Consider the following 56,724-nt stretch of genomic DNA (forward strand, 5'->3'; position numbering starts at 1 on the left):
ATGGCCGCGACGGCGGGCTCCCTACGGGCGGCGCCTGGGGGTCAGCAGCGGGACCAGGGTCTTGTCGCCGAGCCTCGTCATCGCCGCCAGCGGCTTCACCGCCGCGCCGACCAGCAGGGGCAGCCCCGGCCTGCCGGTGGCCCTGGCGAGTCTGGGGCCGAGCGCGGCCATCATCGCGGTCAGCGCCGGCAGCGGCCGGATCCACATGGTGATCTCGTCGACGAGTCCGTCCTCGTCCAGCGAGAGCAGTGTGGCCTCGTGCAGCTCCTGCCGTCCCAGTCGCCCGGTGGCCGTCAGCATGCGCATCCGCTCGTCGCCGACGTCGCTCTGGTAGCGCAGGCCGGACAGGGCGTCGAAGACGGCGGAGAACAACTCCCGCACCTGCTGCTTGCCCTTGAACTCGGCCGTGGCGCTGAGCGGGGAATGGAAGACCACGTCGTCGGCGAGCGTGGCCATGAGCGCGTCCAGGTCATGCGCCTCGCCTGCCGCGCGGTATGCCTGGGCCGGTGAGTGCTGAATGTGAACTGTCATGAGTTCACTTTATCAACGCACTATCCTGGTCGCGTGAACAGGTTCGGTGAGATGCATTGCTCCATCGCGCAGGCCGTCGGCGTCGTGGCCGAGCCCTGGACCCCGCTGATCCTGCGGGATCTGTTCCTCGGCCTGCGCAGGTTCGACGACCTGGCGCAGGATCTGGGCATCTCGCGCAACCTCCTGACCCGCCGCCTGGAGCGCCTGATCGCGGCGGGCGTGGTGGAGCGCCGGCCCTACCAGGAGCGGCCCGTACGTCATGAGTACGTGCTCACGGAGGCGGGCCGCGACATCGTGCCCGCCCTGCTGACGCTGATGGCGTGGGGCGACCGCTGGTCCACGCCGCCCGGCGGCCCGCCCGCGATCCTGGTGCACTCCTGCGGCGAGACGTTCACCCCGGTGCTCACCTGCCCGCACTGCGGCGGGAAAGTCACGGCGGACACGGTGACGGCCGTACGCGGCCCGGGGGCGGCCCAGGGGCCGGGCACGATGCTCCTCGCGGCACCCTCGTGACCAGGGCGGCTGCCCTCATCGGATGAGAAATCCCTCATCCGCCCCTCACAAAGGCCTCATCGCCGGTTCGCAAGCTGAGGATCGGCCGTGCGGGCCGCCAGTTGGGAGGCGCAGATGGGATGGGGATCACGGTGGCTTGCGGTGGCCGCCGCCGCGTTCGTCCTGGGCCTCACCATCGCGACGCCTGCAGCGCACAGCGCTCAGACGACGACCTCGCCTAGCGCCGCACATGTCAGTGCCCGGCTCATCGCCGCAGCGGACGACGGCGATGACCGGGGCGATGACAGGGATGATGACGACGGCGATGACGGGGGGTCGGCGCCTCCGCGCGACGACCCCAGCCGGTCTGCTGCGTTTGAGCCCCGGCGATCGCCTACGACGCAGGACTCCCCGCATGCGCACGACGCCCGCGCCGAGCGGGACACCGGCGCCGCGCAGGACACTCCTGCCGTGCGGGACACCCGTGCCGCGCGGGACACCCGTGCCGCGCAGGAGACCCCCGCTGTGCACCACACCCCCGCCGCGCACGGCTCTCCGGCGTCCGGGGACGGGGCGGGCTCGCCGATCCCCGGAGTAGAGCACAAGGCCGGCCACCTCGGCGGCGACGGCCACGTGGGGCTGTGGGTATTGCTCGCCATCGTCGGCACGGGCGTTTTTGCGGGCACCACGTTCTGGATGGCCCGCAAACTCGACCCGAGCGACTGATCGGGCCGGTCGCGGTGCGTGCGGCAGAGGGGCGCGGCAGAGGGACAGGGGGGTGCGTGCGGCAGAGGGTCAGACGCGGTCGGGGACCTCGTTGCCCGCGGCGCGGATGGCCTTGGGGAGGTTCGTCAGCGCGAGCAGGACGAAACCGATGACGAAGAAGATGATCATGGAGACGATGGCGATGCGGTAGCTGTTGGTGAGCTGCAGCGCGATCGTGACCGTCAGCGAGCCGATGAACGCCGACCCCTTGTCGCTGATCTGCAGCAGGCTGAAGTATTCCGCCTCCCGCCCCTTCGGGATCACCTGCGAGAACAGCGACCGCGACAGCGCCTGCGTGCCGCCGAGCACGATCGCGATCGCGAACGCCATCAGATAGAACTGCAGCGCCTGGCCCTCGGCGATAAACAGAGCCGCCACCACGATCGCGGTCCACAGCACCAGGCTCACCAGCACCGTCCGCTTGGTGCCGAAGCTGCGGGCCAGCCGGCCCAGCAGCAGCGCCCCGAAGAACGCCACGAACTGCACCATCAGGATCGCGGAGATCTGCACGGTCTGCGACAGCTTGAGCGCCTCGGAGGCGAAGGCCGCACTGTTGCCGATCACGGTCTGGATGCCGTCGTTGTAGACCAGATAGGCCACCAGGAACAGCAGCGTCAGGGGATATTTACGCAGTTCCGACAGGGTACGGCCGAGCTGGCGGAAGCTGCCGCCGACCGAGCGCAGCGCTGTGCTCTCGTGCGTGGGCACCGGCCGGTTGCGCAGCCGCAGCAGCGGCACGATCGTGAACGTCGCCCACCACAGCCCGGCGGAGAGCAGGCTGATGCGCACCGCCATGCCCTGGGTCAGGCCCATGCTCTCGTGCTGCAGGAACAGCACCAGGTTGAGGGCCAGCAGCAGGCCGCCGCCCAGATAGCCGATGGCCCATCCGCGAGAGGACACCCCGTCACGCTCGGCCGGGGTGGAGATCTGCGGCAGGAACGAGTCGTAGACCACGATCGAGCAGCCGTAGGCCAGGTTGGCCAGCACGAACAGCACGCCGCCCAGCATGTAGCGGTCGCCCTCGACGAAGTAGAGCCCCATCGTGGCCAGTGCGCCGGCGTAGGCGAAGACGCCGAGCATCTCGCGCTTGCGGCCGGTGTGGTCGGCCAGCGCGCCCACGATCGGCAGCACCAGGATCTGCAGGAACACCGCGATCGTCAGCATCAGCCCGAAGAACGCGGCCGGCCTGATGTCGGCGCCGAACACGTCGACGTACCCCAGGCCCGGGTTGTCGGCGGCCAGCTTGTCGAAGCCGTCCACGCACGTGCCGGAGGGCACGCTGGGGAAGTCCTTGGCGCAGGCCGCGGTCTTGGCGACCGGGATGATGTAAGGGCCGAGGAAGACCGAGATGACCGTGGTGTAGAAGGCGGAGTTGGCCCAGTCGTAGAGATACCAGCCGCGCTGCTCGCGCCGGCGGGCTGCGGGGGAGTCGTCGAGGGCCGCGGGGGGTGCGGGTACGGGCATGGTGTCGTGTCGCTCCTATGCGGCCAAGCGGGCTGGCCGGTCGTGTCGCTGCGGATGCGGCCGGGCGGCCGGCCGGGCTTTCAGGTGGCTCTCGTGCTGCCGGCGAGCCGGCCCGCGGCGGCTGTCATGCCGCCAGGCTGCCGGGATGCCACAGGCCGCGCCGCTCCAGCACGTCGCGCAGGCCGGTGACGTTGTCGGTCATGCTTGACGAACTTCCTGTTCTCGCAGGTAGCCGGTCAAATCTAAGTGTCGTGCCCATGACCCTACAATGATCGCCTTCTACGAGAGAGGACTCAACCCATGACCCCAGAGGGGCCGTGGAACCATCAGAAAGGTACAGGGCAACGGCAAGCCGTGTCCTCACGCGGCAAAGCCAAGATGAGAATGGCCGACAGCGGGAGCGCCGGTTCGCCACCAAGCGCGAGGCGCAAGCCTTCCAGCAGGAGCGCGCCATTCTTGCGGAGAGTGACAGCCCGGAGCAGGACGTCGTCCGGGCATGCACGGGGCCGGCCGCGGCGGCGAGGCGGGCGGTTCACCGACGCCTCCTCGGCGAGCGCTTGAAGAGGCTCAGGAGACGTGTGAAGATCGATACGACGTCTGGTTCACGATCTGCCGCAACCGCGCCGGCTCCCGCGGCTCGCCCACCACTACGGCGTCAATGATGACCCGGACAAAAGGTCTCCACATGGTGGCCGCGATTTCTGCCTCGAGGTGGAGAAAGAACCCGCATCTGGTCGTTCTCCCGCGGGGCGGATGGCGCGATGCAGGCCGAGATCGAGCCCTTCCTGAGCAAAGCCGATCGTCTCTTCCTGCGCTACGGGACGCTGCCGCCGGACTCCTGCCCCATGCATGGATGAGAGTGTCCGCCATGGAGGGTCCTCTCCATGACCCAAGCGCCTGCCACCGGCTTGCTGCGCCAGGTCGGGATCTGGGTCCCCGACCTGCGGCGGGCCACGGCGAGCTGGCAGTGACTGCTGAAGTAGCTGGGCTACACCGTTCTCCCAGAACCGGGCTGCGAACGCTCCCGCGCGGTGTCAACTTCCAGCTCGACCACCACGTCCGGAGCGACCGGAGTGTGCTCGAAGCCGAGGCACCCCGGCCAGAACTCGCCGCCACCAGAAGTAGCGAACAAGCGGTCCGGGGCTGCCTGGGAGGCGGGCTTCCCGTGCCCCGATCAGATGACGTTGACGGCGTCGAGGAAGCGGGCGGCGAGCTCGGTGTCGCCGGTGACCGTCACGTCGCTGTCGCGCCAGGACGACCGCTGCGTGCCCCAGTCGGGGAAGGTCAGTGCGGGGGCGGTGACGTGCGCGGCGACCGCGCCGTTGGATGGAGTCAGGCCGCCTGTCTCGTCGATCCACCAGGTCCCGCCGCCGGGGCCGGTGAGAGTCAGTGCGACGCGGGCGTCGAGCCCGGCGACTGGCGCCTGCGCGACCTGATTGCTCAGTACGGCGATCATCCACGTCAGGACCGCGCGCATCCTGTCTGCATCGGTGGGCGGCACGGGCCGGCTGAGCGCTGGGGCCATGTCGTGGCGCAGGTGCGTGTGATGGTCGAAGACGAGTGCGCCGCCGATCAGCAGACCCATGGGGTAGCGACCGAGTTCGGCCAGCCGTACCCGCATTCGGGTGGCGGGCGTGCGTCTCACGATGTCGAGGAGCGTGGTGGCTCGCCGGCTGGCGCGCTGGTACTCGGCCATCACATCGGCACGGCTCCAGACTCGCCGTCGGTCGACGGGGTCTTCGTTCAGCTGTTCGAGGCTGGCGGCGAAGGTCGTGCGCAGCCCGGCGGGTGTGTAGGAGTTCCGCGCCGTCGCACCGATGTGGGCGACGACGTCGGCGATGCGCCATCCAGTTGCGGCGCTGGGCGCGGTCCATTCGTCGTCGGTGAGGCTGCTGGTGAAGTTCAGCATCTCGGCGCGTTCGGCGCGGAGGGCGGCGGCCATGTTCGGCAGGTCCGCCGCGGGCAGGCGATCGGTCATGTCATCTTCTTCTCTGGTTGTGAGGCGGGACGGCGGATCGCCTGCACGGCCGCGTCGTAGAGGTCGAACAGGTCGACCTGTCCGCCCAGGCGCACCCACTCCTCGTTCGCTGCCTGCATGCACGTGATCGCTGCGGCCGCGATCGCGCGCGCCTGCAGGGTGCGGTGGTCGGAGTCGGGCAGTCGCGGCTCGATCAGCGGTGCGAACAGGTCTTGCCAGCGGGCCTGTTTCTCGGCGTGCCCGGCGCGCAGGGACTCGTTGCCGAACAGGAGCGTGATCATTTCGAGCCGGCGCTCGGCCGTGAGGTCGATCTCCTCGAGCACCTGGAACGCCGCGCGCAGCGACGTCCAGGCGTCCTCCTCGACCGGGCGCTCGGCGAGCCGCGCGGCGATCAATTCCCCCTGCTCGGACAGGCCGCTGAGCGCGAGGTCTTCCTTGTTGCGGAAGTAGTTGAACAGGGTCCGCCGAGAGACACCCGCCGCGGCGGCGACCTCCTCCAGGGTCGTGTTGTCGTACCCCTTGGCGGCGAACAGTTCGATTGCGGTCCGAGTCAGCAGCGATCGGACCACCGAGCGGGTCTGTTCCCGAAGAGGTGTCGGTTTCTGAGCCATGCACCGATGGTACGGAAGCTCACACGATGTAGCAACTTGCACTCCGTGCATATTCGTGCGTAGAGTGAATGCCATGAGCAAAGTCGACTACCGCCGCCAGACCGTCATCGTCACCGGCGCCAGCTCCGGCCTCGGCGCCGAATTCGCCCGTCAGCTGGCCCGCCGCGGCGCCAACCTCGTGCTTGTCGCCCGCCGCGCGGACCGGCTGCAGAGCCTGGCCGCCGAACTCACCCGAGCGCACAGCGTCACGGTGACCGTCGTCGCCCGCGACCTCGGCCTGCCCGACGCCGGCCGCACGCTGCGCGCCGAACTCGAGTCCCGCGGCATCTACGCCACCGGACTGGTCAACAACGCGGGCTTCGGCACCCACGACGCGTTCACGGACGAGGATCCAGACCGCCTGCAAAGCATGATCGCGCTGAACGTCAGTGCGCTGGTCGACCTCAGCCGCGCCTACATCGATCCGCTGACCTCCGCCGACACCGGCGTCCTGATCAACGTCGCGAGCCTGCTGGGCTTCCAGCCGACCCCGTACCTGAGTGTCTACGGCGCCACCAAGGCGTTCGTCCTCAGCTTCACCGAAGCGCTGTGGGAGGAGACCCGCGGTACCGGCCTGCGCGTCCTCGCCGTGTGCCCCGGCGCCACGCGGACCGAGTTCTACGACGTCGCCGGCAGCCAGTCGGCCGACTACGGCGCGAAGCGGGCAACACCCGAGAAGGTCGTGACGATCGCCCTCGACACGCTCGACCGCCGCTCCGCGCCCCCGTCGGTGATCACCAACGGCCGCCCGCTCGCCCTCGCCAGCAAGTTCCTGCCGCGCCGCCTGATCGTCCGGCTCATGGGCCGGATGGCCCGCCGTCAGCGCACGCAGCTCCCCGTCGCCCTTGCTGACAGCTCAGGAACAACATCATGACCATCACAGAAGTCACCACACAGCCCACCGACGCGGAGCGCTTCCGTCACATCCTCGAAGTTCAGCGCGCCGCCTATCTCCGCGACGGAGCGCCCTCATGGGCGGCGCGGCGCAGCGATCTGCACAACCTCAAGGCGGCGCTGATCGCCCGGCGCAGCGCCATCGAGGAGGCGATCAACACCGACTTCGGACATCGCTCGCGACACGAGACCGCGATGATGGAGCTCGTGGGCGTCGTTCAGGGCATCGACTACCTGGAGCGCAATCTCCGTCGATTCATGCGCCCGACCCGCCGCCACACCGCCCTGCACATGCGTTTCGGCACCAACCGCATCGAATACCAGCCGCTCGGAGTGGTCGGGGTCATCTCACCGTGGAACTACCCCGTCAACCTGTCGCTGATGCCCGTCGTCACCGCGATCGCCGCCGGCAACCGCGTCATGCTCAAACCGTCGAAGTTGACCCCGGCGACCAACGCCGTGCTCGCGTCGATGCTGAGCGAGGTCTTCCCGCCGGAGCAGGTCACGATCGTCAGCGGCGACGGTTCCGCGTTCTCCTCCTTGCCTTTCGATCATCTCGTCTTCACCGGCAGCACCGAGGTCGGACGAGCCGTGATGAAGGCGGCGAGCGAGAACCTCGTCCCCGTCACGCTGGAACTAGGCGGCAAATCCCCGACCATCATCGCCAAGGGACACGTACGGGACCAGACCGTGTCCGACATCGTCTTCGGCAAACTCCTCAGCGGTGGGCAGACCTGCATCGCCCCCGACTACGCCCTGGTGCACGAATCCGAGATCGACGCCTTCGTCGACAGCTACGACAGACTGGTGAAGGCGGCCTACCCCGACGGCCCGACCAGCAACGACTACACCTCGATCAGCAACGACAAGCAGTACGCGATCCTCACCGACCTGATCGACGACGCCCGTACCCACGGGGCACGGATCATCGAGGTCGGACACCGGCCGGGCGAAGCGGCCCGCCGCCCGCACACCCTCGCACCGACCGTCGTGCTCGGCGTCACCGACGACATGCGCATCGCCCACGAGGAGATCTTCGGCCCCATCCTCCCGATCTTCTCTTACCGCGACATCGACGACGCCATCAACTACGTCAACACACGACCACGACCGCTCGCGCTCTACTACTTCGGCAACGACGACCCAGACCAGCGCAAGGTCCTCGACCGCACGACCTCCGGCAACGTCACCATCAACGGCACCATCATGCACGTCGCACAGGACGACCTTCCCTTCGGCGGCGTCGGCGCGAGCGGGATGGGCAAATACCACGGCATCGAGGGCTTCCGAACGCTCAGCCACCCCAAGGGCATCCTCGCGCAAGGTCGCTGGAACGCCACCCGCCTCCTGTATGCCCCCTTCGGCAAGCGTACCGACGCTCTTCTCAACTTCTTCCTCCGATGAACACATCAAAACCGAGAGGAGCTCATGTCCACCGACACAAAACAGCACCCGTGATGGTCGCCGGCCGTGGCCGGCACTCTTCCCACGGCAGCAGGTGGCCGCTCCAGTCGGCGTACTCGTTCGAGCCGAGCACGGCCACGTCGCCGGTGCGCAGTTCCTCGGCCAGGTAGCAGAACACCATGGCCTCGAAATGCCGGCGCGCCACCATGCCGGGGCGGCGCCGGCCGGTCACCGCGCGCCGCCAGTTGCCCGGGGCGAACGCGATCCCCGACTCCGGCTCATCCTCCTCCACCGGGGGTGGCAGCGGGATGAGTCGCGGCGCCATGGAAGGCGGCGACGACCTCTTCGATATCGGCCAGCTGCGCGGCGAACCCGCCGGCCTGCTCCACCGCCGCCCGCACGGCTTGCACACTGTGCGCCTGCACCACGAGCGCCGATCTGATCGAGTTCGGCGCCGCGACAGTTTCAGCGCAGCTTGCTGAAGAACTCCCGGACGTCGCCGACGAGCAGATCGGGGGCCTCCATGGCGGCGAAGTGGCCGCCGCGGCCGAATTCGGACCAGTGCACGACAGTGTGTTCGAGCTCGACGGTGCGCCGGATCGACACGTCCAGGGGGAACACCGCGACCCCGGTCGGCACCGTGGAACGCTCACTCGCGCCCCAGGCTCCGGCATGCGCGGTCTCGTAGTAACTGTTGGCCGAGGATCCGGCGGTGCCGGTCAGCCAATACAGCATCACGTTGGTGAGCAACAGATCCCGGTCCACCGCGTCCTCGGGCAGTTCGGCGGCCGGATCGGTCCACTCCTTGAACTTTTCCACGATCCAGGCCAACTGCCCGACCGGGGAGTCGTGCAGCCCGTGCGCCAGGGTCTGCGGCCGGCTGATCTGGATCATCGCGTAGCCGGACTGCTCGGTCGTCAGGTACTCCAGGTGCTCCACCCGCGCCCGCTCGGCCTCCGTCAGCTCCCCCATCTCGTCCGGGTCGACCTCGGTGAACGCGGAGAGCCCGTTCGCGTGCACGCCGACGACCTTGTCGGGGTTGAGCCGGCCGAGCCCCGGGGCGATGACCGCGCCGGTATCGCCGCCCTGCGCGCCGTAGCGGTCGTAGCCGAGCCGGTTCATCAGCTCAGCGAACGCCCTGGTCACCCGGTTGGTGTCCCAGCCGGCCTCTCCGGTCGGCCCGGAGAACCCGCTGCCGGGGATCGACGGGATCACCAGATGGAACGCGTCCGCCGGGTCACCGCCATGTGCCCTGGGGTCGGTCAGCGGGCCGATGACGTTCAGGAACTCCACGATCGAGCCGGGCCAGCCGTGGGTCAAGATCAGCGGCAGCGCGTCCGGCTCGGGTGAGCGCACATGCAGGAAGTGGATGTTCTGCCCGTCGATCTCGGTGGTGAACTGCGGGTACTTGTTCAACTCTCGCTCGTGGACGCGCCAGTCGTAGCCATCGCGCCAGTATTCGGCCAACCCCTTGAGGTAGCTCACCGGCACCCCGCGACTCCAGCCGACATCGGGCAGGTCCGCGGCCCACCGGGTCCTGGCCAGCCGGTCGCGCAGGTCGTCCAGGTCCGCCTGAGGAATGTCGATGGTGAAGGGCCGGATCTCGCTGTTGTTCTCCATGCCGATAACGCTAGGAGCCGGTTAGGTCAGACTCCGTCCTAGGCCAATGGCAGACTGCAACCATGTGGGAAACCTCGGCACGGCTGCTGCGACTGCTCTCGCTCCTGCAGACCCGACGCGACTGGTCCGGCGCCGAACTGGCCGAGCGACTGGAGATCACTCCGCGCACCGTGCGCCGCGATATCGACCGGCTGCGCGGCCTCGGCTACCCCGTGCTGGCCACCGCGGGCACCGCCGGCTACCGGCTGGGTGCCGGCGCGGACCTGCCGCCGCTGCTGCTCGACGACGACGAAGCCGTCGCGGTCGCAATGGGACTGCGAACCGCCGCCGGCGGTTCGATCACCGGCATCGAGGAGACCTCAGTGCGGGCCCTGGCCAAGCTCGAACAGGTACTGCCGTCCCGGCTGCGCCACCGGATCAACGCCCTGCAGTCGATGACGGTGCCGATGGCCAACACCGGCCCCACCGTCGACCCGAGCACCCTCACCGCCATCGCCGCCGCCTGTCGCGACTCGCTGCGCCTGCGCTTCGACTACCGCACCCACGACGGAACCAGCAGCACCCGCACGACCGAGCCGCACCGGCTGGTGCACGCGGGCCGGCGCTGGTACCTCATCGGCTGGGACGTCGACCGCCAGGACTGGCGCACCTACCGCGTGGACCGCCTCGACCCGCGCACGCCCACCGGCCCCCGGTTCACCCCGCGCACCCCGCCAGACCCCGATATCAGCGGCTACACCTCGCGGTCGATCTCCACGTCGGCCTACCGGTACCAGGCCCGGTTCACCCTGCACGTCAGCGCCGAGACCGCGGCGGAGCGGATCGCCCCCACCACCGCAACTCTGGAGCCGATCGACGAGCACAGCTGCACCCTGCGGGCCGGGTCCAACTCGCTGGACGAATTGGCCATCTACGTGACCACCAAAGGATTCGCCTTCCAGGTGCACGAACCCCCGGAGCTTGTCGAGCACGTCAGGACGCTGGCAGCCCGGCTCGCCGGCGCGACGGACTGATACCGCGGTCGGGGCCGGGACAGCAGGAGTGGGTGATCAGGATGAGCAGGCCGGCGCTGCGGGGAGCCGGCCTGGACGTCGTGCCCGCGGGGATGAGCCTGCCCTCGGCCAACGACGGGTCTTGGCCGCGAACTCCGCGAGGGTTCGGGAGAACAGCTCTGGATGCTCCAAATTCCTGGTTGAGGCTGCCCAGTTCGCGCAGCCCGGCCAGCAGGGTCTGCTTGCCCGCCCTGCGCAGGTCATCCACGGCGGTGGCCAGATGCTCCGGGCGGCCGCCGGAGTACATGCCCTTAAGCATCCCGACCAGCGCACCGGCCGGCAGCAAAGCCATGATGGCCCGCTGCACCGCGTCCGCCCGGGCCGCTCTGGCGGACCCTCCGGAGACGACCAGCCCGGCCAGCCGCTCCGGAACGGCCAGGGCAGTCAGCAGGGCCACGGTGGCATCGTGACGGGGGTTCCCACCCAGAGTTTCCAGGTGATCCGCCCGCCCCACATGCCACGGCCCTCCGCGGTCCCGAACAACATCCCGGCCTGCCTCTCGCCTCAGCTCGGGAACCGTCACGGTTCCGCTGGGGAGGGTCGTGGTCACTCCCTCGAAGGTTCCGTCGTCGGCGCTGGCCGAACCCGCCGACTGGCCTCGCATTCCTGGCCAGGGCGTGAGCGCCGCCGCCTTCAGGAATTCCGGGCGCGACCGCAGAAGATGACATGGCCGTGTGATGAATATCATCACTAACAGGTGTTAGATGCTCCTACCGGCCCTCATCCCGCATATGGCAACTCTGATATAAGAGCGGCGCAATGTGCCGCAAGCTGCGGGGAGGCCGTCGTGGACGTGGACTTCGCCATTCTCGGGCCCCTCGAGGCTCGCCGGGACGCGGTGCAGCTGGACGTCGGTTCGTTCAAGCGGCGCATGCTCCTGGCAGCACTGCTCGTCCGGATCAACAATGTGGTCTCGGTGTCCTCACTGATCGAGGCGGCCTGGGGTGACGCTCCGCCCAGGACCGCGCACAAGAATCTGCAGGTTTATGTCGCGGCGTTGCGCAAGGATCTCGGTCTGCGTGACGACCTGCTCTACGTCCCGCCCGGATATCGACTGCGGTTGTCCGCCCATCAACTTGACATGCTCAGGTTCACGGAACTGGTCAAGTCGGGCCGGCGAGCTCTGCGCGGTGCCGACACGCGAACAGCTCGGCGACTGCTGCGCGAAGCGCTGGACTTGTGGCGTGGCGATCCGTTGCCCGATCTGGCGCACGTACCACTGATCGCCGCAGAGGTGGCGCGGCTGACCGATCTCAGGCTGACCGCCTTCGAGGACTGGGTCGAGGCGGAGCTCGATCTCGGTCACCATGCGCTGGTGGTGGATGTCCTGACTGAATGGGTCAGGGAGAATCCCTTCAGGGAACGTCTCCGGCGTTGTCAGATGCTCGCCCTCTACCGCTGCGGCCGGCAGACCGAGGCATTCGCCGAGTTCGAAAGTCTGCGGCAGGCGCTCACCAGGGAGTTGGGCCTGCGGCCAAGCCCGGTGCTGGAACGCCTCTATCAGGCGATTCTTCGAGGCGATGAGGATCTCGAACCTCCGCGTCTGGAGAACGACACGGTCGCTCACATGAGCATGCTGCCGAGGGACCTGGCCGATTTCGCCGGACGTGGCCAGCAGATCCAGGACATCCTCGACGCCTTCGAAGCGGGAAAGCTGAATCCGCCCGTCGTGCTGTTCGGGCCCGTGGGCAGCGGCAAGACGTCGCTGGCCGTTCACGTCGCGCACCGGCTGCGAGCGAGGTTCCGGGACGGCCAGGTATTCGTCGGGCTCAGGGACGCCTCGGGCGAGGAACGGCGCGCTGCGGACGTGGTCGCGGAGGTCCTGCGCATGACGGGCTTCGGCGGAGATCTTCCGGTGTCGCCCGAGGAGCGGGTGGCCGCGTATCGCGCGTGGCTGGCGGAGCGACGGGTTCTCCTCGTCTTGGACGACGCGGCCTCACCCGCACAGGTTCGCAGCCTGATCCCCGGTACGGGCGACAGCGGCGTCATCGTCACAAGCAGGAGACGCCTGGACGCGGTGGAGTCGGCCTATCACGTGGCGGTTGGCGCCTTCGATCAGTCACAAGCGCTTGAGCTGCTCCGCGGCCTCATCGGAGATCGGCGAGTCGCGGCCGATCCGGCTGCGGTGCGCCGGATGCTGACTGCCGCCGGGTTCTTACCGATGGCGATCCGGCTGGCGGGCGCGCGCCTCGCGGCGCGGCCCGATCTTCCCCTCTCGGATTTCGCCGCCCGGTTGGCCGACGATCGGCTCCTGCTCGACGAGCTGACGGTGGGGGATCGTTCGTTACGCGCGTGTGCGGCGAGTCTCGAACGGGATCTGGATCCGTCCACGCATCTGGCGTTGAGGAGATTGGGGTCCGCATTGCCGGATGAGCAGTTCACGCTTGGCGACGCCGCGACACTGCTGGGGCCGGACGTGGCGCAATCGGCGCTGGACGCTCTGGAAGAGGCGCAGGTGATCGAGGTCGAGTCGCGCGCGAACGGGGTCTATCGCATTCCGCGCTGGGTGAGGTTGTTCGCCAGGGAGTCAGCGATGAGGGAGGGTGTCTGACTCTTCCACCAGGTCGCTCAGGGCGGAGAGCAAGCGACGCGCCGCTTGTCGCCGCTGAGCGTTCGTGTCCTCGCGGATGGCCCGCGAGTAGCTCCGGATCACCCGCAAGGCGACCGAGGCTTGATGCGCGAACATTACCAGGAGCTCCAGCTCGGCGATCGCGGCACGAGCCTGGGGATGCGGATCCAGCACTTCGAGGACGCCCAGGGCCTCGTCGCCATGAAGCAGCGGAACGGCCATGAGGGACCTCGGCACGTAGGCGGTCGACTCCGCGATGTCCCGGGCGAAGATGTCGTTGCCGGTCAGGTCATCGACGATCATCGCCTGTCGCGAGGAGAGCACCCAGCCCGCGATCCCCTGCGTCGAGGGGAAACCACGTCCGATGAGGGCCCCCTGGCCTTGACCGGAAACCGCCCGGAAGATCAGTTCATCGCGTTCGAGGTCGTAGAGGAAGATCGAACTGGCCGCCGCACAGTAGATCGCAAGGGCTACGTCGACGATCGACTGAAGCAGGGCGTCGTGGTCGGCATCGAACTCGATGTTCATGGTTCCCGCCTCACATTTCTCGCGTTCATGTACAGAGCGTTCTTCACCTGGAAGGTGGTCAGGCGCGGACACCCGCTCAGCACGAGTGCGCACAGCCCGGTGACATGGGGGGTGGCGAAACTGTTACCGGTGCATCGCCTGCGTCCGCCCCCCGGCCACGCCACCTCCACGTTCGAACCATGTGCGAAGAACTCCACGGGAGGGCGCGGATTGTAGATGAGCAGAGTGGGATCATCCTCGGCGTGGCTTCCCACCGAGATCACTGATGAGAACCGCCATGGATAGCTCTCAACGGGGAGGTTGTGCGCGGACGCCACGATCACCGTCCGGCGGAAGTAGGCGTCGTCGCTCGCCTCCCTCAGGTCTTCGGCCAGACGCCTGCGCGTGGTGGACAGGCTCAGGTTGATGACGTCGAATCCCTGCTCCACGGCCCAGCGCAGGCCCGCGACGAACACGTCGCCGCGGCCTGCGAAGCCTGGCCCGAGCACGCGGACGCTGTACAGCTCGCATTCCGGCGCGATCTTCCTGATGATCCCCGCGCATGCCGTGCCATGCCCGCAGACGTCTCCGGCCTCCGTCTCTCGCACGACCATCCCGTCATCCTCGGCCAGCACCACGTATGACCCCTGAATCGGCCCGACCTGCGGATGGTCAGGCTCGATGCCGCTGTCGAGTACGCAGACCCGGACCCCGCGGCCCGTCAACCCCGCCAGCTCCGGCGCGCCGGCCCACCAGTTGGTGGTGACGTTCAGATCGTCCGGCCGGTCCTTCAGGCTCCATAGCACCGGGATCACCCCGCCTTGCTCGCGCGCAGACCGCCGGCGAGGGCCAGGTCCGCGCGTGCGCCGTGAGCATCTCCTTGAGCGGCCCGCACGTGGGCCCGGTCCGCCAGGACACGGGCTCGCATGAGCGGCGAGTCGGTCGTGGCCGCGATGTCCCAGGCCTCGTCCGCGAGCGGACGCTCGGCCAGGATGCGGGCCTTGAGGCTCAGGAACTCCGCCCGGAGCATGGGCTGAGCGCCGTCAGGATCCGCCAGCCCCTCCCGCACCAGGGCATAGGCCTGATCCACCTGGCCCTGTTCATACAGCACCCGGGCGAGATCTCTTGCGGCGGTGACGCGCAGCTGGGCGTCGGCGAGTGCGCTCGCGGCGTCGCGAGCCCGGCGCAGCAGGGCTTCGGCGTCCGCGGCGCGTCCGGCCAGGTGAGCGATTGATGCCGAGAACATCGGCACGAAGGCCGCGGCGTAGACATGTCCGAGTTCGGACAGAATCGCCTCGGCGCGGGCGAGCGCGCTCTCCGCCTGGTCGAAGTCGCCTTGCAGGGCGAGCAGGACCGCCAGCGGGCACCGTACGACGGCCTGGACGGTCCTCCGGCCGGGCCCATGCCGTGACAGCAGCTCCCCGCATCGTGCGACCCCGACCGAAGCGGGTTCGGGCCCCAGCCACAGTGAGACCGCGAGCGCACCCAGCGCCGTCGCCGTTTCCAGCTCCGCATCGGCCAGGGTCGCATGGGCGAGCCCGCGTTCCAGCACGGTCCTCGCCTGTGCGAACCGGCCGTCGGATTGGGCTTGCTGGCCGAGCCGGACCATGGCGCGGGCGAGTCCGAGATCGTCGCCCGCCGCCTCGAAGACGGCCGCCGCCTCCCGTGCGTTCACCTCGGGCAGGCCTCCGTCGAGGTAACTCATATAGAGCCTGGCGTGGCAGGCCACCCGTTCGTCTCCCAGCCGCAGCGCACGATGGAGCAGTGACACGCCGTGGGCGGCATCGCCGAGGGCGATCTTGGCTTCTCCCAGCCGCTCGACCACCAGGGGGTTGCGGTCACCCGTGAGTGAGTACGCGTCTTCCAGCAGGTGGACCGCTCTGGACAGATCGCCATGGCGCAGTGCCTGATCACCGCCGCTCGCCAGGCGCGTGGCCGCCCTGTCACGCAGCCGCAGCGTGTCGGGGTCCGGGCGCATGAGCTCGCATCGGAGCCGGTAGGCGATGGCCAGGTGGGTACCCACGGTGGCCGGCTGCTCGCCGGAGCGGTCGAGATGGTCCGCCAGCCGCTGATGAAGATCGGCACGAGTGCTTTTGGAGGTCTCCGCGTAGACCACCTGCTGGATGAGCGTGCTGGTGAACCTGTAGCGCTCACCGGTGGGCTCGACAAGCTGTTTGCGCGCGAGCCTGATCAGAAGTTCGTGCGGATCGGTCTCGTACAACGCTTCCAGCTCGGCCTGGCCGAAATCGCGCCCGATGACGCTCGCGCAGGTGAGGACCTGCCGCTCCGCCGAGCGGAGGGCGTCGATCCGCGCGGAAAGGAGCGCACGCAGCGTGGGGGGCACCCGTTCGGGTTCCACCCCGTCACAGATCAGCGCGACCAGCTGCTCGAGATAGAACGGGTTGCCTTCGCATCGGCGCACCACACGTTCGAGCACGTCACCGTCGTGCGCGGTGGTTTCCAGCAGTGCCGCGGAAAGGCGACGGCAGTCCGGGGCGGACAGCGGCTGGAGAACGAGAGACGCCGGTGCGGCGGGGGTGTCGGGGCGCGACGCGCAGAGGAGCATCACCGGAACCTCGCTGAGGCGTCCTTCGAGTTGCCGGAGCGGGTCGAGCAGCTCGGAACTCGCCCAGTGCAGATCGTCGATCGCCAGGAGCACCGGTACGCCTGCGGCCTTGAGGCATGTGGTGATCGCCCAGAGCGTCTCTTCGGGAACGGGGCCGAGCGTGCCGTTCCTGAGCAGGCCCCGGTGGAGCACATCGTGAGCGGGTCCTTCCCGCTCTCCAAGGGCCTGGCGCAGCGCGTCAGCGAGGGCGCGCAGCGCCCCGCCTTCTCCGTACGGCATGCAGCGTCCAGCGCCGAAGAGCGCGCCGCGACGTGTGGCCCTTTCGGCCCAGAACCGCACCAGCCGCGTCTTACCGAGGCCCGCATCCCCGATCAGCGTGATCCTGTGGCAGGCGTTCAGCTCGATCACCTTGGCGAAGACGGAATCCAGCTCTCGCAGCGTCTGCTCCCTGTTGACGAAGGGCGCGTCGAATCTGCGGCTGATCGCCGGATCGTCCTCGCGCACTCCCCGCAACCTCCACGCGCGCACCGGCTCCGCCTTGCCCCGCACGGACACCTCGCCGAGCGGGGTCGTTTCCAGCGAAAGCCCGGTGAGCGCGTGGGCGCCCTCCCCGATCAGAATGCCCCCAGGGGGCGCCTGCTGCTGCAGTCGCGCGGCGACATTCACCACTTCGCCCGTCACCAACGCCTGACCGGCCGCGGCGTCGGAGGTTGTGGCGACCTCTCCCGACTCGATCCCCATGCGCACGTTCAGACGTACGTCCAGGCGCTCGGCCACGTCGTCGTTGAGCCGGTCAATGGCTGCGCGCATGGCCAGCGCCGCCCGCGCGGCCCGCAGCGCGTCGTCTTCGTGCACGGTGGGCAGCCCGAAGACGCCCATCACGGCGTCACCGATGAACTTCTCCACCACTCCGCCATGAGATTCGAGGCAAGCCCGCATCGCCTCGTAGTAGCTGAGCATGACCGAGCGAAGGGACTCCGGATCCAACCGCTCGCTGAGCGCGGTGGACTCGGTGAGATCGCAGAACACCATCGTGACCTGCTTGCGTGTGCCGGACACGCCCCGCTTCTGCAGGCGGCTTCCGCAGGCGGGACAGAACCGCGCTCCCTCCGGCGCCGTCGCCGCGCAACCGGGACATCGCATCAGAAGAGCAACCCGCCAATGATGTGGGCTTCGACTTCCGGCTCCGTGTCGAGGAGCCGCTCGTGGACCGAGATGAGCATCGCCACCTCCGCCGGGCTCAACCCGGCGACGATCGCGCGCTGCTCCTCGCTGATGACCTGCAGGTCCAGACCCGCCTCGGTCAGCTCGCGAACGGGGTCAAACGCCATGGGTCTCCCTCCCAAGCATGACAAGATCTGCAAAACGAGCTTCGCCGTACCGGCGCATGAAGCCTGCGGGGCCCGCGCCAAGCTGGGAGTGGATGACCTGCTGCTCCAGGTAGGCGATCGCGGGATGAGGAGGTGCTTCCTGATCGGTGCCGAGGAGGCGGCAGCTCCCGCAGTACCCGCCGTCGGATCGGCCGGAAGCCCACTGAGGTCCACCCGTGCGGATGGCGCGAAGCAGGGGTGACGTCCGGCAGCGTGTCCGTACCGACCGCCAGCTGTCGGTGGAGACGTGGCCGAGACGCAGGTGACCGGGAACCGGGCGGTGATCGAGGACGTCCTGGTTGCAGCAGGCGGCGATGGTCCCGTCTGGGGATACCGTCGGCCACGCGGCCATCGTGCAGGGGCGGAGCTGTCCAGGACGGGGCCGCTCGTCCGCGGGCGACCACGCGCGCGCACGGCCGACCGCGCGGATGCGCCCCACCAGGATGGGGACCCCATCGCGGAACTCCCGCCTGATCGTCTCGATGACCTCCGTGAGGTAGGGATCATGGGGGCCTGTCCCCACAACATGGAAGCTGACCGCGACCCCCCGCTCTGCGAGCGCGTGGACGAGACGGAACGCGTTCACCTGGGGGACCTCTCGCTGATGGAAGACGTCCAGGCTCACCGAAACATGGGCGACGTCATCGAGAGCGGGAGGGACGCGCGGCGCGAAGAACCCGCCCGTGAGCACCATCGTCCGCGTGCCCACGCGGCGGGCGGCCGAGGCGATGGAACCGACCAGCCGAGGGCGCAGCATGGGTTCGCCACCGGTGAGCATGATCAGCTCGGGCCGCTCGTCAGGCTCGATCGTCTCCACGAAGCGGGAGAACTGCTCCGCAGGGTGCTCTTCACTGGACAACAGCGAATTCGTCGAGCAATGGGCACAGGTCAGTGGGCACCGGCGGGTGATCGCCATCAGGAGCGCGGCGGCCGGCACCGGTCGCAGGGCGAGAATGTCCGCCAGATGCATGCCTGTCCTCCAGGGCTACCGTTGTTCTGCCGGTACGGGCGAGGGCGATGCGCTCCGCTTGTCCGCCGGTACCGGCGAGGGCGATGAGCTCTGCGCGAGGACGGTCTGCGCGGCCAGGCGGGCGCCGGGCATCGCCCGCAGTTGTGAGCCGAGCCTGCGCGCCTGAAGAGCGAGCCTTGGGTCGGCGAGTGCGGCCGACAGCACCTCGACGGCCTGACCGGGATGGTCGGAGAACGGGACCGCCACACCGGCCCGGCGGCACGCCGCAGCGAGAACCGGTTGTTCCGACCCGTTCGGCGCGACCACGAGCGGGAGGTCGTGCCGGAGCGCCGCCAGGACCGGGGCAGAGGTGGCATTGGTGAGGACCAGGCTCGCCAACGAGATCAGGGGATCCATCCACGGCTTGCGCACGACGAGCAGGTCACCGGCGGGTGCCGGATCAGGATTGCCCGACCTCCCCAGCTCCACGACGGCCTGGAAAGGGCTGCGGGTGAAGGCGGCGTTCAGTCGCGGCCACAGGCTGTCGCCCCCGAAGGTGCGGCCAAGGTGCACATAGACGACCGGCTTTCCGATGCGCCGCGTCTCTTGCGCGAGCAGCGCAACGCTGTCGGGATCAGGGGGCGGCTCCCACGCGCACGGCCCCACGTACAGGGCCTCGCCGGGCAGCTCCGCGCCGGGGGGCTCCAACGCGGGGTGTCCCCGGAGCAGGAATGCCGAACCCAGCAAGGGTTGCTCGGGATATCGGTCTCGGCGCGGAGCCATGCCGGTCCGGGAGCGGATCTCGTCGTAGAGCCCGCGCACTTCACGGACTCGCCAGTCGCGCTCGGCGGTGTCGCCCTCATCTGGTCCGCCGCCGCGATACGGCCACAGCCACGAGCTGAGACCCAGCACGACGGCGGGGATGTCCAGCCTTTCCGCGGCGAGCAAGGCGCCATGGCACAGGATGGACGTCAGCAGCACGTCCGCGCCGAGATCATGAGCCGCGTCCATGACAGCGGTGTGCTGGGCCGCGCCTTCGGCGATCCAGTGCCAGGAGCCGACCGAGAGGACCAGGGAGGGGCCGTACTCCTCGACGTTCAACGCGAGCAGCCCGGCGCGCGTGACCGTGGCCACCGCTCCGGGGCTGCAGAGGACCGCGACCAGGTGACCTCGTGCACGCAGTTCGCGCCCGATCGCCAGTGTGGAGTACAGGTAGCCGGGGTTGCTCAGGGGGCAGAGGAGCACTCGCATCGATCCCCCTCCGGGCACAGGCCGAGATGGTGGCCGCAGAATGCGAGGACGTCGGTGTGCAGCCCGACGACGCGGGAGGTCGCCCGGCCACCGTGCCCGACGTGGTGCTCGATGCGCACAACGATCGGATCTCCGCCTGTGGAGGCGTACTGCAGTGCCGCTGTGAATTTGCGGGCATGGGCCGGGTCGACACGGCTGTCGCCCTCGAACGCGCCCACCAGGACCGGCGGATAGGCCGTTCCCTCCCTCACGTTGTGGTACGGCGAATAGGAGAGCAGGGCGGAAAGGTCATCAGGGTCGTCCGCCGTGCCGTACTCCGAGCGCCAGCTGGGCCCCATGCCGGATCTTTCATAGCGGACCATGTCGGTGAGCGGGGCCAGGCATACGGCTGCCGCATATTTCTCCGGATGCTGCGTCAGGGCCGCGGCGACCAGGAGGCCGCCGTTGGAGTTGCCGACGATGCCGAGCAGGCGATGGGTGGTCCAACCCTGCCGGATCAAATGATCGGTGACGGCGTCGAAATCGTCGAAGACTCGCTGCTTGCTCCGGCCCATGCCGGCGCGGTGCCACCATGCGCCCTCCTCGCCACCGCCGCGCAGGCATGAGATCGCGAAGACACCGCCCGCGCGGACCCAGGCGATGACGTCGGGGCTGTAGACCGGGGCCATCGACGCGCCGAACCCGCCGTATCCGGTGAGGATGGCCGGACGCGGCCGGTCCGGTCCTCCCGCCGGCGAGATGACGAAGACGCGGACCGGCGTGCCGTCATGTGACGTGGCGGTCTCCACGGTGACCCGGACCTCGCCATCGTCCTCCTCCCGGGAAGACGGACCGGGGGACCAGGTCCGCAGCCGCTCGTCCAGGGCGTCGAAATGCAGAACCGTCCGGGGTGTGGTGTGGTCGGAGTACGAGAACCAGGCCTCATGACCGGGAGAGGGAGGCGTGTGGAAGGGGCCGACACTGCCGTTTCCCGGTAACTTCACCTGACCCAGCTCACGACCGTCGCGTAGGTCATGAAGCGTGATCTCGGAGACGGCGTGACGGGACCACGAGACGAGTGCGACAGGATGGGGAAGCCTGTCATCCGTGAGCGGGACGAAATCCTGCAACACCGCGTCGCGGCGTTCCGGGATGATCGTTCTCCACGTCGCCTGCCCAGGATCGCCCGGCGTGGTCGAAACCACCCTTCCCCGGGGCGCCGCCAGTGTCGTGCGCAGCCACATCGTGTCGCCTCCCGAGGTTCCGGGGACGATTCTGGTGTGGGTCCGCGCGACGTCGCCGACCTGAACGGGCCTCAGCGCCGGGCGGGCGGGGTCGCTCAGCCAGAGGTCGGCCAGCCACAGTTCATTGTGTGGCGACGTGCCCGCAGCGGCGGAGACGGTGAGCCATCGGCCGTCCGGGGAAATGCCCGCGGTGTAGAACTGTGCGGCCGCCCGGCCGGCACCGAAGATCAGGACATCCTCCGTCGCGTCGGTGCCGATCCTGTGCAGGTAAATCCGCCGGTGGTACAGCTCCTCGCCCGGATGCAGCTCCGGAGGCAGCCGCCGCACGTAGTAGAAGGACGCGCCGCCGGGCAACCAGGCGACGGACGTGCGGCGTACCCGGTCGATCGGCCCGTCCACGACGACTCCCGTGGCCACGTCCCGTACGAGCAGGACGCAGTTCTCGGTCCCTTGGAAGGAGAGCTGATACGCCATCAACTCTCCTTCCAGGGAGGGATTCCAGGCCTCCAGGACGGTGTCACCGGACGGGTCGATCTCCAGCGGATCGACGAGCACCCGGTCGGCCCCGCCCTCAGAGACGTGAAGAGCGGCGTGTTCGGAATTCTTCGTCATGCGGGTGAAGAATGTCCGGGGCCCGCGAAGTACCGGCGCAGAGGTGGTTTCGTTGCCTGCCAGCTCGCTCAACCGGCTGGACCACTCCGTACGGTGAGACCACTGTCCGCGGCAGCGGAGATAGAGTTCTCGCTGCCCGGCCTGCCAATTCCGGGTGCGATTGTCGCGCGCATCCTCGAGCCATCGATAGGGGTCGGGCACGGCCATTCCATGTAATATGTCCCGCTGGTTCGACCGGGGAGCGTCTGGATACCGCACCGGCATCTCCTAGAGGCGTCCCAGGGCGGCCAGATCGTCAAGGAGAGCGGCGTCGACGGCGTCGTGAAAGCGATTCCATGAATCCGTGTCGGCGAAGTTCAGGAAATCTTCCTCGCAAGTCGTCCAGCGCGGTGCCGCGATCTGATCCGGCTGGTAACCGTCGAAGACCGTGCCGACCTGCCACTCTGGTTTGCCCGCGGTCTCCCAGCAACTGGACAGGCTGCCGTCGGCGCTGACCACGGCCCCGTACCTGCCGCCAGTGAAGGAGCAGGCCGGACATGGCACGACTTCGCGCGGGCGGCCCACCCGGAAACCGCAGGCGAGCGCACGCCGGTTCCAGTCGATGAACTGCTGTAGCAGCCGTTCTGAGGCGGAAACGTCGTTGCGATACCCGATCCCGACATCTCCCACGATCTTGAAATATATTCCACACCGAGCGGTGTTCAGGCGCTCTGCCAGGCGTTCTATCAACCGGTCGATTCCGGGAAGATTCTCCGCGGTCACGTTGACCCGGAGCGAGAAAATAATGTTCGTCTCGTCCTGAACCTCACGGATGTTCCGCACGATCTCGTCGAACGTGCCGCCCCCTGTGCGCTTCACCCGGGTCGCGTCATGGTCGGGCAGGTCGCCGTCGAGGGTGATCTGGATGCCGCGCAGCCCGAGCTCGGACAGCCGCTTGATCGGGACGCTGTTCAGCAGCGTTCCGTTCGAGATCATGTCGGCGTGGCGCAGCCCGAGAGGTGCGGCCGCTTCCAGGAGCTCCGCACACCCGCGGGGATTCAGCAGAGGCTCTCCGCCGAACAGCGTGATACAGAGCCCGCTCAGCCCGGCCTCGGCCATCCGGTCGCGCGTGAATTCGATGATCTTCTTGATGGTGGCCGAGCTCAGCCTGGTGTAGGCGATGCGTGGCGGGGCGGTGCCACCCGACTCGTCCTGGCCCAGATTCTGGAAGCAGTAGGAACAACCCAGGTTGCAGTGAGTGGTGGTCAACACCGTCAGGCTGTAGTTCTTGCGGGTGGGCGGCTTGAGCAAACCCTGCGAGGCGAGCCATTGGATCGTCTCCGCCGTCGGCGCGCCATCGTGGTCGACGTGCCAGGGATACAGCTTGGCGACCCCGTTGCCGGGGCCGAGGAACCACCAGTTGCGCTCGCCGCGAAGCACACGAGGTCGCGTTTCGTCGTCGCGGTGGCGTCCTTCGAACATCTGAGTGCCTCCTGGGCCTTTCGATGAGCCAGGGGCGTCTTCCGCGGCCGGGCGGACCGCGGAAGACGCCGTGGAGCGGGGGGTGGCCGCCTCGGGGTCCGGTCCGGTCTCGTGCGCGGACCCCACCACAAAAGCGGCTGCTAGCTTTCGATGGGGCCATCCGAGCCGAAATGGCCGCAGCTGAAGCCGGCCAGGCACGGAGTGTCCTCGTTGCCCTCTTCCGAGTGGGCCAGGACCTCCGGCCTCATGGCCGCCTTGATTCGCTGGTCGAGCGAGCCGAGGAACTGTACTTCGCTCTCACTCAGCTCGCTGAGAACGCCGAGCGCCGCCGGGGAGGTTTTCGCGGTGACGATGCCGGCTGCGCGGAGCGCGTCGAGTGCGTTGAAAGTCATGATGCCCCTTGCCTTTCGGTCGTGGAGGACTATGTAATTTCATAATGTGCGGGACCGGCCGGGCGGACAACCCTACGATCGTATGCCTCATTAATCGCCCGTCCCGCGCGCTTTTCTTTTGCTTTTCACGTGCTCGCGCAACGCATTGTGAGCCACCACGTCAGGCGTCAGCGCGGTTTTGATCCGGGAGTTCAGTGACGTGAGGAAACCTATTTCCTCCTCGCTCAGCGTGCGGAACGCGGATATCGCTTCCGGGGTGGTATCCGTCACGATGATCCCGAGTTCGTGAAGGTGCCGTATGGTGTCGAGGTCCAGAGGCTGTCGATTCTCCCCGTCGCTCGGCGGGGATTCGTCAGGCTGCTCTTCCGGGCGGCGTAGGCTCCGCAGGGCCGTGCTCGCCGACGCGACAGCGGTAATCGCCAGGAGCGATACGCCGCACGCCATCAAGGCGCCACTGCCTCCCAAGGCGCCCGACAGAAAGCCTCCGATGACAGGCCCGAGTGGAGAAAACCCTTGGAAGGTCAGGGTCACCATCGACATCACCCGCCCCATCATGGCGCTCGGGACGAGCTGACCCATGAGGGCCATGAGCGCCACGTTCAAAGCGGGGGAGGCAAGACACGAGGCGATGATGGGAACAATCGGCCAGTGCGTGCCGAGCGGGAGTGGAATGAGGCAGTACGAGCCGCCCATCAGGAAGCAGACCAGCAGGAGGAGTTTTCCGGGGGGCAGCACTTTGCTCAGCCGGGTGGACAGGAGGGAGCCCACGAGTCCGCCCACTCCCGCGCCGGCCATGATGATTCCCGTGTCGAGCGACGCTCCTCCGCGTTCGCCGACGAGGACCATGACCGGAATCCAGATGGCGTTGACGAGCGGATTCATGAAGAGCGCCACACCGATGACGGCCCGCAGGCCGCGCTGCGCGAAAAGCCAGCTGAATGCCTCGATGAACGCGTTCTTCATGCTCGTGGAGCCGGCGGCCTGTTTTCGCCCGGACTCGGCGGGCCGGCGCGGCACCTTCGCCGCGACATAGCAGAGCGTGGAGGCCGCCGAGGCGAGCATCTCGAAGGCGAACGGCACCGCACGGTTGAGCGAGTAGAGCAGGCCACCCATCGGCGGCCCGACGAGTTGAATCCCATAGGACCGCGCCTGGTTCTGTGCGTAGGCCGCAGCCAGCTGGGTTTTCGGCACCAATGCCTGCAGCGCCGCCGCGTGCGCCGGAGCTTTGACCGCTCCCGCGCAGCCGCTGATCGCCGACAGCAGGACCACATTCCACGCGGAGACGGCGTCCAGCTGCACGAGTATCGCGAATGCGCCCCAGACCAGCGCCAGCACGGCCTCGGCCCCGACGAGGATCCTTCTGCGATCCATTCTGTCCACCCATACGCCGGCCGGGGCGCTGATGAGAAGTCCCGACACCATGCCGACCGTGGTGGCGGCGCCGGTCAGCACGGGTGATCCGGTGGAAGCGAGGATCAAGAGAGGCAGCGCCAGGCCGACCGCTGAATCTCCCAGGGACGAAACCGCGGCGCCGGCCCACAGGAACTGAAATCTCCAGTTCCTCCTCAGCGGAAGGTCGCTGCCGCTGCGCTCATTCATGGTCACCTCTGCCAGGCCTAGCTATGGAAGTGTTTCCGCCCACGATTTCTGGTGGGCTTGCCGAGCGGCGTGTGGCGGCCAGACACCCGTTTCCAGAAGGCCGTGCGCATAGGCATAGGCGACCAGCTCGGTCCTGTTCTTGCACCCGAAGCGGGCGAACAGCCTGCCGCAGTGCTCCGCTGCGGTCGGTTTGCTCACGTACAGGCTTTGCGCAATCCGCTCTGTAGAGAATCCTGCCGCCAGCAGAGTCAGTAGGTTGAGGTCCCGGTCCGAAAGAGAAATGCTCGAAGCCATCCGACTGTTCACCTGGAGCTTCTATCGATTGCTGGTTCTCTCCTCGTTGTGCCGCTGATTCTGAAGTGGCCGGCCAGGAAACCGGTATTGCCCTGGTATGGCTTCGGCTTCGCCGGCGAGGCGAGAGAAGAGTTCGGTGGTCATTCGCATGCTGTGCAGCGCGCTCGTGCGCAGGGCGAGGCCGGTCGTGGAGTCCAGGGTGAGCTGATCCAGTAAATGATCTACGGCGTCGCGGTGTTCGATGTCGAGTTCGGCATGGCTGCGCATGGTGCGGAAGGCGGCCCGGGGGTATCCGGTCAGCCGTTCGAGATGGGTGATGAGCGCGGCGGTCGGCGGATGACCTTCCATGACCGCGATGTAGCCGAGAAGGCTCACCGGGTGGTGATGGAGCACCCAGTAGTACTGGGGCCCGACCAGTTCGGCGACGACGGGTGGCGGTGTGCCTGTGGTCGGTTGCCCGATGGCGGCGAGATCCTCCTTCAGCCACTCGTCGTGACCCGCCTCCTCGCGCGCGTGCTCCTCGAAGTAGCCGGCGAGCCGGTCATGGCCGAGGTCGTGGCTACGATCGCGAGCAGCGGTGAGCAGCGGGACGGTGGCCTGGATGACGGCGTGCATGACCCTCAGGTATTCCGGATAACGCCGCCCCAGATCGTTCGCACGCCAAAGACGAGCGCTCGCGGCCAGCAGCGCGGGCTCGGCGAGAGAAATCGTCGCCCGCAGCATCCGGCTCGGCGTCATCGCGCGCTCTCCCCGGTGAGCAAGGCCAGTGCGGTGATCGATCCTCCGCGGTTTTCGCCGAGCCGTCCCATCAAGCGCCAGCAGACCTGGCAGATGTGCCGGAATTCCCGATCCTCCAGACCCGCGAGATGGGTGAGGGGACCGGGCCCGTGCGTGCTGATGAACCCGAGGAGCGGGTCCGCCTTGAAGGAGTCGAGGGTTGCCCGGAGTCCGGCCGCGTCACGGGCATGCCGTCGCAGCGAGGCCGGTCCGCCACCGGTGATGACGGTCTCGTTGCAGCATGCCGACACTCGCCCGTCGTAGCGGACCACGGGTGCGTCGGCCACGGTGCACGGTCCGAACGTCCGCCCGGCACGTGCGGGCAGGACAGCGCGCAGGCCCCGCGCTCGGCCGACTGGGAGGAGGCCGGTCACGTGGATCTCGGCGTGGTCGCGCCACGAGGCTCCCAAGGCGCGGGCGAGCAGCGACTCCGCCTCGTGTTCTGCTCCTATCGTCTGCAGCACCAGCCAGCAGCCCGCGTCGGCGATCGCCTTGATCGCGGACAGAACCCGGTCACCGGCCAGTCGTGCGGCGTGAAAGGCGTCGGTCCCGAGCACGACACAGCTCGATCGGCCGAGCACGCGGCGGACCCATGGCGCGGGGTCTCCCCAGTAGCCGCTGGTGTAGAGCACCACGGACTTTCCGGCTTCGACGAGCTCTTGAGTCGCGAAGGCGAGGCCGCGCCGCTCAGCGAACGGCTCGCCACCGGAGATGCCGACGATCTCGAAGCTTTCCACGCTGCAGAGCACGGAGACGACCTGCTCGAACAGCGGCCAGTCGGAGATTCGTGGTCCGTCCGGGCGTGCGTCCACCGAGCAGTGGGCGCAGCCGACCGGGCACCGATCTGTGAGGTACAGCAACGCCGAGGCCCATCGTCGCCTTCGGGCCGCCTCGATGCACTCGTAAGTGAGCATGCCGCATCCTGCGGGACGCCGCTTGAGGAAGAGTTCACCCTCGGTATGGGATCGCTTATGGATCACGGAATGCTGATCGCTGTCAAGCCGTTGCGTTAGCCGCAAACGGTGGCAATGCTTCCTGTGTGCCCCAGACCAGGGTTCCAAGACCGCGGGCGGTCGCCCGGGCTCCGCTGGAGGTGCGGCTCAGCCGCGCGGCAATCGCGGCCTTCGCCGTCTTCCTGATGAGCCGCACGTTCGCCCATTATCTCCAGGCTGGTGTCGCCCACCGGTTCCCCGCCCTCATCCTGGCGACGGCCGTCGTCGCCCTCTACGTCCTGGCCGCATGCACGGCGCTGAGCCGACGCCGGCGGCGGTGGGTGATGGGGGCGATGGCGCTCCTGGTCTACGCGCCCCTGCCGCTCTTGGGAGAGTGGTGGGCGGCCTCGGGGGTCTTCCTCGCCGCAGCGGCGCTGGGACTTCTCGGCCGGCCGTACTCTCTGCCGGCGTTCGTGTCGGTGGTCTTCGCGGAGGCGCTCAAGTCGATGCTCCTCGGGGATGATCTCGCGGAGGTCATGTCGTGGACGCTGACCGTCACGGTGGCGGCCGTCCTGCTGGCGGGCCTGACGCATTTCGCGGAGACGGCGAGGGTGCTCTACACGACCCGGGCCGAACTCGTCTCGGTGATGGTCGCGGTGCAGCGGGCCAGGGCGATGCGCGAGCTGGAGGGCATCGTCGGCAGCCGCCTCGACGCCATCGCCGCGCAGGGCCACAAGGTCCTCGCCGACGCGGACGGCGAGACCGAGACCGTCAAGAAAGAACTGCGCCGCATGCTCGACGTGGCCCGGGAGGCTCAGAGAGAGATGCGAGGGTTTCTGCAGCAGGAGCAGCAATTCCGATCAAGCACACCTCGACGGCGGGATGGTGGGCAAGTCCAGAGGTCCACCACTCCGCCGGGAGCGGCATCCAACACCACCTCGACTGGAGGACTGTGATGACAGTGGGAGCATTCAGCGAGAACAGGCTGGAAGGGGACACGCTCGGCTGGGACCTCGCCCAGCGCAGACGGTTCGGCGAGCTGACCGCCATGTCATGGCTCGACGCCGGCCTCAGGCTCCGCTACGAGCGCGAGCCCGTCTCGGTCCTGGCCGAGTACGGCATCCTGCTCGCCGACGGCGTGAGCGCCCCGGCACTGCCGCCGAAACCCCGTACCGAGCTGGTCGTCGAGAGCTTCGACGGGCAAACGCTGCCCCCGCCCCCGCCCCCGTGCCTGATCAGCTTCTGCTTCTGCCTGGCACAACACCCCACCGGAGCGGACAACCGATGACCATGCGCCCAGTGGAGGCTGCTCGCGCTGGGCCCCTCCGGCCCGCCGACGACCGGTGTACGTGCCTCCGGCTCGCGCACTGACACGCGGAAAGCTCGCGCACTGACCCGCTGGAGAGAAGGAAACCCCATGGACGCTCGGCCGGGATTTCGCCGCCACTTCCGGGTGGAGGCCATCGAGGGAGATGGGGTTTTCCTGGTCTCCGAGCGCGACCTGCACATCCTCACCGGCCGGTCGATCGAGGCGGTGGCTGGCCTGCTCGACGGCAAGCACACCGTTTCCGGCATCGTCGCCGCGGTGGAGCCCGACATCCCGCCCGAGCACGTCTATTACGTCATCCACCAGCTCAGAGAGCGCGGTTTCCTGGTGGACGTCACCGAGGATCTGGAGCGGGGGACGGCCGCCTACTGGGAGATGGCGGGACGGCAGGCGGAAGCGGCGGTCGCGGGTGTGCGAAGCGGGCGGGCCCACGTGCTCACCGTCGGGCAGGTGCCCGGCGCGGAGCTGTGCCGGCTGCTCGCCGCCGAAGGGGTGGAGGTCACCGGCCCGGAGATCGCGGGGCTGGAGTCCGCGGGGCTGGAGTCCGCGGGGCTGGAGTCCGCGGGGCTGGAGTCCGCGGGGCCGGAGTCCGCCGGGCCTGAGGTCGCGGCGCTGGAGGAAAACAGGCTGACCGTGGTCATGACCGACGACTACCTCCGCGGGGAGCTCGCCAAGATCAACGAACGGCACCTGGCGGAGGGACGGCCGTGGCTGCTCGCCCGCCCCGTCGGTCCCGTCCTGTGGTTGGGGCCCGTCTTCCAGCCGGGAGAGGGCGGCGGCTGCTGGCGCTGTCTCGCGCAGCGGCTGGAAGGGCACAGGCAGTCGCTCGCGTACCTGGAGGACCGGCTGCGCAGCACGAGTCCGCTCGCCATGCCCATCGCCGACCTGCAGCTGACCCGCCAGGCGGGCGTGCGGCTGGTCGCTGCCGAGGCGGTCAAGTGGCTGGCAGGGGTGCGCAACGAGCAGCAGCGCCACGTGACCACCTTCGACACCCAAGGGCTCGGCGTCTCCCGCCACGAACTGCGCCCCAGGCCCCAGTGCCCCGGCTGCGGCGACCCGGGGCTGATGGCCGCGGCCGCCGGGCTCCCGATCGAGCTGCGCTCACGGTCCAAGACCTTCACCGCCGACGGCGGCCACCGCTCCCGGCATCCAGAGGACACCGCCGAGCGGTACGGCCACCTGGTCAGCCCCGTCACCGGCGTCATCAGAGATCTCGTCAAGGTGGAGACCGGAACGCCATTCGTCAAGGCGTACCTGGCCGGGCACAACGTCGCCCGGCAGGCGCGCGACCTGAGCGCACTCCGCAAGGGCCTGCGCAGCCAGAGCGCCGGCAAGGGCATGACCGACCTGCAGGCGAAGGTCAGCGCCATGTGCGAGGCGATAGAACGCTACTCGGGCGTCTTCCAGGGCGATGAGGCCAGGCATGCGGCGAGCTTCAGGGAACTGGGCGCGGACGCCGTCCACCCGAACGCGTGCGCGCTTTACAGTGAGGCGCAGTATCGCACCAGGCAGGCCAGGCATGTGACGGGCGGCCACGACTACGTCGGCGATCCCCTCGACGAGGACGCCGTGATCGAGTGGACGCCCGTGTGGTCGCTGACCGAGCAGCGGCACAAATATCTGCCCACCGGCTTCCTGTACTACTCCTACGACCCCCGCCCCGCAGGACCGGTCTACGCCTGGGCCGACTCCAACGGCAACGCTGCGGGCTCCTCGCTGGAGGACGCCGTCGTGCAGGGCTTCCTGGAACTCGTCGAAAGAGACGCGGTGGCCCTGTGGTGGTACAACCGCGTCCGCCGTCCTGCCTTCGACCTGGCCGGCTTCTCCGACCCGTGGATGAACGAGCTCCAGGAGGTCTACGCCGGGCTGGACCGCGAGCTGCACGTGCTCGACCTCACCACCGACCTGGGCGTGCCCGTGGCCGCCGTCATCAGCCGCCGTGTCAAGGGACCGGCCGAGGACATCCTCATGGCCTTCGGCGCCCACTTCGACGCCCGCATCGCCGTGCAGCGGGCCCTGGCCGAGATGAACCAGTTCATGCCCGCGGTCATCGATGTCGGCGAGGACGGCGGCGCCCGCCGCCACTTCCCCGACAGCGACCAGCTCACCTGGTGGAAGCACGCGCGCCTGGAGGAGCACCCCTATCTTGCGCCCGCCGGGCCGCCCGTGCCCCCATCGGTGTACGACCAGCCTTTCACCACCGATCTCCTCGACGACATCGATGCGGCCCGCGCGCTGGTCGAGGGGCGCGGGATGGAGATGCTCGTGCTCGACCAGACCCGGCCCGACATCGGCCTGCCGGTCGTCAAGGTCATAGTGCCGGGCCTGCGCCACTTCTGGCGGCGGCTGGCGCCCGGCCGCCTCTACGACGTGCCCGTCGAGCTCGGCTGGCAGGCCGAGCCCACCCCGGAGGAGCAGATGAACCCCATCACGATGTTCCTGTGACCGTTCCAAGCCTCGCCCCGGTGAGTCCCGGTGTGCGGATCGGCCTGCGCGAGGACGCCGTCGTGGAGCCGAGAGACGGCGCGCTCACCATCACGAACCCCTTCGGCGCGCTCAGCGTGCGCGGCCTGCCTCCCCGCGTCGAGTCGCTCCTGTGCGAGCTGCCGGGCACGCTCGCCGGGCAGGACGAGCTGATCGGCAGGCTCGTGGCCGCGGGCGGGGCGAGCCAGGAGATCGCCCTGCTGCTCCTGACCCTCTCCCGGCTCAACCCGATCCTGGTGCGCGCGGTCGATCCGCTCCTGCGGATGGTCCCCATCGCCCGCGACGCCGCACTCCGGCCTGCCGCCCTGGACCCCGGCGACACCGTGCGCCTGTCGAGGTTCGCGCTCGTCCGCAGGTCGGGAGATGAGCTCGTCCTGGAGTCCCCGCTGTCGAGGCACAGGGTCACGCTGACCGAGGCCGCGATGCCGCTGCTCGCGGCGCTCGGCCGCGCCGTCATGGTCAAGGAGTCGCCCGAGGCGCTGAGCCACCTGGTCGCGGCGGGGCTGGCGTGCGCGGACGACGCCGAGGAAGAGGACTCGGGGCTGCGTGCGTGGGACTTCCACGACCTGCTCTTCCACAGCAGGAGCAGGACGGGAAGGCACGACCAGCCGTGCGGGGCGACCTTCCGCTTCCTGACGGAGCTGCCGCCGGAGCCGGCTCTCAAACCCCTGCCCGGCGGCCCTGCCGTGGAGCTGTTCCGGCCCTCACTGGAGGAGGCCGCCGCGGCCGACCCCTCTTTCACCGCGGTGCTGGAGTCGCGCAGGTCGGTGCGCGAGTACGCCGACGCGCCGCCGACGGCCCGCCAGCTCGGCGAGCTGCTCTACCGGGCAGCCAGGGTGAGGGAGGTCTTCGCGCCGGCGCCCGGCGTGCCGTACGAGGCCAGCAGCAGGCCCTATCCGGGGGGCGGCGCGGTCCATGAACTGGAGCTGTACCTCGTCGTCAGCAGGTGCGAGGGCCTGGACCGCGGCGTCTACCACTATGACCCGCTCGGCCACAGGCTCATCACGCTGCCTGCCAGGACCGAGGACGCGCAGGCGATGCTGGCCCTCGCAAGCACGGCGACGGGCGGTCTCGTACGGCCCGACGTGCTCATCACCATCACCGCGCGCTTTCAGCGGATGTCCTGGAAGTACTCCGGCCTGGCCTACGCCACCACGCTGAAGAACGTCGGCGTGCTCTACCAGACCCTCTACCTGGTGGCCACCGCGATGGGGATGGCTCCCTGCGGCCTTGGCAGCGGTGACACGGATCTGGCCGCCCGCACCTTCGGGCTCGATTGGGCGAGAGAGTCGTCGGTCGGCGAGTTCCTCATCGGCGGGGCCCCGCGCGACGCGGCGCTCGCCGCCGCTCGCCTGGAGACCGGCGCCCGCAGCGGCGAGGAGACCGTGCGAGTGGCGCGGGCCAAGGGATGGCTGGAGGATGATCCGATCTCCACCGGTGGTTGATTCGGGGCCCCAGAAGGCGGCACGATCAGTATGAAACCGTGATGCACCCGGACATACGGAGAGGCCGCCCGTGGCTCACGAGGGTGAAGGACAGGTCAGGTGGCTGTCCAGGGGCGTCGTCGCGGTGACCGGGGCGCTGTGGGCGCTCACCCCCCTCGCATTCCTCGTCGCCGGTGACGTCGGCAGGGCCCTGCTGTCGGGGATCTTGCTCGGTGGGCTGCTGGTGGTCTACGCGCGTCTCGTCGTCAGGCAGATCACGGGAGCCGGCCCGCGGCCGAACCGGATACGGACCTTCACTCTTTTCGCGGCGTTCGTCTACGGGGCCCTCCCGTTCCTGGGCTCGGTCTGGATCTACACACCGTTCATCGTCGCCACCGCGGGGCTGCTCCTGCTGCGGTTCCGGCTCGCCATTGGTGTGCTCCTCGCGGTCGCCGTCGCCGAGTTCCCGCTGACCCGGGCGATGCAGGACCCCTCACCCGTGGCCGCGCTGCAGAACAGCGCCGGAGTGTTCGCCGCCGCGGTGGTCGCCGCCGGGCTGGTCCGCTACGCCACATCGGTGCGGGAACTGCGTGAGCTCCGGGCGGCGCTGGCGGAGGCGGCCGTCGACCAGGACCGGCTTCGCATGGCGGGGGAGCTGCACGACCTGCTCGGCCAGACGCTGGCCTCGATCACGCTCAAGACAGAGCTGGCCCTCGCCCTGGTGGACCTCGACAGGAAGCGGGCTGTCGGAGAGGTCGAGTCCGCGATCGCCATCGCCGACGAGGCGCACGAGGAGATCGGCGACGTCGTGGCGGCCAGACACTCGCTCGATGTGGGCGCGGAGCTGTCGGCGGCCGTCGCGCTGATCGAGCTGACCGGCGCCCGGTGCGACCTGCGCCTGGGGCTCAGCGAGATCGACGAGGAGACCGGCGACGCGCTCGGCTGGATCGTACGCGAAGCGGCCACGAACATCGTCAGGCACAGCGACGCCCGTCACTGTCTCATCGAGCTGGACAGAACGGAAGGACGGATCCGCCTGCTGATGCGGAACGACGGAGCCAGGCGCGACGCGGGCAGGCGGTGCGGCTCGGGGCTCGCCGGGCTCCGGCGGAAAGTGGCCAGGCTCGGCGGATCCCTGCAGGCCGGGACGACCGGCGACGGCGGGTTCGAAGTGCGGGCGTGGCTGCCCGTCGTACACGATCAGGAGAGAGTGGTCATCGTTGATTCGTGTCTTGCTGGCTGAGGACCACGGCATCGTCCGGGGCGCCCTGGCCGCTCTGCTGAACCTCACGGGCGACATCGAGGTGGTGGCCGAGACCGGCAGGGGTGACGAGGTCGTCGCCCACGCCCGCGCCGCCGCGCCCGACGTCGCTGTCATCGATATCGAGATGCCGGGTATCGATGGGATCGAGGCGACCCGCCGTCTCCGGGAGGTCATGCCGGCCTGCCAGGTGCTGATCCTCACCGCGCTCGCCCACACCCGGCTGCTCAAGCGGGCGATGGAGGCGGATGCGAAGGGCTTCCTGCTGAAGGACGCCCCCACTGAGCGGCTTGCCGAGAGCATCCGCAGGGTCGCCCAGGGGGAGCGGGTGATCGACGCGTCCCTGGCCCTGGCGGCGATGAGCAGAACGGCCACACCGCTCACCGACCGGGAGTCGGCCGTGCTGGGCCTGATCGGCTCGGGGGCGGGCACGGGGGAGATCGCCGCAAAGCTGCACCTGTCGGCTGCGACGGTCCGTAACTACATCTCCAGCGTCATCACCAAGACCGGCGCCCGGAACAGGACGGACGCGGTGCGCATCGCCGTGGAGGCCGGGTGGATCGAGGCGGCACGGGCCAGGTGAGTGCCCCACCCTGATGACCTTCTTGCACGCGATCACGCGCGGCCGGAAACGGAGAAGTGCACAGGTGTGCTCCCGCGACAAAGATCGTGTGCGGGTTATGACCTGCGCACATTGCCGGGAATTTCGTGATCCATCACGCGCCCGAGGCGAGCGGGGGATGGCGTTCTCCAGGTGCTCCTCGGCGTCCGCGACCACGGTGTCGCGTAGCCCGTAGCGGCGCCGCAGCTCCTCCTCCAGCTCGGTGTGGACCCAGCGCAGTCAGCGCGCCCAGCGTGACGCACGTCCAGCACGATGATGTCGGGCCGCTCCCGCGCCACCGCCTCGAGCGCCGCCCTTCCGCTGGATGCCGTCTTCACGGCGAAACCATTCAGGCTGAGCGCCTCGGACAGCAGATCGCGGATGTTCGGCTCGTCATCGACGACCAGCACCTTCGCGGCGGGGGATTCAGTCATGGCATCGTTCTACGCGGTCCGTGTAAGAGCAGGCTGGAAGATCATTTTCCGGGCGGCCCATGATGGCGTCGAGTTCGGCCATGGTCAGCGGGGCTTCGGCCATCGGCGTCGCATCCGGCCGCGCGCGCAAGCCGTTGAGCACCAGGAGCAGGTAGCGTCGAGCGTACTCGACACGCGGTGGCACCTCGGCATACGCGGTTCTGGTGAGGAAACCGTCGCGCCGCGGATGCGCCAAGTCGCCGACGAACTCGTCGCCGCCGCCGTGGAGGAGGACCTGGACAGGTTCGCCACCGTAGGCTTCTCCGTCGGCGGCCCCGTGGCGGTGCGCGCGGCCACCCGTCACCCCGACCGGATCTCCAGCCTGATCCTCAGCGCCACCTACACCCATCTCGACAACTACATGCGCGTGCTGAACGAGGTATCGGCGGGAGTGATGGGGCCATGGCCGCGCAGTTCGACCTGTTCGCCCGCGCTGACGTCCGCGCCGACCTCGCCGGCATCCAAGCCCCCACCCTGATCATCGCCACCACCGAGGACCGGCTCGTCCCCCTCTCCCACCCAAAGGACATGGCCGCCCGCATCCCGGGCGCCCGCCTCACCGAGGTCGGCACCGGCCACCTGCTGCCCCTCGAGCAGCCCCAGGAATGGGCCAAGCTCATCACCTCATTCCTCGACGAGGTCGGCGCCTGACCGGCGCAGCATACGGAGCCGCCCCCGAACCCCCGCCGCACGCGGGCAGGCCAACGGCGGTGTGACGTTGACGCGCACAGCTCCTGCCATGCCGGGCCGGGACGCCGCCCACGCAGCAGCCATGCTCGCCTGGACCCACGGTGACCTGCGGTGGCAGATCACTCGTGCGATGTCCGACGTCACGTTACGACGACGTTTCCAGTTACGTCAACCAATGAAACAAATTATTACAGAAAGCCATTGACTCTAATTGGACGCCCTTCTTACAGTGAGGGCGCATCACCCGATCATGTGAGGGCGTCGCCGGGATTCGCGCCCTCACACCACCGAGAGGGCCGCGTGAGGTGCGCGCGCCGTCGATCTCTCATGGGATCGGATCGGCGCCTCTTTGCCGCCGTTCGCTCTCCGCGCCGGGTCCGTCCGGCGTCCCGGCCGCCCCTGGGCTGGAACGCCGTCACGCCGGATGCCGGCACCGACCATCTTCACGATCCGTCTTGTCCCCCCACAGGAAGTGAGAAGTCGTGAAACCGTCCACGCCCAGCCGTTCCGGCCGCGTAGCCGCGCTCGCTGCAGCGGCGACCCTGCCCTTACTCGCGGCCGTCGCCATCACCTCGGCCGTCTCTCCCGCAACCGCCGCCGCCGGCGAAGCGCCCACCGCGGGCGGCACCTACCGCATCGTCGGCGGCCAGGGCGGCATGTGCGTCGAGATCAAGGACCACAGCACCAGCAACGGCGCCAAGGCGCAGCAGTCGGCCTGTGGTGCCGCCACCGCCACCGGGCAGCAGTTCCGGGCCGTCGCATCCAGCGGCGGCCGGTTCAACCTCGTCAACGTCAAGAGCACCCGCTGCCTCGACGTGACCGGCGCCAGCTCCTCCCCGGGGGTGCAGCTCCAGCAGTGGGGCTGCGGCAGTGGCGACAAGGCCAACCAGCAATGGACCTTCCGCGGCGCAGGCGACGGCCTCTACCAGATCGTCGGCACCAACGGCCTGTGCGTCACCGGCTCCTCCGGCGCCGACGGCGGCGCCGTCACCCAGGACACCTGCGGCTCGGGCGCCGGCCAGCAGTGGGCGTTCCAGCTTCCCTCGGGCTCGACTCCGACGGCGACCCCCACCAGTACCGGGCCGCGCACCTGGTCCGACACCCCGGACGGCTTCGCGGCCCTGCCTGGCCTGGGCCGCGGGCCCACCACCGGCGGCGCGGGCGGGCAGACCGTCACCGTCACCAACCAGGCCGACCTCAATCGGTACGTGACGGCCGCCGAGCCGTACATCATCAAGGTCGCGGGAACGATCAACATCAGCCCGAAGGGCACCGAGCTGCGGGTGTCGTCGAACAAGACCATCGTCGGCGTCGGCACCAGCGGTGAGATCGTCGGCGGCGGCTTCTTCCTCAAGGCGGGCGTCAACAATGTGATCATCCGCAACCTGACCATCCGGGACACCCGTATGCCGGACGACGACCCCGGTGACGACTCCTACGACTATGACGCCATCCAGCTCGACACGGCCGATCACATCTGGATCGACCACAACCGGCTGACCAGGATGAACGACGGCCTCCTCGACAGCCGCAAGGACACCACGAACCTCACCGTGTCGTGGAACCAGTTCTTCGAGAACAACAAGACCTTCGGCATCGGCTGGACGGACAACGTCACGTCGCAGATCACGATCCACCACAACTGGTTCCAGAACACCAACTCGCGCAACCCGAGCGCCGACAACATCGGCAACCTGCACATGTACAACAACCACCTGCAGAACATCACCGGGTACGGCAACTTCGTGCGCGGTCTGACGAAGGCCGTCATCGAGAACAGCTACTACGACACCGTGAAGGACCCCTACTACGTCGAGGAAGGCGAACTGGTGCAGCGTGGCAACATCGTCGTCAACAGCACCTGGGGCAGCGGCAAGGTCAAGGAGAAGGGCAGCGCGTTCGACCCCAAGAGCTTCTACTCCTACACCCTCGACCCGGCGGCCGACGTACCGGCCCTGCTCCGGGCCTACAGCGGGCCGCAAGCCAACATCGGTACGTGATGGACGAGCGGTGAGCTGAACGCTCCGCGACACTGCGCTCATCCCGACCGCTATCACAACCGTGGCGATCACACCCGCGAGACGTGTCACCAACATGCGCGAGCTCAGCCGATCCATGGCTCATGCCGCCGCCCCGCGCGTCGCGGGGCGGCGGCCCATGAGGTGGTCCAGTTGTCAGCCGCCGATGACGGATCATCTGTCGGCGTCGCGGGTGAGCACCTGGCGCACGTCGGCGCGCGGGACCAGCGTGCGGAGCGCGGCGACGACGCCGGTGACGTGCAGGCCGGCGGTGAACGCCTTACGCGCCGCCGGGCCGGCGCCGGCGCGGCCATGGTGCCGACGCCCACGCCCAGGTCCATCCGAAGTGGCGCGAGGAAGAACAAGCCGGCCGCGGGGGCGACGCGCGTGGTACAGCGGCTCGGGTGAGCGGTTGTCATGTGGAAACTCCACCTCATTGATGGCGTTGGTGGGGTGCCGGGAGCATGCCGGTCACGCCACGCGCTGTCAGGCCGTCCGTCGCCTGCTCGTCGAACTCGAACACGCCGAGGCCGTAGCGGACCGCCGGGGTAGAGCGCGGCCGTCGTGCAGGGCTTCCAGGCCGTCGATCGACACGCCGATCCCCCGCAGCCCCGCAGCGGCCCCGGCCCGCAGCCGGGCCGGGGTGAGCGCCCGCGCCCCCATCCGCATGCTCTATGAAGTTGATCTCTAGGCAAGACCACTTCTAGCAGGGACTTCGCGGCGTTCTGGCACCTTCGCTCAATCCAGCGAGCCGTCCAGACGATCACACACCGCGGCTGATCGTTACCGGAGAAGGCTCATTGTCAGGTTGCCGGCATGTCCTCGATGATCCACTGGATCCCATGCGGGATAAGAAAGTCGAGGAAGGCGGTCGGGTGGTAGGCCTGGGCGGGTGCGAGTACTCCCGGCTTGGCAGGGTCGGCGATGAGACGGCGGGCGCTTTCGACGGCGATCACCGCGGTCGTGCCGTAGGTGTCGGGACCCTGGACGATGCCGCGGGCGCGGCGGCCGTCGGTACTGGTGGCGTCGAGCACGTAGGTGAAGTGCTGGGTGCGGCGGCTGTCCTCATCGGGTCCTTCAGGCAGGCTTTCGATGATCTCCGGTGTGAGCGGGGTGTTCAGCCGATCGCCCAACGCCGCCTCGGTCAGACCCTCGACATGCCGGACGCGGATGTGACGGGGAATGGTCACCACTTCCGACACAGGGAAGGCCATCACCGGGGTCGCCTCCGACTGTCCGGGCAGCCTGATCGCGGTGTGGCGGGCGGGCATGCCGGGGCGCCAGTCGCCGTCGTCGTAGGCCATGCCTCCCGCCTTGATGGCGTCGATCGTTTCGACCACCGAACGCAGCGAGCCGCGCGACATGCCGCCGCCCCCGACGACCACGTGGGTGGTGATGATCTCTTCGACCGGTTCAAGGCGGTCGGCCAGGATGTGGGCCATGAGGTCTACCGGGACGCAGCCGTCGTTGGCGGCGGGTACGACGGTGACCCCGGCGTTCTCCGCCTCCGTGGTGAAGGTGTCGAAGACCTTCTTGACGTAGAGCTGCTCGCCTGAGGTGTCGACGTAGTGACAGCCGGCGGCGATCGCGGCGCGGACCACGGCCTCACCTGACGAGGTGAATGGTCCGGCGCAGTTGATGACGCCGTCGCAGCCGCGGAACGCGCTCACAAGCGCCTCATGGTCGCTGGTGTCGGCCAAGCGCCGTTCCGCGCCGGGGAGGCCGACCGCCGAGGCGGCCTCCTCCAGGCGCGCGAGATCACGTCCGGCCAGGACCGTCTCGATGTCGCGTCGTGCCAGTTCGGTGAGCACGAGCTTTCCCTGGTATCCACTCGCGCCATAAACGGCGATCTTCATGTCATCTCCTCGCGATGGGAGCTGCGCGGTTGCTCAGCCCACCAGCACAGTAAGGCGCCGACACAAGACGATTGAATGCGTGATTCGCTCTAGAATTTGCGTCATCGTCTTCTCCGAGATCGTCGTTGGTTACACTGGCTGCGTGGATGTTCTGTCTGATGTGGTGAGTGCGGCGCGTACCGGTCGACCCCACTCGGGCCGGGTGACCAGGTCCGCTCCCTTCGCCCAGCGGTTTCCGCCGGTGCCGTCCGCCGGGTTCCACATCGTTCTCCAGGGAACGTGCTGGCTTCTCCCGTCTCAGGGTGAGCCGATCGCGCTCGGGCCGGGCGACGTGGCGTTCCTGCCGCGCGGATCCGCACACGGTCTGGCCGACGAACCGTCCACCCCGGTAAGCGAGCCGCCCACAACGCTCACCGGAGTCCATGATGGCCGCAACGACGAAACGGCAGCCGACCGGCCGCCGACGGTGGTCATGCTCTGCGGCGCCTACCTCCTGGACGGAGCCGGGCCACATCCGCTCCTGAACGACCTGCCCGAGGTCATCCACCTACCGACGCGGGTAGGGCGCCACAGGGAACTCCGCGCCGCGGTCGAACTCCTCGGCGTGGAACTGGACCGCGACGCCCGCCCAGGCTCCGACACCATCCTGCTCACCCTGCTGGATCTTCTCCTGCTCTACATCCTGCGCGCGTGGTTCGAAGAACAGCGCGTCGCCGGCCACTCCGCCACCGGCTGGGCCGCGGCCCTGCACGACCCCGCCGTCGCCGCCGCCCTCCGCGCCATCCACGGAGACCCCAGCCGGCAATGGACCGTCGAGGAGTTGGGCGCGCAGGCACGCCTGTCCCGCGCGGCCTTCGCCCGGCGGTTCACACATCTGGTCGGCCAGCCACCGCTCACCTACCTGACATGGTGGCGGATGACCACCGCCGCCCGGCTCCTGCGCACCTCCGACGCCCCCGTCAACACGATCGCCCAGCAGGTCGGCTACAGCTCGCAGTACACCTTCACCCATGCCTTCAAACGCCAGTACGGGTCACCGCCCGGCAGTTACCGGCACCACGCCGGCTGAAGCACAACACCCACGTAGGGATCTTCGAGGTTTGGCGGCCTATGACACGTTGGTTAGCGGCACCCTATCCATGATCTCGGTCGGCCCCTCGGGCAGCGGATGCTCGGTCCACTCCCCGTCCTTGACGTGCAGCAGGTACGGCCGGCGATCCTGGACGGGGTTGGCCGCGATCCACACCCCTCCCTCTGTGTCCGCCCGCGCAACGGTCAGCGCGGTCCCGGGCATCGGGCGCTCCACCCGTCTCCACTGCCCGCCCTCCCAGTGCAGGACCACGCCCTCCTTCGCCATGGAGTGCATGCAGGCCCCGGGCCTCTCCACCGGGACCGAACCCACGGCCCAGGCGTCATCACGAGCGGGTACGACCAGGGCCTGGATCGAAAACCCGCGGCCACCCTGTACTGACGCAGCCCGCGGTGGTGGGGCTGGGAGACGGAGCTGAGACCCGGGGCAAAGGGTGAACGCTCCACCACGAACCCTCCCACCGGATGGCCTGGGTCGCGCCGTCCGCCTGCTGGATCGCCCAGACCTGTCCCGGCCCGGAAGCGGCGACCCGCTGTTCCTCGCCTCCTGGGCATTGACGATCAAGGCCGAGAGGTGTTGACCATCTCCCGCGGCAAAGTTGTCTGGCCCGGCTGGTTCGCCCTCGTTTCTCGCACACGGGGGGGCGGCACCGAATGACACGAATCAGCTTGTCGAGCCCGACGATCATGGCATCGGCCGGTCACGCGGCGGCCTGACCACCAAGACACACGCGCTGGCCGACGGCAAAGGCCGCCCGCTCGTGGTGCTTGTCAGCCCTGGTCAGGCCGGGGACTCGCCGGCGTTGCCCAAGCTGCTCGCCGAGCTGCGGGTGGCCCGCAAAGGCCCCGGCCGGCCCCGCACCACGCCTGAACTGCTGCGGGGACAAGGCCTATTCGTCACGTGGCCATCGAGCGATGCTGCGGGCGCGTGGCATCAAGACGGTCATTCCTGAGCCGGAAGACCAGGCGGGGCACCGCCGGCGTCGTGGCTCCCGGGGTGGCCGGCCCGTCTCCCATGACAGCGAGGACTGCAAGAACCGCAACGTCGTGGAACGGTTCTTCAACCGGATGAAGAACTTGCGCGGCCTGGCCACCCGCTACGACAAGCATGCCGTTGTCTACCGCGGCGGCGTTGTCCTCGCCGCCATCCCGGATTGGCTGAAGCGGCCATGAGGCGCGGTTACCCGCCGTTGTGTCCGTGATTCAGCGGACACGTAAGTCCTTCGGTCGCTAGAGTTGAAGCTGTTGCGGAATCCCGTCCGCCTGGGGAATTGAGGAGCACTGATGTCTACAACGATGACCGGAGCTTCCGTTCGCCCCTTGGTGACCGCAGTCGCAGGCTTGTAACGCCGCGCGTGTAGCAGCAAAGTCAGCACACATCCCGGTCGCCGGGGCGAGGTGACACGTGTCACCGGCCCTTGGCGCTGTTTGGCGTCTCCGTTCGCCTTTCCGGGAGTTCTGCTGTGTCCGCTCGTCATTCTTCACTGCTCCGTGTACGTGTCCTGGTCGAACGCCTGATCGCTGCCCCGTTCGGCAGGAAATCTCAACGGTCGAGGTCAGCTCCGCCTGCTCCGAACTCCGCTGATCAGACTGTCAACCGGAATGTCCGCCTGCTGAGCTGGTTCAACTTCTTCGGTGACTTCCGCATGTACGGGCCGATTATGGTCATCTACTTCGCGGAAGTCACCGGCTCGTACACCGCTGCCGCCAGCCTCCTGGCGGTGAAGATGCTGTCTTCGGCAGCGTTCGAAGTCCCTACCGGGGTGCTCTCCGACCGCCTCGGCCGACGCGGCACGATGATCGCCGGTGCCGTCGTCATGGTGGCCGCCCATCTCGGGTACGCCGGCGCTTCGGGCTACGGCCTCCTCCTGGCAGCTGTTGTGCTGGAGGGATTGGCGACCTCACTGTGGAGCGGCAACAACGAGTCTCTGCTCTACGACACGTTGCTCGAAGCCGGCCGGGAGGAGGAGTTCCCCCGGCACTCGGGCCGGGTGAACTCGATGTTCCAGATCGCGCTCGCACTGGCGGCAGCCATAGGTGGCGTGGTCGCCGGCGCGTGGTCGCTGCGTGTGGTGGTCGTGCTGTCGGTCGTGCCGCAGGTGCTGTGCGTGCTCGTCGCCTTGCGGGTCCAGGAGCCGCGGGTGCACGGCCCGCTGGAATCGAACGTGCTGGTGCATCTCGGATCGGCCCTGCGCGGCATCCGCCGTAATCCGGTGCTCCGCCGGATGACTCTGGTGTCGGCGCTTCGTTACAGCAGCGAAAGCGCGGCCCAGTTGTCGCCTGTTTTCGTGGCAGGGCTGTGGCCGCTCTGGGCGCTGGGCCTGTGGCGCACCTTCGGCCATGGCGTGGCCTTCGTCGGCTTCCGCGTCAGTGGTTGGATGATCGGCCGGGTGGGCGCGGCCCGCACCCTGCTGTTCGGTGAGCTGTTCGACAACGTGGCGAACTTCGTGGCGCTGGTCAAGCCGACGGTATTTTCGCCCGTGCTGCTTGGATCACCGGCCTACGGCATGTCGACAATCGCCCAGCAGACGTTGCTGCAGCGCGAGTTCACCGACCGGGAACGCGCGACGATGGGTTCGCTTGCGTCGCTGCTCGGCAGCGTGCTCTACGCGCTCGTCGCCCTGGGAGCCGGCCTGGTGGCAGACCGTTGGGGCATCGTTCCGGCGTTGCTCGCGATCCAGGCGGTGGTGCTGATCGCACTTCCGCTCGCCTGGTGGGTGCACGCGCACGCTTCTTCGCTCCCCACGGGCGCTGGGACGGTGACGGGATGAGCGCCTTCTCTGCCCCGGCCAGGACTGCGGTCGACGTCGCTGTGCTGCAGGGTGAGATCGAAGCGATTATCGGCAGGCGCAGGGTCGGTCAGCAGGCGGAGGCGTCAGCCTGCCGCCGTATTGTCGGCGGCGCCTGATCCCCTCAGCGCGGTGTCACGAGCGTTGGACGGAAGTGTCACACCCGCATCGCCAAATGTGTCACGCCGGATTTTGCCGCGATATGGCCCCTTGTCGCGGAGGGTGTCACGAGGGGGTGTCACGCACCTTGCGCACCCAGAGATATCCCACCACGGCACCGATGAGGGCTGGAACGATTATCCAGCCCACGACCGAAAGCACCCATGCCAGCACAGAATACTTGGCATTCGACGGAGAACGGATACCCACGAGTATCTCGTAAGCCTCCACCCAGCCGATCACTAGACCAGATATCAGGAAGAGCGCAACGACGGCAATGAGCAGCCACTTCATCTCGCGCCAGAGCCACTTGCCGAGGCTGCGAAAGCCGGCAAGCCGTGATGCCCAGCGCTGGCGAAGCGGCTTTCTCTGGCTGCGGGGAGCCGGTGAGGACGACGATGGCTGCGTCATGTGCGGAAAGTAACCGCTTGGCCATGCATGCCGAAGGAGCCCGTCTGGGGGTTTCCCAAGATTAGGAACTGGCGTCGGCCAACTTGGTGAGGCACGTGAACACAGGGCGGGTGATCACGGGCGAGGCGCCCGGCGGTCCCGCCGCTCTTCGAGTTCTTCCGCGCTCACCGGGATGAGCATCGGCTGCCCAGCCACACCGAACATCGTGACGACGAATTCGGTTTCGGCGTCCGGGAGGTTGTTGGCGTCCTGGTAGTGGATGAGATCGCCGCCGGGCTCCCAGAACGACTCCCCGGCCTTGATGACCCGCTGTGGTTCGCCTTCCAGTTCGAAGAGCATCTCGCCTCTGATCAGGTACCCGAACGTGGGACCGGTGTGGCGGTGCGGCGGGTTGCCCTCACTGCCCGGCGGCAGAATGACCAGGATCGTCATCGCCTCGGCGTTGTCGGGCATCGGCGGCGGCGACGGCACCGACGAAATGAGCTCGATCCTCGGCGGCGGAGTAGTCGCGTCGGGATTCTCGAGGTGGTGCGGATGTTCGATACTCATGGGCTACTTCGCCCCTCTCCGGTTGTTTCTGGTGCCGGCCAAGACAAGCGGTGCGGTCATCTATGGGCCGATGGTGGCGAGATCGTCGCGCCCGCAGGCGAACCCCGTACTCCATGGAGCGTCACGCGCGCGGCGTGCGGTCTGCTTTCAGCCAGTCGGTGTAGTGGGTGGGGGCGATGCGGGCGCCCTGCTTGGCGGTGAGGACGTCGCCATGGACGACGGCGAACATGCCGGCGGTGTCGTCGGTGGTCACCGAGCGCTTGTCGCCCTTGAAGGCGAGGGTGATCCGGCCCAGTTCGTCCAATGGGTACCGGTCGGGCCCGGCCAGATCGAGGGTGCCGCCCAGGGGTGACCCGGCCGCGACGTCGGCGACGGTGGCGGCGACGTCCGCCGCGGCGACCGGCTGGAGGGGAGTGCGAGGCAGGCGAATGGTGTCGTTGTCGGCAGTCCAGGACAGGATGGCGTCGATGAACTCCATGAACTGGGTGGCGCGGACGATCGAGTGGGGGACGGGGCCGGCCTTGAGGATGTCTTCCTGGAGGGTCTTGGCGCGGTAGTAGTCGAGCTCGGGCACCTGGTCGGTGCCGACGATGGACAGGATGACGAAGTGCCCCGCGCCTGACCGCCGGGCCGCAGCCAGAAGGTTGTCCATCGAGGTCTGGAAGAACGCGGGGGAGGCGTCGTCGAAGGTCGGGGAGTTGGTCAGGTTGACGACCACGTCCGCGCCCTCCAGCGCCGCGTCCACGCCCTGACCGGTGAGCACATCGACTCCGGTGGACAGCGAATGCGGTACCGCCTCGTGCCCGGCCGCGGTCAGGTTCTGTACGACCTGAGACCCGATCAGCCCGGTTCCACCGATGACAGCGAACTTCATGGCACTTCCTGCCCTTCCTCGGCGTTCTATGTCCGCGTAACTCGGATACCCGTTATCTGAAATAGGAGGGTGGATTCAGAGTAAAGAAATGAAGATTCCTGGCGGGGCGAGTGGAAAATCCGCCGCCGCGCCGCACTGCGCCCTGCGACACCTCACGCGCAGCCGCGCCCGATCGACGCCATCGTGCGCACGGCCGGAGGTTTCGCACCAGGCATGGCGGTGAATTCTTGAGCTTATCTCCCGTGCCGGAGATGAAAATGACCAGAAGTTTCTCCGGTTTTTGTGCGGCTGGTGTTTTCCGTGAGCACATGGTGGGCGCCCGGCGGCTCGGCCCAGTTCTCGCCATCGGTGGTGAACCTGATCTACTGAGTGCCGGGCTCAGCCGCGGGCGGCCTCTTCCATGACCTTGCGCGCGTCGCGTTCGAACGACGCCCGCGCCCTGAGCGTGAGGAGCCCGCCGGCGACCATCGGGATCACCAGGATGTACATCCCGGCTAGCAGCGACCCGAGCCGGTCCGAGGCGATGCCGACGACCAGCGAGCCGAAGGCGCCGCCGCCCGTGATGAGCAGTTGCAGGACGGCGAAGCCGAGCCCGCGTGAGGCGGCCGGGACTACGTCCGCCAGGCACGCCGTCAGGTTGGGGGTCGCGATGGCAATCAGCGAGCAGGAGAGCAGGACCAGCGCGGTCATCGCGCCGATCGACTCCGTCGACAGCGCTCCGGCCAGGACCAATGAGCCTGCCGTGATGCCGCTGCCGCCGGCGAGCAGGCGGCCGCCCTTGCGGGTGCCGTGCCACTTCCTGCCCAGCCACGAGCCGGCCAGGGTGCCAGTCAGCGTGCCCGCGACCGTGATCAGTCCGCTCAGCGAGCCTGCCGTGCCCGTGCCGACGCCGAAGGTGCGCACCATGAAGGTGGGCAGCCAGTAGAAGATCCCGGCCAGGCCGAGAGTGAGCAGGGACAGGCCGGCGCAGACGAAGACCAGGGTGGGGATGGCGAGGACCTGCCGGAACTGCCGCCAGAACGGCGGCTTGGCCGGGGGCGCGGCGGAGGCGGTGGACGTGGACGTGACGGAGGTCGGGTAAGCGGGTGTGAGGGAGGCCGGGGACGCGTCGCCGGCCGCCACCAGGCGGTCGAGCTCGCCGCGGCGCGGCTCGCGCAGCAGCCAGACGAGCAGGGCCGTGAGCACGCCCGGCACCACCATGACGAGGAACGCCGTACGCCACGAGAACGCCTCCGCCAGCACCCCGCCCAGCAGCGTCCCGACACCCCCGAGATGCATGGTGACACGCGTGAGCCCGTACGCCTTCGCCCGGCTGACCGGCGGGTAGTAGTCGGCCAGCAGGCTGCCCGCGGCGGGGTTGTCGATGTTCTCGGCCGCGGCCAGCAGCACGCGCATCAGGTAGAACATCAGGAAGCCGGTGGCCAGGCCGGAGCCCAGCGTGGCGATCGCCCAGACGAGGACGACCACCGCGATGATCCGGATGCGGCTGAGCCGGTCCGCCAGATACCCGGCGGGCAAGGCCACCACGGCCGCCGCCAGGGCGGCGGCCGTGGGGATCGAGCCGGCGGCGGTGTCGCTGAAGCCCCATTCGCTCTGGACGGCCGGCAGTACGCCGATGAGCAGGTTGTACTCGATCCGGTCCACGAATCCGACGATGAACAGGACGACCAGCGGCGCCCAGCCGAACGGTGCGCGCGAACGCGCGTCGACGGTGCCGGTGCGCGGCGATCCCAACGTCCCGACCATGCCCACCCTTTCCGCGGGAGATTCTGGAATTCGCCGGGCTGATCGCTGCCTACGTGGCCGCCGTCAGGGAAGAGGTTGCCGGCGGCCGCGGCGCGCAAGTTCGTGTTGATCCAGCGCGGCGGCGATCTACATCGAGGACCGGAACGCCCGAGCGGTCAACGGTCTGGACTGACGCCGGCCTCCGCACGGCTGCCGACGGTGGCGGTGCCGGCACCCTGGGCGGCATTCGAGATCCGCTTTACCGGGCGGACCGCGTCACGACCCGATGGCCGTTCACAACCTGCCGAGGGCCTTGGCCAGCGCGGTCGCAGTGGAGGCGATCACCTTGTCATCGTGCGGGGTGTTGTTCTGGTTGCGGTTGGTGAACACGGACAGGATGATCGGCGTGTTCGATCCAGGTGTCCAGACGATCGCCAGGTCGTTGGCGGTGCCGTAGTTGCTCGCGCCGCCGGTGCCGGTCTTGTCGCCGACCGTCCAGTCTTTCGGGAGTCCCGCCCGGATCCGGTTGGCGCCGGTGAGGCTGGCCTTCAGCCAGCCGACCAGCCGCGCTCGGTCGCTGGTGTGGAGGGTCTTACCGGTGGTGAGCTTGGTGAAGGTCTGTGCGGCCGCCGCGGGGGTGGTGGTGTCGCGCTCTTCACCGGGCTTCCACTCGGTCAGCCTGGGCTCCGGCCGGTCCAGGCGACTCGTCCGATCGCCGGTGGCGCGGAAGAACTCGGTCAGCCCGCGCGGCCCGCCGATCTGCTTCAGCAGCGTGTTGCCCGCGAAGCCATCGGATTTGGTGATCCCGGCACGGCACAGCTGTGCAGGTGTCATGCCGGTGTCGGTGTATTCGGTGGTCTCAGGGGAGTTCGCGGTGAGCTCGGCCATCTCGGCAGGCTTCCAGCGAACCACCTTGTCCATCAGCCCGGGGTCGCTGGTGCGCGCTTTGTGCAGCACTGCCGCGCACGCGAACACCTTGAACATGGAGTTGAACGGGAAGCGCTCGTCGGCCCGGTAGCCGACCGTTCTACCGGTCCCCAGGTCGATGCCCACCGCGCCGATACGCCCGTTATAGGACTTCTCGAGTTCCTGCAGCGTCTGGTTCAGGTCGGAGCCGGAGGGGGCGTTGCTCCCCGTCCGGGCGGCGACGCTGGAGGTACTCCTCTCGCCGGCGGCGGCACTCGCCACATGGGCGGGGCCGCCCAGCAGCGCAGAAGCGGTCAATGTCGCGACTCCTAGTCGGAGTCGGAGGTGTCGTGTCATGCCGAAGAGAAGATCAGAAACCATCCGGGGATGTCCAATATCGATATGAATCATTCCGCCATATCGATATGGATATCGATGCTCGTCTCAAGCGGTGGCACCCACCGGCCCATCATGCCGGCACGGTGTGGCGCGTACCGACGCCTCCGAGTGTCCGTGCTGCGTGGGGGAACGCGCGGCAGGCCGGGCCGCACCCGAGGGGTACGGCCCGGCCTGCGCCGGTGGCCACGGGGGTCATCGCGAGGTCGTCCGCATCACCGTGGCCAAGGCGGGCGACCTTTACGCTGCTGGACAGCTGGCCGATTTGGCCAACTCGATCACACCGTCCGGCCCGGCAGGCTCTACCCGCGGGGCTCGGCGCCCGTGAAGACGCCGGCGAGCAAGAGGGAGCGCGGGCGAACGCAGGGGCTGTGGCGCGGGTGATCCGGTCGGACACGAGGTTGGCCGAGGCGAGGAGGAACGCCAGCGGGAGCAGGAGGAGCCACGCGCTCCAGGGGGAAGGTGGAAGGACAGCGTCGCGGCGCACGACGCCGCACACCGCGAGGAGCTGGGCGATCGCGGCGGGGGCGAGGATCCAGCCGAGCAGCGGCAGGTACCACGGCGGCGACACCGCGCTCATGTCGAAGGGCATCGTGGTGTATCCGCCCAACGGGTCGGGAAACCGCTCGTCGTAGCCGGTGACCGGGTTCAGGACGTAGACGACCGGCATCGCGGCTACGTAGGCGGCCGCTGCACGAGCCGCAAGTATCGCGTGGCGACGGACGGGTCCTAGGCGCGGATGAACCCGTTCACGATCAGCGGCAGCGACGCGTCCAGGCCCGCCACGTTCAGCACGCCCACGTCGGCAGGGTCGCCGACCGAGTAGCCCGCCGCCGTCATCGCCGCCACGACCACGCGGGCGTCACACGCCACCGTGCGCCGGTAGGCGTCCAGTTCCTGCGACGGGTGGGCTCGGCCCGCCCACGTCTCGTTGTCGGTGAACACGACGATGCCGTCCACTGCCATCCGCTGCTCACGCGCCCACCGGAACGGCAGCGACAGGTCGGTGCCGCCGCCGGACGGCCGCCAGCTCTTGATCTCGCGGAGGTTGGTACGCGGGGCCACCTTCGAGGCGTGGACGCTGGTGTCCACGTCGATGACGTGCACATTCCCCTTCTCGATGCGGGCCAGCATGACGGCCAGGGCGCAGCCGACCTCGTACGGCGAACCGATCGACGAACCACCGACCATGACGCCGCCCCAGCTCATCGAACCGGACGAGTCCACCGCGACCAGCAGCCGCCGGCCCGAGGGCTCGACGGTGCCGAACGACAGCTCGTACGTCTCCTCCAGCGCGTCGAGGATCGCCGGGATCGGCGTCCACGTCTGCACGGCGGCGCGCGCGTTCGGCTGGGCGCGGCCCGAGCCGTAGACGCGCAGCGCGAGGAAGGCGTCCATGGGGTGGATGCGCGCCCGAAGGAGCGCCCCCCGGTCGGTGAGCCGGGCGACCGCGCGCCGGGTGGCGTCGCTCATCGGGCGCAGGGCGCCGATGCGGGTCATGCGGGACAGGTTGCGGATGAGCGCGGTCATGCCGACCGTGTCGATCAGCGCCTCCCACACGCTCGGCTCGCGCAGCATCGCGTCCGGCAGGAACTCCCACGGCACCCGCCGCTCGGTCACGACCCGCACCGCCTCCTCGGCCGTGGTGACGGCCTTCGCGGTCAGGAACCGGTCCACCGACTCCAGCACATCACGCACCTCCTCGTCCGGCACGTTCCCGGCGATCCAGCCGAACAGCCGAGCCCGCTCCGGGCCGTCCGCCTTCGGGTGGGCCATGCGCAGCACGTCGCGCAGGTCGAACGCCTCACCCTGCGGGGTCTTCCGTTGGCGGGCCTTGCACACCCGGAACGCGACGCTGTCGGCGGTGTCCGACAGGAACCACGAGGCGAGCGCCGTCCGCAGCGACCGGCCGATGACCGGCGCGGTGCCGCGAGCGGTCGGCTTGCCGCCGAGGTTCTTGTAGTAGCCGAAGAACTGGGCGAGGTGGTCGGTCGTGCGCGCCACCTTCGGCAGCGCGAGCTTGGCGGCCTGACGGGTGGGCGCGTCGCCGTTGGCGTAGGCCGCGGCCAGCGCGAACAGTGCCGGGCGCTGCTTCGGGGCGCGCGGCGGCCGGGCGGTCGAGAGGTCGGTGAGCAACCGCACGACGCGGGGGCCGTCCTCGGCGATCGCCTGGAACAGCATGCCGGCGTTGTCGGCGGTCAGATTTTGCTCGGTGACGTAGTAGGTGCCGCCAGTGGTGCCGAGGACCAGGAAGTCCTCGACACGCTGCCACAGGTCCTTGGCGAACACGTAGCCGCCTGCCGCGTTCTCGACCTGGTCCGTGCGCCCGGGCAGCCGCTGAGTCTGCGGCGTGGCGATTGCGGAAACGCCGGCAAGAGGGTCACGGTTGCGGGCCATGAAGGACCTCCAAGGGGTTCGACCCGCCAGGTGGCGGATGTGGGGGAGGGGAGGGCGGATATGGGTGTGCCGACCGGATCAAGACCGGTGCTCTACCGCTGAGCCATGCGCGGCCAGGCCGCGCAGCGGGGACTTGAACCCCGCGACCGCCGGTACCGGAAGATAACCGAACGACTTCGACCCGCCCTCCCCGCGATTGTCAGCCTTGCCGGGGGCACGGATGTGGGGCTCCTGCCGGGTGCCCAGCCGATCTGGGCGTCCGGCCCGCGAGTGGGCCGGAAAGGAGTCGAACCTTGACCTGTGTGGTAACCGACAGGATTCGACCCGTGCTTTCGGGCAGGGCTGACGAGTGGATCGGTGTGGTTCGGAGAAGACACGGATGTGGGATGTTCACCGGCGTTCAGGTGCTCTGCCGGCTGAGCTACCGGAGCGTTGGCCCCGGGCAGGACTCGAACCTGCGACCGCCCCATTAAAAGTGGTAACCGACGAACTTCGACCCGTGCCCTCTCCGAACCGCGCCGACGACCGTCGAGCCGGGAGCGGATACGGATGTGAGAAGCGGCACCGGATTTGTTCTTTTTTACAGAAAGAGATAACCGATGCCATTCGACCCGTACCTGCTCCGAGCCCGACGGGATTGTGGATTCAGAGGGGGTTCAACTGATCGAAACCGTAGCATGGGACGTCGACGAGAGCGCAAGTTCTTTTACTTGCGCGGTCACGCGGTGAGAGGTGAATACGCAGGTCGCGACGTCAGCGATTAGCCAATGATGGGGCGCGTCATGAACGACTCGGACGCGGGCACCGTTCGCCACCCGGCGCAGCGACTCGACCGGGCATGGCGAACAGGTGACCGGCACGCCGCGGTGATGAAATCGGCGCGCGGCATCGCGGGACAGCTCACGGGTTCGTTCGCGCGGACTCGCCTCCGGGCTCCCGTCCGGCCCTGGTAGGGCAGTGGGCATGCCGCGCGGTGACCTCACCGACGCGGAATGGACGTTGGTCAAGCCTCATCTGCCGCTGGATGAGCGGGGGCCGATCCCCATCTGCGGCGGCGGTTCAACGGGGTGATGTGGCGCCTTCGCATCGGCGGCCTCGTGGCGGGATGTGCCGAATCAGCGAGGCCGCCGCTCGCGGGCAGGAGTTGCGGGCGCAACTGGAACTGCCCGAACCGAACGTTACCCGCTACTCAGCCGCCGCTGAGAGCCGGCACGATAGCCTCCGACGACAACGACCCACTGATCACGATTCGCGCAACCGCCGCCAGATCACCTGCCAACGGTGACGATAGCAGTGTGAGCAAACGCAAAGCTGGCTGGCGGATCGCCCTCGCCGTGCTGGCCGCCCTGGCGGTGGGCGCGGCAGTGGTCGCAGTATGGCGGGCGCGGGCACCGGGTGCCGAGGTCAACCTCGCCGACGTCGTCGCCGTCGCGCTGGCCGGGGCCATGCTGGTGGGCACGGTGGTGGCCTGGGCTTGGCGTTCAACGACCGCGACCACCCCAGCCGCCGATGCCGTGGATGTCGAGGCCGCCGCACAGGTGCTGGCTGGTCTGGTGGAGCGGCAGTGGCGCACTGAAGCCCGCCACCGGCTGCTGGATGACCCCGAACCGATCCCGGTGCACTGGCAGCTCATCGCCGACGAGACGGTGATGAGCCAGCCCCGCCTGATCACCGCCGAGGCCAAGCTGACGTTCACTGGCCGCATGAACGACATCGCGGCCTTGGCGGACGCCTTCCACGGTCTGACCCGGCGGCGTCTGGTCATCGTCGGCGGCGCGGGCATGGGCAAAACCACCTTGGCGATGCAGCTGCTGCTGCGACTGCTCTCCACCCGCGCGGCCGACCAGACCGGCGCCCGCGAGGGCGAGATCGTGCCGGTGCCGGTGCTGCTGCCGGTCTCCGGCTGGGACACCGGTACCCATCCCCGGCTGCAGGACTGGCTCGCCGTCCGCTTGGCCCAGGATTACCCGGCGCTCGCCGCCCCTGAGCTCGGTGCCGGCACCGCCGCCGCGCTGGCGGAAGGCGGACACATTCTGCCCGTCCTGGACGGCCTGGACGAAATCCCCGCACCCGCGCGCGCCCACGTGATCGCAGCGCTCAACGCCTCGCTGACCGCCCGCGACCAGCTCATCCTCACCAGCCGCCGAGCCGAGTTCACCACCGCCATCCGTGAAACGGGCCGGCCACTGACCGCCGCCGCGGTCATCGTCCCCAAGCCCATAACAGCGCAGGCCGCCGCGGACTACCTGACCGTCTGCCTGCCCTCCTTCCCCTCCGCTGCCTGGACCCAGGCCCTGGCCGCACTGCGATCCCGCACCGTCCCCGGCTTGACCCAGCTCACCGCGACCCCACTGGGCTTGTGGCTGATCCGCGCCGTCTATGTCGCCCCCGGAGTTGACCCCGCCCCGCTGACTGGTCCTCTGGGTGCCGACGCCGACGCGCTGCGCGCCCACCTCCTCGACCTGCTCATCCCCGCCCTGATTCAGGCGCGCCCGCCCAGCACCGACCCCGCCCACCACTTCCGGCCTCGACGTGTGCGCGACCCCGACGCCACCCGCCGCCACCTGACCTATCTGGCCCGCGCCTTTCCCCCGGCCGCCACCCGCGACATCACCTGGTGGCACATCGCCCGCACCACACCCCACATCCGGTCAACAGCCGGGCTCGCGACCGGGATCGCGTTCGCGCTCGCGCTCGCGTTCGGGATCGCGACCGGGATCGCGTTCGCGCTCGCGCTCGCGTTCGGGATCGCGACCGGGATCGCGTTCGATCCCGCGAGCGGGATCGAGCTCGCGGTCGACTTCGCGACCGGGATCGGGATCGGGATCACGTTCGGGCTCGCGAGCGGGCTTGTGCGCGCCAGGTCCTGGGTCAACGAAAAACCCGGCTACGCAGACCTGCGCCTGCGCGGACGAACATCCCTTTTCTTCCGCTCTATGAAAGGCGCCCTCGCGTTCGGGATCACGATCGGGTTCGTGTGCGGGCTCACGATCGCGTCGGTGTCGATGCTCGCGGTCGATCTCGATTCCGGGGTGCATCTCGATTTCGCCGACTTCAATGCCGATGGCGGGTTCCAGGTCGGAATCGCCGCCTGGCTCGGGATCACACTGGCGTCCGGGCTGATCACCTGGGCGGAACAACCCACGCTCGAATCGACCAGCACACCCCGCTCCAGTTGGCGAGCCGACAGAGCGCTATCCCTTCTGCGAACGGTCGTGACCGGGCTCGTGACCGGGCTCGTGTTCGGGCTTGCAGCCGGGCTCGTGACCGGGCTCACGATCGGGTTCACGATCGGGTTCGTGTGCGGGCTCACGTTCGGGCTCGGGGCCGGGTTCATGATGGGCAGCCATCACGCGTGGCTGGTCTGCACCATGGCGGTGGCCCGGCTGGCCCTCGAACACCGACTTCCCTGGCGCCTCATGGATTTCCTTGATGACGCTCACCGCCTGGGGCTATTGCGCGCTGTCGGCCCGGTCTATCAGTTCCGCCACGCGGCCCTGCACGACCACCTCGCCGCCGCCGACGCCTCTGGTGGGCCTCTTGTTCCCGGACGCTGAGAGACAAGCCTCCGCGTCCGTGGCCGGCCGGCGCCGGGGCGGTACTGTCCCGCCCGGGATCGAGTATCTGCGTGCGTGGGACGAGCGGGTGGCGGTAGGCCGGGTCTGCGGGAGAAGCGCCTGTACGGCCATGCGGGATCGCCGTGAGAGCCCTCAAACCAGGCTGCGGCAACGCGCCAGACGACCTGTCACGCTGCCATGCCGTGGGGATGCCACTGCCCCCGGCGGTCGAGCACCTCGCGCAGGCCGGTGACGTTGTCGGTCATGATGCCGTCCACGCCCAGGTCGAGCAGGTGCTCCATGCGGGCGGTGTCGTTGATGGTCCACACGTGCACCTGCATGCCGATGGCGTGCGCCGTGCGTACCAGGCGCCTGGTGGCGACGCGCAGGCCGCGGAAGCCGACCGGCACCTGTGCGCACGGGATCCCGGCGCGCGACAGGCGGGCCAGCAAGCGGCCGTAGCCGGAGGTGGCCGCGGCGGCGCGCAGCGCGGCCACGCCGCGGGGCCCGAGCGCCGAGCACACCTCCCGGCCCACCGCCGCCCTGGCCAGCGCCAGGCGCTCGTCGGAGAAGGCGGTCAGGCAGATCCGGTCGTAGGAGTCGGTCCGCCGGATCGCCTCGGCCAGCGGGGCGATGGCCGCCGCCTCCTTGACGTCGATGTTGAAGCGGATCTCCGGCCAGGCGCCCAGGAGGTCCTCCAGCAGCGGGATCTCGTGGACGCCGGCGATGCGGGCCCGCTTGACCGCCCTGTAGGGCAGCTCCGAGATGCGGCCGCGCCGGTCGGTCACACGGTCGAGCGTGTGGTCGTGGAAGGCGACCAGCACGCCGTCGGCGGTGGCGTGCGCGTCGGTCTCCAGATAGGTGTAGCCGAGCCCGACCGCCCGCTCGAAGGCCGCGACAGAGTTTTCCGCGCCCTCCGCGGCGCCCCCGCGATGGGCGAAGGCCAGCGGGGCCGGGTGGTCGAGAAAGGCGAATCTGCGGCTGAGCACGTCCTGAAGTATTCCCTTCCTGAAGGAAACCGGTGATTACGAATCGGGGAGATTCTCCCACTCCTGGCGGCGGGCCTCGGACAGCGCGATGGCGGCGGCCACCGCCACGTTGAAGGAGCCGACCCGGCCGACCTGGGGGATGTAGCAGACGCCGTCGACGGCGTCGAGCAGGGCGGGGGAGCAGCCGTGGTCCTCGCTGCCGACCACCAGGCACACGTCGCGGCCGAGGCCGGCCCTGTGCAGCGGAACGGCCTCGCCGGTCAGCTCGATGGCCAGCACCGTGTAGCCGCTCTCCCTGGCGGCCTTGACCGCCTCGGTGGCCGGCACCGGCTCGTGCCAGGTGACCAGCCGCTCGGTGCCCAGCGCGGTCTTGCCCGCCTTGGGGTTGGTCGGCGGGGTGGCGTTGCCGGCGAGCCAGATCTCGTCCACGCCGAACGCGGCGGCGCTGCGGAAGATCGAGCCCACGTTGAACGGGCCGGTGACCGACTCGAGGATCAGGCCGAGACGGTTTTGCGTGTTCCTGCGCCAGGTGCGGTTGAGCCGTTTGACGTCGGTGGGGCGCAGCTGCCTTCTCATCGGGTCACCTTCAGGATGCGGTAGGCGGCCCGGCTGGCCTCGCGGGAGGCCTGCCAGCCCTGCTCGCCGAGCCAGCGCTGCAGGGAGTCCGAGCCGAGGTGTTTCTGGACGACCAGGTAGGCCACGCCGTCGGGCGTCAGCCGGGTCAGCCACCTGGTGAGCATCTCGTGCAGGGCCTGCTTCCCGATGCGGATCGCAGGATTGGACCAGATTGCCCGAAATTTCACTTCATCTGGCACTTCATCGACATGCGTTGACCTTACTTGGTAAAGGCCAGCGGCTTCGGCGTTCCGGGCGGTCAGCTCCAGGCTGCGCCGGTTGACATCGACGGCCCACACCGTCGCCCCGGGCGCCCGCGTTGCCATGGTCAGCGCGATGGGGCCGTACCCGCAGCCCAGGTCGAGCAGGTCGCCTTCCTGTGGCGGCGGCGGGACGCTTTCCAGCAGCACGCGCGTGCCGACGTCGACGCGCTCCGGCGAGAACACCCCGCTGTCGGTCTCCAGCCGCAGGTGCAGGTCGGGCAGGACGAGATCGACCGAGCCCGGCCTGCTCGCGGTGCCCGGCCGCTCGGAGAAGTAGTGGCCCACGTCGCCAAACGTTACGGGATGCGGGAGCCGAACATGACCGCGGCGCCGGCCACCAGCAGCCCGGCCAGGATCGCGGCCACGATGAACCACTGGGTGATCTCCTGGTTGACCAGCTTGTAGCCGAGCGAGGTGCCGATCTGCTCGTAGACCTCGCGCAGCTCGCTGCCGGACTCGGCGGCGTACGCGCGGCCGCTGGTGCCGTCGGACAGCGACTGCAGGGTCTGCTTGTTGACC

The 56,724-nt window shown here is 68.7% G+C and carries 52 protein-coding genes and 3 pseudogenes (1 of these 55 running past the window's edge); 20 read left to right on the forward strand and 35 right to left on the reverse strand.

Going from position 1 to position 56,724, the window contains the following annotated elements; translation table 11 throughout:
- Window positions 1–21 precede the first annotated feature (21 nt).
- The gene (locus ACTMTI_RS39035) at window positions 22–531 is read right to left on the reverse strand and encodes a nuclear transport factor 2 family protein (protein WP_441125783.1); all 510 of its coding nucleotides are present in this window, start codon (window positions 529–531) and stop codon (window positions 22–24) included.
- Window positions 532–564: 33 nt separating this feature from the next.
- On the opposite strand from ACTMTI_RS39035, the gene ACTMTI_RS39040 reads away from it, so the two are divergent.
- Window positions 565–1,044, forward strand: coding sequence for a winged helix-turn-helix transcriptional regulator (locus tag ACTMTI_RS39040; RefSeq protein ID WP_441125785.1), 480 nt, complete (start codon window positions 565–567; stop codon window positions 1,042–1,044).
- A gap of 450 nt (window positions 1,045–1,494) precedes the next feature.
- Window positions 1,495–1,749 carry a hypothetical protein gene (locus ACTMTI_RS39045; protein ID WP_441125786.1) on the forward strand — a complete coding sequence of 85 codons (255 nt, stop codon included), beginning with the start codon at window positions 1,495–1,497 and terminating at the stop codon, window positions 1,747–1,749.
- Between the two features lie 69 nt (window positions 1,750–1,818).
- On the opposite strand, the gene ACTMTI_RS39050 is transcribed toward ACTMTI_RS39045, so the two are convergent.
- The 4 genes from ACTMTI_RS39050 to ACTMTI_RS39065 form a co-directional block, all read right to left on the reverse strand.
- The gene (locus ACTMTI_RS39050; protein WP_441125787.1) at window positions 1,819–3,252 is read right to left on the reverse strand and encodes an MFS transporter; all 1,434 of its coding nucleotides are present in this window, start codon (window positions 3,250–3,252) and stop codon (window positions 1,819–1,821) included.
- Between the two features lie 124 nt (window positions 3,253–3,376).
- The gene (locus ACTMTI_RS39055) at window positions 3,377–3,511 is read right to left on the reverse strand and encodes a hypothetical protein (RefSeq protein ID WP_441125788.1); all 135 of its coding nucleotides are present in this window, start codon (window positions 3,509–3,511) and stop codon (window positions 3,377–3,379) included.
- A 915-nt stretch (window positions 3,512–4,426) separates the two neighbouring features.
- Entirely contained in the window at window positions 4,427–5,230 is an 804-nt protein-coding gene (locus ACTMTI_RS39060) for a maleylpyruvate isomerase N-terminal domain-containing protein (RefSeq protein ID WP_441125789.1), read from the reverse strand.
- Window positions 5,227–5,841, reverse strand: coding sequence for a TetR/AcrR family transcriptional regulator (locus ACTMTI_RS39065; RefSeq protein WP_441125790.1), 615 nt, complete (start codon window positions 5,839–5,841; stop codon window positions 5,227–5,229). Before ACTMTI_RS39065 ends, ACTMTI_RS39060 begins: the two co-directional genes overlap by 4 nt.
- 73 nt (window positions 5,842–5,914) lie before the next feature.
- Here ACTMTI_RS39065 and ACTMTI_RS39070 point away from each other — a divergent pair, with 73 nt between their 5' ends.
- Both ACTMTI_RS39070 and ACTMTI_RS39075 read left to right on the forward strand, forming a co-directional pair.
- The gene (locus ACTMTI_RS39070; RefSeq protein ID WP_441125791.1) at window positions 5,915–6,754 is read left to right on the forward strand and encodes an SDR family NAD(P)-dependent oxidoreductase; all 840 of its coding nucleotides are present in this window, start codon (window positions 5,915–5,917) and stop codon (window positions 6,752–6,754) included.
- Complete coding sequence (locus ACTMTI_RS39075) at window positions 6,751–8,178, forward strand: coniferyl aldehyde dehydrogenase (protein ID WP_441125792.1); 1,428 nt, start codon at window positions 6,751–6,753, stop codon at window positions 8,176–8,178. The genes ACTMTI_RS39070 and ACTMTI_RS39075 overlap by 4 nt, the downstream gene beginning before the upstream one ends.
- Before the next feature lie 67 nt (window positions 8,179–8,245).
- On the opposite strand, the pseudogene ACTMTI_RS39080 reads toward ACTMTI_RS39075, so the two are convergent.
- Window positions 8,246–8,573 (reverse strand): annotated as a pseudogene (locus tag ACTMTI_RS39080) (Tn3 family transposase); the annotation flags it as partial.
- 70 nt (window positions 8,574–8,643) lie between these two features.
- The gene (locus ACTMTI_RS39085) at window positions 8,644–9,798 is read right to left on the reverse strand and encodes an epoxide hydrolase family protein (RefSeq protein ID WP_441125793.1); all 1,155 of its coding nucleotides are present in this window, start codon (window positions 9,796–9,798) and stop codon (window positions 8,644–8,646) included.
- A 62-nt stretch (window positions 9,799–9,860) separates the two neighbouring features.
- On the opposite strand from ACTMTI_RS39085, the gene ACTMTI_RS39090 reads away from it, so the two are divergent.
- On the forward strand, window positions 9,861–10,811 hold the full coding sequence (locus ACTMTI_RS39090; protein ID WP_441125794.1) for a helix-turn-helix transcriptional regulator: 951 nt from the start codon (window positions 9,861–9,863) through the stop codon (window positions 10,809–10,811).
- Here ACTMTI_RS39090 and ACTMTI_RS39095 read toward each other — a convergent pair.
- Entirely contained in the window at window positions 10,771–11,247 is a 477-nt protein-coding gene (locus ACTMTI_RS39095; protein ID WP_441125795.1) for a hypothetical protein, read from the reverse strand. The two genes, ACTMTI_RS39090 and ACTMTI_RS39095, sit on opposite strands and share 41 nt — an antisense overlap.
- A 390-nt stretch (window positions 11,248–11,637) precedes the next feature.
- Between ACTMTI_RS39095 and ACTMTI_RS39100 the strand changes: the two genes are divergently transcribed.
- Window positions 11,638–13,401 (forward strand): BTAD domain-containing putative transcriptional regulator, encoded by a 1,764-nt coding sequence (locus tag ACTMTI_RS39100; RefSeq protein ID WP_441125796.1) that lies wholly within the window; start codon window positions 11,638–11,640, stop codon window positions 13,399–13,401.
- Here the strand turns inward: ACTMTI_RS39100 and ACTMTI_RS39105 are convergent.
- From ACTMTI_RS39105 to ACTMTI_RS39165, 13 genes are all read right to left on the reverse strand, one after another.
- Entirely contained in the window at window positions 13,378–13,947 is a 570-nt protein-coding gene (locus ACTMTI_RS39105) for a GAF domain-containing protein (RefSeq protein WP_441125798.1), read from the reverse strand. The two genes, ACTMTI_RS39100 and ACTMTI_RS39105, sit on opposite strands and share 24 nt — an antisense overlap.
- The gene (locus ACTMTI_RS39110) at window positions 13,944–14,732 is read right to left on the reverse strand and encodes a S8 family peptidase (protein ID WP_441125799.1); all 789 of its coding nucleotides are present in this window, start codon (window positions 14,730–14,732) and stop codon (window positions 13,944–13,946) included. The genes ACTMTI_RS39105 and ACTMTI_RS39110 overlap by 4 nt, the downstream gene beginning before the upstream one ends.
- 5 nt (window positions 14,733–14,737) lie before the next feature.
- Window positions 14,738–17,551: an adenylate/guanylate cyclase domain-containing protein gene (locus ACTMTI_RS39115; RefSeq protein ID WP_441125800.1), complete on the reverse strand. Its 2,814-nt coding sequence runs from the start codon at window positions 17,549–17,551 to the stop codon at window positions 14,738–14,740.
- A gap of 83 nt (window positions 17,552–17,634) precedes the next feature.
- Complete coding sequence (locus tag ACTMTI_RS39120; protein WP_441125801.1) at window positions 17,635–17,823, reverse strand: aroma-sacti cluster domain-containing protein; 189 nt, start codon at window positions 17,821–17,823, stop codon at window positions 17,635–17,637.
- Entirely contained in the window at window positions 17,813–18,832 is a 1,020-nt protein-coding gene (locus ACTMTI_RS39125) for a radical SAM/SPASM domain-containing protein (protein ID WP_441125802.1), read from the reverse strand. The genes ACTMTI_RS39120 and ACTMTI_RS39125 overlap by 11 nt, the downstream gene beginning before the upstream one ends.
- A gap of 15 nt (window positions 18,833–18,847) precedes the next feature.
- On the reverse strand, window positions 18,848–20,062 hold the full coding sequence (locus ACTMTI_RS39130; protein WP_441125803.1) for a glycosyltransferase: 1,215 nt from the start codon (window positions 20,060–20,062) through the stop codon (window positions 18,848–18,850).
- Window positions 20,038–22,161 carry a prolyl oligopeptidase family serine peptidase gene (locus tag ACTMTI_RS39135; protein WP_441125805.1) on the reverse strand — a complete coding sequence of 708 codons (2,124 nt, stop codon included), beginning with the start codon at window positions 22,159–22,161 and terminating at the stop codon, window positions 20,038–20,040. The genes ACTMTI_RS39130 and ACTMTI_RS39135 overlap by 25 nt, the downstream gene beginning before the upstream one ends.
- A 3-nt stretch (window positions 22,162–22,164) precedes the next feature.
- Window positions 22,165–23,358 (reverse strand): radical SAM protein, encoded by a 1,194-nt coding sequence (locus ACTMTI_RS39140; protein ID WP_441125806.1) that lies wholly within the window; start codon window positions 23,356–23,358, stop codon window positions 22,165–22,167.
- A 140-nt stretch (window positions 23,359–23,498) separates the two neighbouring features.
- Window positions 23,499–23,750: an aroma-sacti cluster domain-containing protein gene (locus tag ACTMTI_RS39145; RefSeq protein ID WP_441125807.1), complete on the reverse strand. Its 252-nt coding sequence runs from the start codon at window positions 23,748–23,750 to the stop codon at window positions 23,499–23,501.
- A 90-nt stretch (window positions 23,751–23,840) separates the two neighbouring features.
- Window positions 23,841–25,349: an MFS transporter gene (locus ACTMTI_RS39150; RefSeq protein ID WP_441125808.1), complete on the reverse strand. Its 1,509-nt coding sequence runs from the start codon at window positions 25,347–25,349 to the stop codon at window positions 23,841–23,843.
- A 21-nt stretch (window positions 25,350–25,370) separates the two neighbouring features.
- Window positions 25,371–25,643, reverse strand: a complete 273-nt coding sequence (locus ACTMTI_RS39155) for a response regulator transcription factor (protein ID WP_441125809.1) — start codon at window positions 25,641–25,643, stop codon at window positions 25,371–25,373.
- Between the two features lie 21 nt (window positions 25,644–25,664).
- A complete protein-coding gene (locus ACTMTI_RS39160; RefSeq protein WP_441125812.1) occupies window positions 25,665–26,381 on the reverse strand; it encodes a hypothetical protein in 717 nt (238 codons plus the stop codon).
- The gene (locus ACTMTI_RS39165) at window positions 26,378–27,334 is read right to left on the reverse strand and encodes a hypothetical protein (RefSeq protein WP_441125814.1); all 957 of its coding nucleotides are present in this window, start codon (window positions 27,332–27,334) and stop codon (window positions 26,378–26,380) included. The genes ACTMTI_RS39160 and ACTMTI_RS39165 overlap by 4 nt, the downstream gene beginning before the upstream one ends.
- Before the next feature lie 125 nt (window positions 27,335–27,459).
- On the opposite strand from ACTMTI_RS39165, the gene ACTMTI_RS39170 reads away from it, so the two are divergent.
- From ACTMTI_RS39170 to ACTMTI_RS39195, 6 genes are all read left to right on the forward strand, one after another.
- Window positions 27,460–28,308 carry a hypothetical protein gene (locus tag ACTMTI_RS39170; RefSeq protein WP_441125816.1) on the forward strand — a complete coding sequence of 283 codons (849 nt, stop codon included), beginning with the start codon at window positions 27,460–27,462 and terminating at the stop codon, window positions 28,306–28,308.
- Window positions 28,308–28,640, forward strand: coding sequence for a hypothetical protein (locus tag ACTMTI_RS39175; protein WP_441125818.1), 333 nt, complete (start codon window positions 28,308–28,310; stop codon window positions 28,638–28,640). The genes ACTMTI_RS39170 and ACTMTI_RS39175 overlap by 1 nt, the downstream gene beginning before the upstream one ends.
- 129 nt (window positions 28,641–28,769) lie before the next feature.
- Complete coding sequence (locus tag ACTMTI_RS39180) at window positions 28,770–31,124, forward strand: TOMM precursor leader peptide-binding protein (RefSeq protein WP_441125820.1); 2,355 nt, start codon at window positions 28,770–28,772, stop codon at window positions 31,122–31,124.
- The gene (locus ACTMTI_RS39185) at window positions 31,121–32,608 is read left to right on the forward strand and encodes a SagB/ThcOx family dehydrogenase (protein WP_441125822.1); all 1,488 of its coding nucleotides are present in this window, start codon (window positions 31,121–31,123) and stop codon (window positions 32,606–32,608) included. The genes ACTMTI_RS39180 and ACTMTI_RS39185 overlap by 4 nt, the downstream gene beginning before the upstream one ends.
- A 70-nt stretch (window positions 32,609–32,678) precedes the next feature.
- Window positions 32,679–33,830: a sensor histidine kinase gene (locus tag ACTMTI_RS39190; protein ID WP_441125824.1), complete on the forward strand. Its 1,152-nt coding sequence runs from the start codon at window positions 32,679–32,681 to the stop codon at window positions 33,828–33,830.
- Window positions 33,820–34,431, forward strand: a complete 612-nt coding sequence (locus tag ACTMTI_RS39195; protein WP_441125825.1) for a response regulator — start codon at window positions 33,820–33,822, stop codon at window positions 34,429–34,431. The genes ACTMTI_RS39190 and ACTMTI_RS39195 overlap by 11 nt, the downstream gene beginning before the upstream one ends.
- 95 nt (window positions 34,432–34,526) lie before the next feature.
- On the opposite strand, the gene ACTMTI_RS39200 is transcribed toward ACTMTI_RS39195, so the two are convergent.
- Window positions 34,527–34,883: a response regulator gene (locus ACTMTI_RS39200; protein WP_441125827.1), complete on the reverse strand. Its 357-nt coding sequence runs from the start codon at window positions 34,881–34,883 to the stop codon at window positions 34,527–34,529.
- 226 nt (window positions 34,884–35,109) lie between these two features.
- On the opposite strand from ACTMTI_RS39200, the pseudogene ACTMTI_RS39205 reads away from it, so the two are divergent.
- From ACTMTI_RS39205 to ACTMTI_RS39220, 4 genes and pseudogenes are all read left to right on the forward strand, one after another.
- Window positions 35,110–35,259, forward strand: a pseudogene (locus ACTMTI_RS39205) (alpha/beta fold hydrolase); the annotation flags it as partial.
- Window positions 35,235–35,573 (forward strand): annotated as a pseudogene (locus ACTMTI_RS39210) (alpha/beta fold hydrolase); the annotation flags it as partial. The pseudogenes ACTMTI_RS39205 and ACTMTI_RS39210, both read left to right, overlap by 25 nt.
- Window positions 35,574–36,094: 521 nt before the next feature.
- Window positions 36,095–37,612 (forward strand): RICIN domain-containing protein, encoded by a 1,518-nt coding sequence (locus tag ACTMTI_RS39215; RefSeq protein ID WP_441125828.1) that lies wholly within the window; start codon window positions 36,095–36,097, stop codon window positions 37,610–37,612.
- 171 nt (window positions 37,613–37,783) lie between these two features.
- Window positions 37,784–38,038, forward strand: coding sequence for a hypothetical protein (locus tag ACTMTI_RS39220; RefSeq protein WP_441125829.1), 255 nt, complete (start codon window positions 37,784–37,786; stop codon window positions 38,036–38,038).
- A gap of 395 nt (window positions 38,039–38,433) precedes the next feature.
- Here the strand turns inward: ACTMTI_RS39220 and ACTMTI_RS39225 are convergent, their stop codons facing one another.
- Window positions 38,434–39,486 carry a saccharopine dehydrogenase family protein gene (locus tag ACTMTI_RS39225; protein WP_441125830.1) on the reverse strand — a complete coding sequence of 351 codons (1,053 nt, stop codon included), beginning with the start codon at window positions 39,484–39,486 and terminating at the stop codon, window positions 38,434–38,436.
- A 142-nt stretch (window positions 39,487–39,628) separates the two neighbouring features.
- Here ACTMTI_RS39225 and ACTMTI_RS39230 point away from each other — a divergent pair, with 142 nt between their 5' ends.
- Window positions 39,629–40,555, forward strand: coding sequence for an AraC family transcriptional regulator (locus ACTMTI_RS39230; RefSeq protein ID WP_441125831.1), 927 nt, complete (start codon window positions 39,629–39,631; stop codon window positions 40,553–40,555).
- Window positions 40,556–40,594: 39 nt separating this feature from the next.
- Here the strand turns inward: ACTMTI_RS39230 and ACTMTI_RS39235 are convergent, their stop codons facing one another.
- A complete protein-coding gene (locus ACTMTI_RS39235; RefSeq protein ID WP_441125832.1) occupies window positions 40,595–40,852 on the reverse strand; it encodes a hypothetical protein in 258 nt (85 codons plus the stop codon).
- Window positions 40,853–41,343: 491 nt separating this feature from the next.
- On the opposite strand from ACTMTI_RS39235, the gene ACTMTI_RS39240 reads away from it, so the two are divergent.
- Together ACTMTI_RS39240 and ACTMTI_RS39245 are read left to right on the forward strand one after the other, a co-directional pair.
- The gene (locus ACTMTI_RS39240; protein ID WP_441125833.1) at window positions 41,344–41,748 is read left to right on the forward strand and encodes a transposase; all 405 of its coding nucleotides are present in this window, start codon (window positions 41,344–41,346) and stop codon (window positions 41,746–41,748) included.
- 290 nt (window positions 41,749–42,038) lie between these two features.
- A complete protein-coding gene (locus ACTMTI_RS39245) occupies window positions 42,039–43,346 on the forward strand; it encodes an MFS transporter (protein WP_441125834.1) in 1,308 nt (435 codons plus the stop codon).
- A gap of 243 nt (window positions 43,347–43,589) precedes the next feature.
- Here ACTMTI_RS39245 and ACTMTI_RS39250 read toward each other — a convergent pair whose 3' ends face one another.
- From ACTMTI_RS39250 to ACTMTI_RS39280, 7 genes are all read right to left on the reverse strand, one after another.
- Window positions 43,590–43,934 carry a DUF6313 family protein gene (locus tag ACTMTI_RS39250; RefSeq protein ID WP_441125835.1) on the reverse strand — a complete coding sequence of 115 codons (345 nt, stop codon included), beginning with the start codon at window positions 43,932–43,934 and terminating at the stop codon, window positions 43,590–43,592.
- Window positions 43,935–44,048: 114 nt separating this feature from the next.
- Window positions 44,049–44,483, reverse strand: a complete 435-nt coding sequence (locus ACTMTI_RS39255; protein ID WP_441125836.1) for a cupin domain-containing protein — start codon at window positions 44,481–44,483, stop codon at window positions 44,049–44,051.
- A 121-nt stretch (window positions 44,484–44,604) separates the two neighbouring features.
- Window positions 44,605–45,357 carry an SDR family oxidoreductase gene (locus ACTMTI_RS39260; protein WP_441125837.1) on the reverse strand — a complete coding sequence of 251 codons (753 nt, stop codon included), beginning with the start codon at window positions 45,355–45,357 and terminating at the stop codon, window positions 44,605–44,607.
- Between the two features lie 378 nt (window positions 45,358–45,735).
- Window positions 45,736–47,103, reverse strand: coding sequence for an MFS transporter (locus ACTMTI_RS39265; RefSeq protein WP_441125838.1), 1,368 nt, complete (start codon window positions 47,101–47,103; stop codon window positions 45,736–45,738).
- 273 nt (window positions 47,104–47,376) lie between these two features.
- The gene (gene bla, locus ACTMTI_RS39270; RefSeq protein ID WP_441125839.1) at window positions 47,377–48,306 is read right to left on the reverse strand and encodes a class A beta-lactamase; all 930 of its coding nucleotides are present in this window, start codon (window positions 48,304–48,306) and stop codon (window positions 47,377–47,379) included.
- 151 nt (window positions 48,307–48,457) lie between these two features.
- A complete protein-coding gene (locus tag ACTMTI_RS39275) occupies window positions 48,458–49,054 on the reverse strand; it encodes a hypothetical protein (RefSeq protein WP_441125840.1) in 597 nt (198 codons plus the stop codon).
- 59 nt (window positions 49,055–49,113) lie between these two features.
- Window positions 49,114–50,781 (reverse strand): TROVE domain-containing protein, encoded by a 1,668-nt coding sequence (locus tag ACTMTI_RS39280; RefSeq protein WP_441125841.1) that lies wholly within the window; start codon window positions 50,779–50,781, stop codon window positions 49,114–49,116.
- A gap of 1,295 nt (window positions 50,782–52,076) precedes the next feature.
- Here ACTMTI_RS39280 and ACTMTI_RS39285 point away from each other — a divergent pair.
- Window positions 52,077–54,338, forward strand: coding sequence for an NACHT domain-containing protein (locus tag ACTMTI_RS39285; RefSeq protein ID WP_441125842.1), 2,262 nt, complete (start codon window positions 52,077–52,079; stop codon window positions 54,336–54,338).
- Window positions 54,339–54,526: 188 nt separating this feature from the next.
- On the opposite strand, the gene ACTMTI_RS39290 is transcribed toward ACTMTI_RS39285, so the two are convergent.
- The 4 genes in view from ACTMTI_RS39290 to ACTMTI_RS39305 are tightly spaced (at most 36 nt apart) and all read right to left on the reverse strand, a layout consistent with a single transcriptional unit that may run on beyond the window.
- Window positions 54,527–55,327, reverse strand: coding sequence for a glycerophosphodiester phosphodiesterase family protein (locus ACTMTI_RS39290; protein WP_441125843.1), 801 nt, complete (start codon window positions 55,325–55,327; stop codon window positions 54,527–54,529).
- Between the two features lie 36 nt (window positions 55,328–55,363).
- Window positions 55,364–55,903 (reverse strand): TrmH family RNA methyltransferase, encoded by a 540-nt coding sequence (locus tag ACTMTI_RS39295; RefSeq protein WP_441125844.1) that lies wholly within the window; start codon window positions 55,901–55,903, stop codon window positions 55,364–55,366.
- Window positions 55,900–56,490, reverse strand: a complete 591-nt coding sequence (locus ACTMTI_RS39300) for a class I SAM-dependent methyltransferase (protein WP_441125845.1) — start codon at window positions 56,488–56,490, stop codon at window positions 55,900–55,902. Before ACTMTI_RS39300 ends, ACTMTI_RS39295 begins: the two co-directional genes overlap by 4 nt.
- A gap of 11 nt (window positions 56,491–56,501) precedes the next feature.
- Window positions 56,502–56,724, reverse strand: partial view of a VWA domain-containing protein gene (locus tag ACTMTI_RS39305; protein ID WP_441125846.1) — the final stretch only. The gene runs 725 nt beyond the window's last position; 223 of the gene's 948 nt are visible here — the last part of the coding sequence; its start codon lies beyond the right edge, outside the window — the gene reads right to left on this strand; it ends in the stop codon at window positions 56,502–56,504.

This window comes from Nonomuraea sp. H19 (genome assembly GCF_052068215.1).
Lineage (GTDB): Bacteria > Actinomycetota > Actinomycetes > Streptosporangiales > Streptosporangiaceae > Nonomuraea.

Coding starts and splice junctions, on each gene's coding strand:
- ACTMTI_RS39260 (WP_441125837.1), bottom strand. CDS start 45,357: ATGAAGTTCGCTGTCATCGGTGGAACCGGGCTGATCGGGTCTCAGGTC.
- ACTMTI_RS39035 (WP_441125783.1), bottom strand. CDS start 531: ATGACAGTTCACATTCAGCACTCACCGGCCCAGGCATACCGCGCGGCA.
- ACTMTI_RS39105 (WP_441125798.1), bottom strand. CDS start 13,947: ATGAACATCGAGTTCGATGCCGACCACGACGCCCTGCTTCAGTCGATC.
- ACTMTI_RS39085 (WP_441125793.1), bottom strand. CDS start 9,798: ATGGAGAACAACAGCGAGATCCGGCCCTTCACCATCGACATTCCTCAG.
- ACTMTI_RS39160 (WP_441125812.1), bottom strand. CDS start 26,381: ATGACGCCGAGCCGGATGCTGCGGGCGACGATTTCTCTCGCCGAGCCC.
- ACTMTI_RS39125 (WP_441125802.1), bottom strand. CDS start 18,832: ATGCATCTGGCGGACATTCTCGCCCTGCGACCGGTGCCGGCCGCCGCG.
- ACTMTI_RS39250 (WP_441125835.1), bottom strand. CDS start 43,934: ATGACGCAGCCATCGTCGTCCTCACCGGCTCCCCGCAGCCAGAGAAAG.
- ACTMTI_RS39090 (WP_441125794.1), top strand. CDS start 9,861: ATGTGGGAAACCTCGGCACGGCTGCTGCGACTGCTCTCGCTCCTGCAG.
- ACTMTI_RS39065 (WP_441125790.1), bottom strand. CDS start 5,841: ATGGCTCAGAAACCGACACCTCTTCGGGAACAGACCCGCTCGGTGGTC.
- ACTMTI_RS39060 (WP_441125789.1), bottom strand. CDS start 5,230: ATGACCGATCGCCTGCCCGCGGCGGACCTGCCGAACATGGCCGCCGCC.
- ACTMTI_RS39055 (WP_441125788.1), bottom strand. CDS start 3,511: ATGGGCACGACACTTAGATTTGACCGGCTACCTGCGAGAACAGGAAGT.
- ACTMTI_RS39295 (WP_441125844.1), bottom strand. CDS start 55,903: ATGAGAAGGCAGCTGCGCCCCACCGACGTCAAACGGCTCAACCGCACC.
- ACTMTI_RS39070 (WP_441125791.1), top strand. CDS start 5,915: ATGAGCAAAGTCGACTACCGCCGCCAGACCGTCATCGTCACCGGCGCC.
- ACTMTI_RS39150 (WP_441125808.1), bottom strand. CDS start 25,349: ATGAATGAGCGCAGCGGCAGCGACCTTCCGCTGAGGAGGAACTGGAGA.
- ACTMTI_RS39140 (WP_441125806.1), bottom strand. CDS start 23,358: ATGTTCGAAGGACGCCACCGCGACGACGAAACGCGACCTCGTGTGCTT.
- ACTMTI_RS39075 (WP_441125792.1), top strand. CDS start 6,751: ATGACCATCACAGAAGTCACCACACAGCCCACCGACGCGGAGCGCTTC.
- ACTMTI_RS39265 (WP_441125838.1), bottom strand. CDS start 47,103: ATGGTCGGGACGTTGGGATCGCCGCGCACCGGCACCGTCGACGCGCGT.
- ACTMTI_RS39180 (WP_441125820.1), top strand. CDS start 28,770: ATGGACGCTCGGCCGGGATTTCGCCGCCACTTCCGGGTGGAGGCCATC.
- ACTMTI_RS39120 (WP_441125801.1), bottom strand. CDS start 17,823: ATGGCGTTTGACCCCGTTCGCGAGCTGACCGAGGCGGGTCTGGACCTG.
- ACTMTI_RS39145 (WP_441125807.1), bottom strand. CDS start 23,750: ATGACTTTCAACGCACTCGACGCGCTCCGCGCAGCCGGCATCGTCACC.
- ACTMTI_RS39225 (WP_441125830.1), bottom strand. CDS start 39,486: ATGAAGATCGCCGTTTATGGCGCGAGTGGATACCAGGGAAAGCTCGTG.
- ACTMTI_RS39280 (WP_441125841.1), bottom strand. CDS start 50,781: ATGGCCCGCAACCGTGACCCTCTTGCCGGCGTTTCCGCAATCGCCACG.
- ACTMTI_RS39175 (WP_441125818.1), top strand. CDS start 28,308: ATGACAGTGGGAGCATTCAGCGAGAACAGGCTGGAAGGGGACACGCTC.
- ACTMTI_RS39050 (WP_441125787.1), bottom strand. CDS start 3,252: ATGCCCGTACCCGCACCCCCCGCGGCCCTCGACGACTCCCCCGCAGCC.
- ACTMTI_RS39200 (WP_441125827.1), bottom strand. CDS start 34,883: ATGACTGAATCCCCCGCCGCGAAGGTGCTGGTCGTCGATGACGAGCCG.
- ACTMTI_RS39255 (WP_441125836.1), bottom strand. CDS start 44,483: ATGAGTATCGAACATCCGCACCACCTCGAGAATCCCGACGCGACTACT.
- ACTMTI_RS39155 (WP_441125809.1), bottom strand. CDS start 25,643: ATGGCTTCGAGCATTTCTCTTTCGGACCGGGACCTCAACCTACTGACT.
- ACTMTI_RS39130 (WP_441125803.1), bottom strand. CDS start 20,062: ATGCGAGTGCTCCTCTGCCCCCTGAGCAACCCCGGCTACCTGTACTCC.
- ACTMTI_RS39235 (WP_441125832.1), bottom strand. CDS start 40,852: ATGCACTCCATGGCGAAGGAGGGCGTGGTCCTGCACTGGGAGGGCGGG.
- ACTMTI_RS39275 (WP_441125840.1), bottom strand. CDS start 49,054: ATGCCGGTCGTCTACGTCCTGAACCCGGTCACCGGCTACGACGAGCGG.
- ACTMTI_RS39135 (WP_441125805.1), bottom strand. CDS start 22,161: ATGCCGGTGCGGTATCCAGACGCTCCCCGGTCGAACCAGCGGGACATA.
- ACTMTI_RS39165 (WP_441125814.1), bottom strand. CDS start 27,334: ATGCTCACTTACGAGTGCATCGAGGCGGCCCGAAGGCGACGATGGGCC.